Source organism: Actinoplanes utahensis (assembly GCF_016862455.1).
Lineage (GTDB): Bacteria > Actinomycetota > Actinomycetes > Mycobacteriales > Micromonosporaceae > Actinoplanes > Actinoplanes utahensis.
Window position 1 is genome coordinate 110,744 of sequence record NZ_BOMZ01000093.1, and the last position, 50,589, is coordinate 161,332.

The following is a 50,589-nucleotide window of genomic DNA, read 5'->3' on the forward strand; positions in this document are numbered from 1 at the left end:
CTTGCCGCCACGCTCCTGGACGACGACGACATCCATCTATACGGGGCGGAGGCCTGGGCCAAATACACCGGCGCCTGCGACTACGATCAGGACCTGCACCGCGACTACCTCAACCACACCGTGCTCGTGCCCAGCACCACCCCCGGCTGCCGGCAGGTCGAGATGTTCGTCTTCCTCACCGACGTCCCCGAGGAACTCGGCCCCCCGCATCTGGTGTCCCGCGAGCACACCGCCCACCTGCCCGCCGTCCCCAACTGGCTGCTACGCCCCGGCCACGAGGGCGGCAATCGGTTCACCGCACCCGCCGACCCCGCCCTCTACCAGGCCGAGGTCTCCGGAGCCGGCCCCGCCGGAACCGTCATCGCCTTCGAGCCCGGCACCTTCCACCGCGGCACCCAGCTGACCGCCCCCCGCGGCGCCCGCTACAGCATGCACCTGTGCTTCCGCCCGGCCGGCCTGCAATGGGGCCACCGCGTCGGCTGGGCCACCCGCAGCTACACCCCGGAGTGGACCGCGTTCGTCGGCCGCGCCACGCCACGCCAGTTGCAGGCCCTCGGCTTCCCGCCACCCGGACATCCCTACTGGACCGCCGACACCCTGGCCGGCATGTCCCTCCGCTACCCCACCCTCGACCTCTCCCCCTGGTCCCTCTGAACCCTTCTCCGCTACGGGGCCCCTCTTTCTGATACAGACCAACCACCTTTTTCCGGTACGGGCCGACCACCGCCCCGTGGCTCGCGGCGGCCACGGCAGGCGTCCCCTCACCACCGTCCCCCGGTGCCACTCATGCAGGCCCGTTCCGGTCACCCCCGGCTGGTTGTCAGTGCTGTCTCAGCTGCAGCTGAGACAGCACTGACAACCAGCCGGACACCGCCCGCTCCCGGCTCCGGCGCACTCACCGTCACACCAGCGGTTCAGATCGGCTCCGAAGCTGCCGATGAGACGGGCATGTCGCTCCGCTTCGCCCGGCTGTGCGCCGCGACGGCCGCGGTCGTGGCACTCACCGCGGCCGTCGTGGCGCTCGCCGCCTGCGAACCCGCTGCACCGAACGAACCCGGCATCACACCGTCGGCACCCGCATCGGTCAGCGCCGGGCCCGAACCGTCGCCGCCGTCCCCTCTGCCGTCGGAGATCATCGAAGCGTGTGGGCTTCCCCCGGGCGCCACCGTCCTGCCGAGCTCCTGCCCCGGCCTGCTGGGCCCCGACGACATCGGTGTCCCCGGGCCGGCGGCCGTATTCGAGCAGATGGTCACCGGCAGGGCTCGCGCAGCGGCCGTCAGCTGAGGTCACCCGTCGGGCAGGCCGCCATCGTGATGTCGCGGGTCAGTTCCGGCCGGCTCAGTACGTCGGCGCTGTCGACGTACTGATCGATCCCGCCGATGCAGGGCAGGGTGGCCAGAACGGCATCGTCGACGCGTTCCAGCAGCGCGGCGGCGAAGCGGCCAGGCCGGAGACGCTCGACCATGTCGGCTGGTCCGGTTCGGATTGCGGACCTGAATCGGTGACGGCCGGAGCGGTGTCGTCGACCGGCACGACGCCGGTCCAGTTCGGGGTCGAGGTCGAGGTCGATCATGGCGTCTCCGTTCGATCCTGCACCGTGTGATCCAGCGTGCAAGCTTGACGCCGCGTCAAGGTCAAGCCTCCGATGTCGTATCAAGGCACTGGTCGGGACGGGTCGCCGCGTCGGGTCGAGGCCGGCTCGCACTGCTCAGCCACGACGGCATCAAGCGGGCGCCGGACGGGTCCAGAAGCCGGCGGGGAGTGCGGCCACCTCGGCGGCGGACTGCTCCAGGTTGGACGCGATCGGGAGCAGGGCGACGGCGGCCGGATCGCCGGCGGCGGCCATGGCACGCATGACCTCGGCCTGACGGGTGGCCCGCTGGACGATCACCGTGCCGAAAGCGTGCCGGTCGCCGTCGTATCCGTAGGCGTCGAGCAGCAGGTGCAGGCGGCGCAAGCGGTCCTGCGGACGGTGGAAACCCAGCGCCGCGGCCGCGCCCGGCGTGTACAGCGGCACCCACGACAGGACCGCGAACGCCAGATCGAACTCGCGCGACGACGGCCCGGCCGTGTCCCAGTCGAAGAAACCGGCAAGCCGGTCCCCGTCCATCACCGCGTTGTACGGCGCCGCGTCCTGATGCCCGACGATCATCCCGGGAGCCATCCGCGCGCCGGCGAACCACCGCTCGTCCGCCGGCGGCCGGAACCCGGCGGTCACGTCGTGCAGCCGCCGCAGCCACGCGCCCACCTGTACCAGGGTCCGATCGGTGAACGCCCACGCCGGCCACGGAACCCGGTCGCCGATCACCTCGCCGGGCAGGAACGTCAGCATCTCCCGGCCCTGCTCGTCGAACCCGAGCGCACGCGGGGCCCCGTCGAACCCGGCCGCCTCCAGGTGCCGCAGCAGCGCATGCACAGTGGCCGTCCACGGCGACGCCCGTTTGTGGACGACGTCGCCGACCCGTACCGCACCCGTGGTGTTTCCTCCGGCCAGCATCTCTTCACTCACCGTTACTTCCTAGCGGACCCTGCGTGGCGGCGACATCGGATTTCGGTTCTCCCCGGCGAGCTCCTCCCGGATCGTCTGCGCATCGCCGTCGAGAAGCGACCGCTCCCGTGCCGGTGACCTCGCCTGGAGGGTCCAGCCGTCGCCCGCGTACCGGGGAATGACGTGCAGATGAAAAGTGAAAGACCGTCTGAAAGGCGACAGCACCGTCACGGAGAACCTCGATTCCCTCGCAGGGCATGCGGGGCACGACGAGAAGATGGCCGGGCGTGACGGGGTTCAGGTCCATGAAGGCGACAACGGTCTCGTCCTCGAACACCACGCTCGCCTCGCCCCGGCCCGCCGCGATGCCGCAGAAAACGCACTCCCGTGTCATGCACCCCGTCGTCGGCGCAGCCGGCGGCCGGAGCGGGGGCATGCGGTGCCCCACTACGCGAGGGTGAAGGGTGCGGCTGACGGCGGCTCGGCGAAGTAGTCGCGGAGCTTGGCGATCCGTCCGTCGCGGAGGCGGAAGATCTGCACGAGCGACATCGTCGTCCGCCGGCCGCCGGGTTCGTCGAACGCGACGTCGATCTCGGCGATGAACACGTCGGGATCCGTGGTGTCGTGCAGGACGAGAGCGGACCGTTCCCGGTTCATCGCGGCCTGATAGGCGGGCTGCCGGTGGTAGGCGCTGATCCCGGCCCGGATGGCGTCCCGGCCCACCAGGCGCTGATGCAGCGGATGGCCGTCGGGGGCGAGCGGCGCGTCGAACACCCCGTCGTCGGTGAACAGGGCCGCGACGGCGTCCGCGTCGCGGCTGATCGCGCCGGCGTACACGTACTTCTCGAAGACTTCCCGATGTGTCTGGTCCACTCCTCAGCCTAGAAACAGAAAAGCCTGCGGGGTACGACCAGAAAGACCAATATGCTCGCAGGCTTCACAATGGTGACCGGCGTCACGCGGTACGGCAGGGTGCGTAACACCTTCGCCTTCACCCCGTGACAGGAGCACAACTTTCATGTTCAAGAGGGCCCTTGCGGTCGCCGTGCCGGCCGTGCTGTTGTTCGCGACCGGCTGCGCCGACCAGTCCGTCGGGGAGTCCCCGGCCCCGGACGCGGCCGCAGCGAAGTACCCGGCCAAGACGCTGCAGATCATGGCGCCGGCCGGCGCCGGCGGCGGATGGGACACCACCGCGCGCTCGATGCAGAAGACCCTGCAGGAGAGCGGTCTGCTCAACGGCCAGTCCGCCGAGGTCCGCAACGTCACCGGCGCCGCCGGCACCATCGGCCTGGCCGAGCTCGTCACCAGCCACCAGAAGGACGCCCACCAGCTGATGGTCACCGGCCTGGTGATGGTCGGCGGCGTGGTCACCAACAAGTCGCCGGTGGACCTGAGCAAGACCACGCCGATCGCGACGCTGACCGCCGAGTCGGAGGTCGTGGTGGTCCACAAGGACTCCAAGTACACGACGCTCAAGCAGCTCGCCGACGACATCAAGGCCGATCCCACCTCGGTGAAGTGGGGTGGCGGCTCGGCCGGCGGCACCGACCAGATCCTGGTCGGGCTGCTCGCCAAGGCGGCCGGCGCCGACGCCAAGGCGGTCGCCAAGCAGTACGTCGCCTACTCCGGCGGCGGCGAGACCAAGGCCGCGCTGCTCTCCGGCGACGTGACCGTGGCGGTCTCCGGCACCAGCGAGTTCGCCGACCTGGTCAAGGCCGGCACGGTGCGTGCCCTGGCGGTCTCCGGCGCCACCGGCGCCGACGCGGGCGCCGGCACACCGGCGCCGAGCATCAAGGAATCCGGGTACGACCTGGAGCTGCTGAACTGGCGGGGCGTCGTCGCGCCGCCCGGCATCAGCGACAGCGAGCGCACGGCCGTCCTCAAGCTCGTCGACGACCTGCACAACTCGCCGCAGTGGAAGCAGGAGCTGGCCGACAAGAAGTGGCAGGACTTCTACAAGTCCGGTGACGAGGCCGCCGCCTTCTACGCCGCCGAGAGCACCCGCATCAAGACCGTCCTGACCGAGATCGGCCTGGGCTGAGCAGAGATGACTTCGGCAACCCCTCCGGACCCGGCGCCCATCGCCGCGGCCGAGACGGACGCCGGCGCCGCGACGCCGGAGGTGGCCACGGCCTCCTCCGGCCCGCGGGTCGCCGGCACCGTTCTGCTCCTGATCGGCGTGGCCCTGCTGTGGCAGGCCGTCGACGCCGGCATCGACACCGGTGTCCCGCTGGGCGGGCCCACCCTCGCGCCCATCCTGGTGACCGGTCTGTGGGTCGTCGTCGCGGTGGCGTACCTGATCGACGCCCTGCGCAAGCGGGCCGCCGACGACGGCCCGGCGGACCTGCGCTCCTGGATCCGGCCGGTGCTGCTGCTCGCCGCCCTGATCGGCTACGCCGTGGTGCTCAAGTACACGGTGCTCGGGTACGTCCTGGCCACCACCGTGTTCGTCCTCGCCGGCGCCCGCCTGCTGGAGACCCGGCCGGTCCGTGAGGTGATCGTGCGTGACCTGGTCACGGCGATCGGGCTGGCCCTCGGCATCTACCTGCTCTTCACCCGTCTCCTCGGGATCGTCCTGCCCGCGGGAGTGCTGCCGCTGTGAACTCCTTCATGGATCTCCTCGCCGGTTTCGGCACCGTGCTGACCCCGGTGAACCTGCTCTACGCGGCGATCGGCGTCACCATCGGCACCCTCGTCGGCGTACTGCCCGGGATCGGCCCGGCGCTGACCATCGCCCTGCTGCTGCCGGTGGCGCTGCGGCTCGACGACCCGACCGGCACACTGATCATGTTCGCCGGGATCTACGCCGGTGCGATGTACGGCGGCTCCACCACGTCGATCCTGCTCAACACCCCGGGCGAGTCCTCGTCGGTGGCGACCTCCATCGAGGGCTACCAGATGGCCCGCCGGGGACGGGCCCGCGCCGCCCTGGCCACCGCCGCGATCGGTTCGTTCGTCGCCGGGACCATCTCCACCGTCCTGCTGGCCCTGGTCGCCACGCCGATGGCCCGGCTGGCGGTGACCTTCCGCGCCTCCGACTACTTCGCGCTGGCGGTCCTCGCCATGGTGACGGTCACCGCGATGGTCGGGGCCTCCCTCGTACGCGGCCTGATGTCCTTGACCTTCGGGTTGTTCCTCGGCCTGATCGGGCTGGACTCGCTCACCGGCCAGGCCCGGTTCACCTTCGGGGTGCCGGCGCTGCTCGACGGTGTCGACATCGTCACCGTGATCGTCGGCCTGTTCGCGATCGGCGAGACGCTGTACATCGCGACCCGGCCACGGGATCTGCCGGACACCGTCACCCCGCTGGAACCGGGCGGCAAGGGCTTCGCCTGGCTCGGCAAGGCCGATTGGGCGCGCTCGTGGCGGCCGTGGCTGCGCGGCACCGCCCTGGGCTTCCCGTTCGGCGCGCTGCCGTCCGGCGGCGCCGAGATCCCCACGTTCGTCTCGTACACGCTGGAGAAACGCCGGTCGAAGCACCCGCGGGAGTGGGGCAACGGGGCGATCGAGGGCGTCGCCGGGCCGGAGGCCGCCAACAACGCGTCCTTCTCCGGGGTGCTGGTCCCGCTGCTCACCCTCGGCATCCCGACGTCGGCGACGGCAGCGGTGATGCTGGCGGCGTTCGGCTACTTCGACCTGTCGCCCGGCCCGCAGCTGTTCGAGAAGTCCCCGGAGCTGGTGTGGGGCCTGATCGCGTCGCTGTTCATCGGCAACGTCATGCTGCTGGCCCTGAACCTGCCGATGATCCGCGTCTGGGTGAAGGTGCTGAAGATCCCCCGGCCGCTGCTGTACACCGGCATCCTGGTCTTCGCCACCCTCGGCGTGTACGCGGTCTCCGGCAACATCGTCGACGTGTTCATCGCCTTCGGGATCGGGGTGATCGCCGTGTTCATGCGGCGGTTCGAGTTCCCGATCGCGCCGGTGATCCTGGGCCTGATCCTGGGGCCGATGATGGAGACCCAGTTCCGGCGGGCGCTGTTGCTGTCCGACAACGACCTGACCGTCTTCGTACGCCGTCCCCTGACGTTGATCCTGCTGCTGCTCGCGGTCGCCGCGCTGGGCCTGCCGCATCTGCCCAGGCTGATCGCCCGGATCCGCGGTCGTGAGCCCGCCGGCCGGCTGGCGTTCGGTGACGAGGACTAACCGCGCCAGAGATAGCGGTGCTCGGGCCGGCCCGCCCCGCCGTAGCGCAGCCGCACCTGCGCCTTGCCCGTCTGGACGAGGTGCTCGAGGTAGCGGCGGGTGCTCACCCGGGACAGGCCGGCCCGAGCGGCGCATTCGGCGGCGGACAGGTCGGTGTCGCTGTCGCGCAGCACGGTGACGACGAGGTCCGCGGTCGCGGTGGACAGGCCCTTCGGCAGCACCGGCGCACTGTCACCGGATCCGCCGAAGAACCGGTCGACGTCGGCCTGGACCGCGGCGGGCGTCTCCCTCAGCCGGGCCACCGCCTGGGCGTACCGCTCCAGCCGCTCCTGCAGGGTGTCGAAGGCGAACGGCTTGATGATGTAGTGCGCGACGCCGCCGTGCAGGGCGTTCTTGATCGTGGCCGCGTCCCGGGCCGCGGTGATCGCGATGACGTCGACGGCGCCGGCCTCCCGGCGCAACCGTTGCAGCACCTCCAGGCCGGAGATGTCGGGCAGGTAGATGTCGAGCAGCACCAGGTCCGGGCGCAGCCGCCCGACCGCCTCGATGGCGGCGGCGCCCGTGTGGACCGCCCCGACCACGGTGAACCCGGGCACCCGCTCCACGAAACCCTGGTGGATGCGGGCCACCATGAAATCGTCGTCCACCACCAGCACCCGCGTCACGACGGCCGCCCTCCGGCGACCGGGAGCCGGGCGGTGAACGCCGATCCCGTCACCGTGATGTCGCCGCCGCGCACGGTGCAGACCCGGCTGATCAGCGCCAGCCCGAGCCCGCGGTGCCCGGCGCCGGTCTTGGTGGTGAACCCGCTGCTGAACACCTTGTCGGCGTGCTCGCGGGCCACACCGTCACCGGAGTCGGCCACGGTCACGGCGATCTCGGCGCCGAGGTCCCGGACCGACACGCTCACCCAGCCCCCGGAACCGGCGGCGTCGATGGCGTTGTCGATCAGGTTGCCGGTCACCGTGACCAGGTCGGCGGCGAGGCGATCGTCGGCCGGTGCGGGCATCGTCGTCTCCTCGGCGATGCGCAACTCGACGTGCTGCTCGGACGCGACACTCGCCTTGGCGATGATCAGCGCCGCGAGCGCCGGGTCGGCGATCCGGGACTGCACGTCGTGGTGGAGCGCGTTCTGGGTCTGGCCGGCCATCACGATGAAGTTGACCGCCTCGTCGTAGTGCCCGAGCTGCACCAGCCCCGAGATGGTGTGCAGCCGGTTGGTGAACTCGTGCGCCTGGGCCCGCAGCGTGTCGGTGGTGTTCCGGCTCAGATCCAGCTCCCGCTCCAGCGAGGTCAGCTCGGTACGGTCCCGCAGCGTGGTCACCGACCCCACCGCGTGCCCGCGGACCACCACCGGCATCCGGTTCAGCACCAGGATCCGGGAGTCGTGCACCACCACGTGATCGGGTTCGCCGGATCCCGCGGTGAGCAGGTCCAGCAGGTCCGCCGGCACGCCCAGGGACCGCAACGGCATCCCGGTCACGTCGCCGGAGAAGCCGAGCAGCCGGCGGGCCTCGTCGTTGACCAGGGTGACCCGGCCGGACGCGTCGAGTCCGATCAGGCCCTCCTTGATCCCGTGCAGCATCGCCTCACGGTGCTCGACCAGCCCGGCGATCTCGACGGGTTCGAGCCCCAGGGTCTGCCGTTTGATCCGCCGCGACAGCAGGGTCGAGCCGATCACCCCCAGCGCCGAGCCGAGCAGCAGATAGGTGAGCAGGTCCGCGGTGGCGCTGGCCAGCAGTTCGGGCCACGACGGGTAGGTCTCACCGGCCACGACCAGCCCGAGCACACTGCCGTCGGCGGGGTCGAGCACCGGGGCGTGCGCGACAAGCGCCCGGCCGTCGTGCTGAACGACCCCGAGCCAGGCCCGGCCGGTCGCTCCGCCACTGGTGCCCAGCTCGGCCGGCCGGCCCCGCCACGGCCCGGTCAGCAGCACCCCTTGCGCGTCGGTGAGCTCCACGAACGAGGCGCCGGAGACGCTGCGGGCGCTCTCCGCGCCGGCGGCGAGCGAGTCGTAGCGGGCCGGAGTGCGCATGCCCTCCCGGATGACGTCGGTGGCGGCCAGGTTCTCGGCGCTCGACCGGAGGGTGGCGCCCCGCTCGCGCCGGAAGGTGGCGTCCGCCTCGGCCACCGACACCGCCGCGACCGCGACCACCACCAGCAGGACGATGCCGAGTTGGAGCACCAGGAACTGCCGGGCGAGGGAGAACTGCCAGCGCACCGGTCTCCTCCTCACCTCGGTCCCTGGTCCGGACTGCCGTAGGCTACCCGCCGCCGTCGCCGCCGCGGCGTCGCTATCGTGAGCCCGTGCGCCGCCGTACGCTCCTCACCGCTCCGCTGGCCGCCGCGCTGGTCGGCGGCTGCTCGCCGCAGCGGGATCCGGTGCTGCGGCTGATGGTGCCGAACGCCCCGGGCAGCGGCTACGACATCACCGCACGGACCGTCGCCACCGCCCTCGACGTCGACGGGGTACGCAGGGACGTCGAAGTGTTCAACCTGCCCGGTGCCGGCGGCATGATCGGCCTGCGGCGGCTGGTGTACGAGCACGGCAACGGCGCGCTGATGATGCTCATGGGCCTCGGCCTGGTCGGGGCGCAGCACACCGCCCCGATCTCGGTGACCCTCGACGCGGTCACCCCGATCGCCCGGCTGATCGAGGAGCCGGAGGTCGTCGTCGTGACCCGGGACGCGCCGCTGCGGACCTTCGACGACCTGGTCACGGCCTGGCGGGCCGACCCTGCGGGCCTGGCCGTCGGCGGCGGCTCCTCCCCCGGCGGGCCGGACCACCTCGCCACCATGCTCATCGCGCGGGCCGCCGGGATCGCGCCGTCCTCGGTCCGGTACACCGAGCACGACGGCGGCGGGGTGCTGCTGGCCGCGGTGCTGTCGCGGCGGGTGGCGTTCGGCGTCTCCAGCCTGGGCGAGCTCGGCGGCCAGATCGACTCCGGTCAGCTGCGGGTGCTCGCGACGACCGGCGGCGGCCGGGCCGCGGGGGTCGAGGCGCCGACGCTGCGCGAGGCCGGCCTGGACGTGGTCTTCATGAACTGGCGTGGACTGGTCGCCCCGCCCGGGCTCGGTCCGGCACAGCTGGCGGCGCTGACCACGGTGGTGTCCGGGGTGCGGGGTTCGGCCACCTGGCAGCGGGCGGTCGCCGGTCACCGGTGGACCGACGCCCCGCTCACCGGCGCCGAGTTCGGCGCGTTCCTGCGCCGGCAGAACGATCGGATGATCCGGATCCTCGGCGAGCTGGGCCTGCCGGCCTGAGCCCGGCGTACGCCGTCGGCCGAGTCACTCTCCGCAGATGTCGACCGCAACGACCAAGGATGGCGCGATGCGCGCTTCTGCCGCGTGTGCCGCCATGAAGCCGCTGGGATATCAGTGGTTCGCCGCCTGCTGTGCCTGGCGTTCTCGACCTCGGCGACGGACGGCGGGCGCCGCCGTGCGCGTACGCTGATTTGTCTTTCGGCAGTGTCGGGCGCCAGCCGCGGCCCGTACCGTCGCCTCGGTGAAGCGCGCAACGATCAAGGTCGCGGTGGCAGCGCGAACGGCTGTCACCGCACGGGCTTTCGACCCGGGAAGTCTCCTGACGGGGGCCGCGGTCGTGTTCGCCGGTCTGAGCATGGTGAGCGGGTGGTGGTTGCTGCCGACCGTGGTCACCGCGTTCCTGGCCGGACGGCGCCGGGGGCGGACGGGTCCGACGGTGCTCGCGCTGGTAGCAGTGCTCTCGGCCGGTGTGGTGGTGTTCTCGGTCGTGCCCGGCTGGCTGTCGCTGGCGAGTCGGTTCCTGCTCGTGTTCGTTGCCGCCACGATGTCGCCATGGTTCGCGGGACGATTCTGGCGCCAGTATCAGGATCTCGTCCGGACCGGCTGGGAACGGGCCGAGCAGGCCCAGCGTGAACAGTGGCTGGTCGCCGAGCAGGCGCGGCTGCGCGAACGGGCCCGGATTGCCCAGGACATGCATGACCTGCTCGGTCACGACCTCAGCTTGATCGCGCTGTCCGCGGGCGCGCTGAAACTCGCGCCGGACCTGCAAGAGCACCACCGCAAGGCCGCCACGGACCTCAGGGCTCGGGCCGCGGCCGCGGTGGAGCGCCTCGGCGAGGTGATCGGCGTCCTGCGGGAGCAGGCCGACAGCGCCCCTACCGACGCCCACGACCCCGACCTGACGGCGCTGACGGCTGCGGCGTCCGCATCGGGGCTGATGGTGGAGCTGCGCATCGACGGCGAGGCAGGCGATCTGCCACCGATGGCCGAGCGGGCTGTCCACCGGGTTGCGCAGGAAGCGCTGACCAACGTGGCCAAACACGCACCCGGAGCAACAGCGACCATTTCCGTGACGCATACGGCGACCGAGACGACGATCGTGGTGGAGAACGGCCCGCCACCGCCACCGTCGCCGGCCGGCCTGCAGTCCCAGCCTGGCGGCGGGCGAGGTCTGGTCGGCCTCGCCGAACGGGTGCGGCTGGTCGGCGGCACTTTCGAGTACGGCCCGCACCACACAGGTTTCGCCGTCACCGCGCGAATCCCGCACACCCCCGTGCTCCCGCCGGCGGCCCCGCGGATCGATCGCGCGCTGCCGCAGGAACATCGCCGCGCCCGGCGGCGTGTGGGCCGGTCCCTGATCATCGCGGTCATGGTGCCGCTGGTCACCGGCGCGCTGCTGAGCGGGGCCCTGGCGGGCTGGGAGACGCTGTCCTCGTCACAGGCGGTCCTGGACCCGGGCGACTACGCCCGCCTGCGCATCGGGCAGGATCGTTCCGAGATGGAGCGTCTCCTGCCGCGCCGGCAGACGAACCACCGACCGCTGAGCGCCGAGCCGACCGTGGAGGGATCGACGTGCGAGTACTACGCGATGACGGCGGACCACTTCGACGACCGCTCCGGGGACGCCTATCGGCTCTGTTTCCGCGACGACGTGCTGGTGTCCCGGGACACGGTCACCCCGTGAGCGTCCGATGATCCGGGTCCTGATCGCCGACGACGAGCCGATGATCCGGGCGGGCCTGCGCGCGGTACTCACCACTGATTCGGACATCGACGTCGTCGCCGAGGCCGGCGACGGACACGACGCCGTCGAGCTGGCGCGACGGCACCGCCCCGCGGTGGCCGTCCTCGACATCCGGATGCCCGGCATGAACGGCATCGAAGCGATGGCGGAACTCCGCAGGACCGTGCCGGCCACGCGCGTGATCATTCTGACGACGTTCGGGGAGGACGACTACATCCTGCAAGCACTCGGCGGCGGCGCCGCCGGCTTCCTGATCAAGTCCGGCGAGCCCGAGGAACTGATCGCCGGGCTCCGTGCGGTAGCCGACGGCGGTGCCTATCTGTCACCGAAAGTCGCGGCCCGCGTCGTCGCTCACCTCGCCGCGACGGGCGCGGGCACCCTGGCCGCGCGGCGCTCCAGCGCCCGCGCCCGGGTGGACGCCCTCACCGCCAGGGAACGGGAGGTGCTGGCCCTGCTCGGCAGCGGACTGTCCAACGGGCAGATAGCCCGACGGCTGCACGTGGTTGAGGGAACGGTAAAGGCCCATGTGAGCTCCATCCTGGCCAGGCTGGGCGTGGGCAACAGGGCTGCGGCCGCGGTGGTCGCCTATGAAGCGGGGATCGCTGTTCCACGACCTGCGCAGCAGTGACGACACCGCCCGCTGGGCCGGCGGCATGAGCCCCAGCAGGGCAGCCACCATCACCGCGCCGCCGAGCGTCGCACCGGCCAGAACGTCGTGCGGGTAGTGAACCCCCACCAGCACCCGTAGCAACGCGGCAGCTCCGGCCAGGGGCAACGTGAGCACGGCAAGGCGCGGCCGCAGCACCGCCGGCCCGACGGCCAGTCCGGCGGCCAAGGTGGCGTGGTTGCTCGGGAAGGACCAGTCCCCGCTCTCCGGACATTCGGCGATCACCCCGATTCCCGTACGCAGCGCACGGCACGGTCGTTCCTCGTCCACCACCACCTTGATCGCTTCACTGACGGCGTACGCCACCACAGTTCCGACGCCGGTCAGCACGGTCCCGGTAATCCCTCGTACGTCCCGGCGGCGCATCGCCGTCCACCACATCCCGACCAGCAGCATGCCGAGGAGCACCAGAGTGCCCTCGGTAGCCGCCTCCAGCACCGGACCGAACCACGACGGTGCCCCTGCTGCCGCCCCGACGATCGCCCGGTACCCGGACACCGAAACTCCGCTGGTGACCTGCGCTGCCCCGGCCCGGCCCCACCCGCCCGGAGAAAGCCACGCGAGCATCGCCGCCGTCAACCCCAGGACGCCGACAGCGGCCAACAGCCGGCCGACCCCGCCGGTTACTCGTGTTCCTCGTTCCATGGGGGTCGACCGTAGAAGCGGAAACAGTCGGAAACCCGAGCCGAACGACCACCCCGTACCCCCGACGATCGTCAGGGTTGACCGCTCCGCGGGGAGCAACACAGCGGAAAACGCACGCATCGGGCCTCCGGCTCGTCACCATGCGTAAGCGGATCCGTTGTCGAAGACACGCGCGTTAGGCCGCGCCTGACAGTGGCGCCCGCACGCCTGACCCCGTACCGAGATCAGGGTCTCTCGCACAGGAAGACCCGCTCCCGCGCGGGCCGGTCGGGGGCCTGGCGCACGTCGGCGATCTGGAAACCGGCGGCCGTCAGCCCGGCGTCGAGCTCGTTGCGGTCGCGGAAGCGCAGGGTGGAGTCGGAGGTGAGGACCTCGCCGTCGGGGAACGTGTAGGTGTACCGGAACGACACCAGCGGCAGGCGTACGTCGGTGAGCTGGAAACGTTGCTCGACCGGGCCGATGCCGGGCACGTCGCGGGTCTGCGCGACCGGGATCGACCACTCGTCCCAGATCCGGTACTCGGGACGGCGGGTCTCGAAGACCAGGACGCCACCGGGCCGCAGCGCCGTGTGCAGGTCGGCGAGCACGGACGCCCAGGCGTCGTCGGTGGTGAAGACCTGGGCGACGTTGCCGGTCATCACCGCCACGTCGAACTGCGCCCGCGGCATCTGGGCAAGCCAGGTGACCAGGTGCGCGCCGGGTTTGGCCCGGGCCACGTCCAGGGAGGCGGCGGCCGGGTCCACCCCGGTGACCGACAGCCCGCTCACGGCCAGGCGGATGGCGAGGCTGCCGGTGCCGCAGCCGAGGTCGAGGATCCTGCGGGCGCCGAGCTCCGCGATGATCTCCTGGTAGGCGTCCAGGTCGTCGCGGTCGCCGTCGAAGGTGTCGTGGACCGCGGCCAGCCGCGGATGGGCGAAGATCGGATCGGGCACACGCTGACGATAGCGCCGGACGGCGCACATTCACGTTTGCCGTTACCCTCGCGCGGGTGACCCGTTTTCTGCTGGTGCCCGGCCGTGGTGTGCCGTTCCCCAACCACTGGTCGCGGCAGTGGGCCCGCGCCCACCGCGACCATGTGTGGGCGCCGGAACCGCCGGGCCCGCCCTATGTGGCCGAGGACCGGGTGGCGGCGCTGCACGCGGTGATCGCCGCGTCGGACGAGCCCGCGGTTCTGATCGCGCACAGTGCGGGCTGCCTGACGGTGGCGTTCTGGGCGCGGCGGCACACCGGGCCGGTGGCGGCGGCGCTGCTGGTGACCCCACCGGACGTGGCGGGGACACCCCGCGAGCGGCTGCCGTTCCGGTCGATCGTGGTGGTCAGCCGCAACGATCCGCACTGCTCGTTCGCCGCCGGCGCGCGGCTGGCCGCCGACTGGGGCGCCGAGCCGTTCGACGCGGGCCCCGTCGGCCATCTGGACACCAGTTCGGGCTTCGGGCCGTGGCCCGACGGCGAGAAGCTGGTGGCCCGGTTACTTGGCGTCGATGGTGCCGGTGGCGAGCAGCACCAGCAGCAGTGAGCCGAGCGCGAGCCGGTAGAAGATGAAGATGCTGTAGGAGTGCTTGGCCACGAACTTCAGCAGCCAGGTCACCGACGCGTACGCGACCAGGAAGCTGACCACCGTCGCGACGATCGTGTTGGTCCAGCCGACCCCGGAGGAGATCCGGTCGGCCTCACTGACGCCCTGCAGGATCGACGCGCCGGTCAGCGCCGGGATCGACAGGAAGAACGACAGTTTCGTCACGGTGACCCGGTCGATGTCGCGCAGCAGGCCCGCCGACATGGTGGCACCGGACCGGGAGATGCCGGGGATCAGCGCCATGCACTGCACGGTACCGATGATCAGCGTGTCCTTCCAGGTCACGTCCTCCTGGTGGCGGACCTGGGTGGCGGCGTGGTCGGCGAACGCCATCACACCGCTCCACACGATCAGCGCGCCGGCGACGAACCAGAGGCTGCGCAGCGTCGTCTCGATCTGGTCCTTGAACAGCAGCGCCGCGATGACGATCGGGATCGAGCCGAGCAGCACCGCCCAGCCGAACCGGAAGTCCGGGTGGTCCCGCTTGGTCTTGTCGAACAGTCCCCGGAAGAACGCCGGCACGACGCGGGCGATGTCGTGCCGCAGGAACAGGATGGTCGCCAGCACCGCACCCGACTGGATGATCACGGTGAAGGCGGTGATGTCCGGGTCGTCGATCGTGTGACCGAACAGTTTCTCCAGGATCGTCAGGTGACCGGTGCTCGACACCGGAAGGAACTCGGTGACACCCTCGACCGCGCCGAGGATCACCGCCTCGACGATGCTCATTTCTGTAGCCAAAATTTCCCGCCCGCTTGGTCCGTAGCCGGGTTCAGAGCATAGGCAACCTGTTCACGCGCTGTTGCGGCGGGCACGGGCTGCGGCGATCGTGTACGCCGGGTCACGGTCCAGGTTGAACCGGTCACGGTCGTAGCGGCGGGTGGTCCGCGGGTCGGCGTGGCCCATCGCGTCCTGCACGTCCTCCAGGGGGACGCCCTCGGCGCGGGCGGTGGTGGCGAACGCGTGCCGCAGCGAGTGCGGCGACAGCCGGGCCGCCTCGGCGATGCCGGCCTCCGCGGCCAGCCGGCGGATCAGGCGGAAGATGGCGTGCCTGTCGACGCGGCCGCCGGTGGCGGTGACGAACAGCGGGCCGGGCCGGGTGCCGCGGTCACGCAGGTAGTCGTCGAGGGCGGCGGCGGCGCCGGGCGTGAGCGCGCGGCGGCGGATCTTGCCGCCCTTGGCGGTGAACCGGACGGTACGGTGCCCGCGTTCCTGCCCCACGTCGCTCAGGTCCAGATTGACCACTTCACTGACGCGCAGCCCCAGGTCGGCCAGGAGGGTGAGCATCGCCCGGTGCCGGCTGCCCGCCGCCGCGGCCGCCCGCAGCAGAGCGTCGACCTCGGCCGGGGTGAGGCCGAACGTGGTGGAGTGGTCACGATCCACGTACGGCCGGTCGGCGGCGCCGACCGGGTTGCTGGTGACGGCCTGGAGTTTGGCGAGGAAGTCGTACCAGCTGGAGATCCCGGACAGTTTCCGGGCCACCGAGGCGGGCGCCAGCGGACGTGCCTCCAGAGCCCGGGCGTACGCGTTGACGTCCAGGAACGTGGCCCGCAGCGGGTCGACTCCCCGTTCGGCGCACCAGCCGAGCCAGGACGCGACATCACGCCGGTACGCCGCCCGGGTGTGCTCCGACAGCCGCCGGTTGGCCAGCCACGCCTCGGTGAACTCCTCCGCCGACCCGGCGCCGGCGGGGAGGAAGCTGCGGTGGGGCTGCAGTGACATGCGCCCATGGTGTCAGCTCTCGATCACCTGTCCACCCGCGACATGCCAGTGCCGGGTGTGACCGATCGCATCGGCGAAGTACCGGTCGTGGCTGACGATCAGCAGCGTCCCCCGGTAGCGGCGCAGCGCCTCCTCGATCACGTCGAGGGCGGCGAAGTCCAGGAAGTTCGTCGGCTCGTCCAGCAGCAGGATCCGCGACGGGCTGTTGACCAGCACCGCCAGCAGCAGCCGCCGCAACTCCCCCGCGGACAGGTCGCGGACCGGCGCGGTCCACTGGTCGGCGTCGAACTGGTGACCTCGCAACAGCGTCTCGGCGTCGTCGATGTAGACCGGCACCCGCGCCCGGAAGAAGTCGATCACCGGGGTGGCGTCGCGGAGGCCGTCGTCGGTCTGCGGCAGCACCGCCACCTCCGGGTGCCGGTCGGCGATCGCCCGCAGCAGGGTCGTCTTACCGGCGCCGTTACGGCCGGTGATCAGGATGCGGTCGCCGCGGGTGACGTCGAGGTCGATGTCGCGCAGCAGGTCGCGTACCGTCAGATCGCGGATCTTCAGCACCGTCTCGCCGGTGTCGCCGTCGTCGCCCGGGAACGCGAGGGTCAGCGGCGGCCGGGTCCGGGGCCGGGCGATCCACTGCACCGACGCCATCTGCCGGCGCAGGCGGCGTTCGCGCACCTTCGCCTTGCGGGCGACCAGGCGGGCGACCCGGCGGATGTGCGGGGCGGCGGCGCTGGCCGGCGTGGTCAGCTCGACGCCACGGGCGTACCCCTTGGTCCTCTCGATGTCGGCTTCCCACCGGATCCGGTCCTTCTCCTGCGCCTCGAAATCCAGCAGCAGTTTCTCCCAGCGGCGCTGCTTCTCCGCGCGGTAGGCGGTGTACCCCCCGCCGGGATAGTCCTGCGGCTGCTCGTCGATGCCGTCCAGCTCGACGATCCGGGTCACCACCTCGTCGAGGAACGCCCGGTCGTGACTGACCGCCAGCACGCCGCCGTCGAAGTCGCGCAGCCACTGCCGCAGCCAGGCCGCGCCCTCGGCGTCGAGGTGGTTGGTGGGTTCGTCGAGCAGCAGCAGGTCCGGGTCGTCGAGCAGGGCGCGGGCCAGCATCAGCCGGGCCTGCTCGCCGCCGCTGACCTGCCGCAGCGCGAGGTCGTCGTCGAGGTGGGCGATGTCCAGGCGCTGACGGATCTCGGTGATCCGGGCCTCGGCCTTCCACCCCTCCAGGGCGGTCCAGCGTTCCTGGACGTCGGCGTACGCGTCCAGGACGTCGTCGCCGTCGGCCAGACGTCTCTCCAGGTCGCGCATGGTCGCGGTCACTGCCGCGAGGTCGCCGAGACCGGCGGTGAGATAGGCGCCGACGGCGCCGTCCGGGTCCGGCATCCGCTGCGGGACGTACGCGACCCGCGTGCCGGGCGCCACCGTGAGGTTGCCCCCGGTGGGTGCCAGGTCGCCGGCGAGCACCCGCAGCAGGGTGGTCTTGCCGGCGCCGTTCGGCCCGACGACGCCGATCCGGTCGCCGGCGCGCAGCACCAGATCCAGGCCGGAGAAGAGCAGGTCGCCGTCGTGGGCACGGGCGAGGTGGGTGGCTTTGAGATGTGCGTTCACGATCGACTCCAGGGGAGGGGACACCGACGGGTTTCAGCAAGGCCGGGTGTCTCACCGCACTGGCGTCGCTCCTCACGTCCGGCAACAGATCCGGCTACCACCCTGCCCCGCGCCACCCCGTCCCGCAACCCGTTTCCCTCGCGGCGGCGCGCTGGGCCATTTCGGTACGACATTGAACCGGATGGTTCAGTGTCGTACAGTGAACCGCATGGTTCAGCAAGACACTCTCGATCGGGTGTTCGCGTGCCTGGCCGATCCGGTCCGGCGCGGCGTCCTGATCCGGCTCGGTGACGGCCCGGCCAGCGTCGGCGAGCTCACCGAACCGACCGGCATGACCCTGACCGGCATGACGAAACACCTGCGCGTCCTCGAAGAGGCCGGCCTGATCGTGACCGAGAAGGTCGGCCGCGCCCGCCTGTGCCGCCTCGCCCCCGCGCCGCTCGACGAGGCGATGGCGTGGATCGCCTTCTACCAGCGTCTCTGGGCCCGCCGCCTGGACGGCCTCGACGTCTTCCTCACGCTTCGCGGCGGAGCACGACAGCAGGAGGCACCGCCGGGCAGTACGCCACCCCAGGAACCTCGGCAACGCGCAACGAACCCATCGGACGACGGGAAAGGACCCGGAGAATGAGCTTCGACATGCGGACGACACGGCAGCTGCCGGCCACACCGGAGGAGGTCTTCGACGCCTACACCGACGCCGAGAAGCAGAAGATCTGGTTCAACATCCTCGACGAGAAGCCCGGCATCGTCGAGATCGAGGTCGACCTGCGGGTCGGCGGCACGCAGACCGCCGTCTGGGGCCCCAGCCCGGACGCGCTGTTCCGGGAGACGCAGACGTTCGTCGAGATCGACCGCCCGCACCGGCTGGTCACCGACTCGACCGGGGCCGGCCCGGACGGCAGGACCATGCAGACCCGCATCGAGATCACCTTCGAGGCCCGGGACGGCGGGACGCTGATGACCGTGGTGCAGAGCGGCTTCCCCGTACCGGAGGTCCGTGACTTCTTCGCCGGCGAGGTCTGGGCCGGCGCGTTCGCCCGGATCGAGGCGTTCCTGACCCGCCGGACCCAGGATGTCTGAGCCGCCACGGGCCGCGGTGGTCGCGCTCGCCGTCACCGCCGCGGTCGTGTTCAACCTCGCGGTGTACACGATCGGCAGGGCCGCCGGCGCCACCTACCGGTTCACCTCGCGGGGCGAGCCGGCCGAGGTCGACGCGCTCACCGTGGCCGGGTTCAGTGCGGTTCCACTGCTGATCGGCTTGACCGCTGTCGCGCTGTCGGCGGCCCGGGCCGGCTGGCCGGTGACGGCCGCGCTGATCGCCGGCCCGCTGCTGGCCGTCGTCACGGTCCCACTGATGACGGTGCCCGCCGACTTCGACACGGCCAGCACGGCGGCGCTGGCGCTCTGCCATCTCACGCTGGTGCCCGTGATCGTCGTCGCGGTCCTGCGGATGAGAACACCGCGCCCCGCGCCGACCTCCTCCCCCGCACGCCGCTCTGGATAGCTCGGTTGACGATGTATAGCGGCGGGCGTACGGGTGTGGGATGGGGAGCAGGCCCGGGCGCGGCTCGCCGCCGACGGCCGGCAGGCCGGGCCGCTGCACGACAGGAGCGCCGGCGGATCCGGGCCGGCCACGGGATTCGAGGCCGTCCGCGACGGTCTCGAGCTGACCGTCGTCGGGCAGGGCGACGCCGTCTTCAGCGAGGTGGAGCAGCTCGACTCGGGATGGATGTGGCCGCTGATCGCCGCCGGGATCGTGGTCGGCGCGCCGGCGGGCTGGCTGGTCGCCGCGTCGGCCGCCCGCCGCCGGTCCCTGCCCGCCGCGGTCGCCGGGGTTCTCGCGCTGGCGGCGCTGTTCCCGCCGGTGTGGGCGCTGATCGACAACACTGTCGCGGCGATCCAGTTCGCGTTCCGTCCCGGGGGTGACATCCTGGCCGTGCACACCGTGCTGGAGCCGTCGCCGTACTGGCCGGGCGGCCCGGCGTGGCTGTCGTCGGTGTGGCCGGCCGGGCCGTGGATCAATCCGGCCCTCGCCGTCGCCGGGCTGCTGCTGACCGGGCTGACCGTGGTGCTGTCGCGGCTGCGGTCCGGGCGGCCGGCGATCGCACCGGAGGTGGCACGCTGATGCAGGAGCCGACGTTCCTGATCCTGACCGCGCTGGCCACGGCGCCCCGGCACGGCTACGGGATCATCCAGTCCGTCACCGCCCTGTCCGACGGCGAGGTGACGTTGCGCCCCGGGACGCTGTACGGCGCCTTGGACCGGCTGGCCGAGCAGTCCCTGATCGAGGTCGACCGGGAGGAGGCCGTCGACGGCCGGCTGCGCCGCTACTACCGGCTCACCGACTCCGGCGCACACGTCCTGGCCACCGAAGCCGAACGGCTGCGCCGCCGCGCCGCCGCGGCCGAATCCCAGCTGCGCACCCGCGGCGGCATCCTCCCGGGCACCGTCTGATCACCCGGTCCGCCGCCCGGGCCGGCGACGTCGGCGCTCAGATCCGCCGGAACGGGTCCTCGGAGTGGCTCGGTCTCCTGCCGAAGGCGTAGATCACCTGGGCGTCGAGGACTCCGTCTTCGTCGCTGTCGAGGAGGTCCGCCAGCGTGCCGGTGTACTCGGCGCGGAACGTCTCGGTCTGCTCGGGGGTGAGCGCGGCGAGGGCGTCGTGGTGCGCCCCCTGGGTGTGGGCCTGCCAGGCGTGGGCGAGGTCGCCGCGGGAGAACCGGATCGTCTCGGTGACGATGTCGGCGGGGACGAGCCCGGCGTCGTGGAGTTCGCGCCGGCAACGCGACGGCGTGCCGAGCGGGCCGGCGGGATCGTCGAGGGTCGGACCGTGGCGGCCGGCCTGTTCCCGGAAGAGCCGGGCCGCGGTGGGAAACCCCTCCCGCATGGTGGAGAACCCGACGAGGCCGCCGGGTTTCAGCAGCCGTCGCCATTCACGCAGGGCGGTCTGGACGGGCAGGTAGAGCAGGCCCGCGGAGCAGAGGATCAGGTCGAAGGCGCCGTCGGCCAGGTCCGGCAGGGCGGTGGCGTCGGCCTCGATCAGGTCGATGGTGGCGATGCCCAGTGAAGTGATCGACTGCCGTGCGCGGGTGAGCATGCCGTCGGAGATGTCCACGCCGAGCACGTGACCGGCCGGGCCGGCGGCGCGGGCCGCGGCGATCGCGGCGAAGCCGGTGCCGGTCGCGGCGTCCAGGATGCGCATGCCGTCGGTCGGCGCGGCGAGTTCGACGAGGCGTTCGGCGTAGCGGACGTGCCAGTCGTCGCCGTCGTAGGTGCCGGCTCGCTGGTTGAAGGCGGATGCGATCGTCTCGCGGGAGGCCGGCATGTCGGTGATCACCTCACAGGTTGTCCGGTACGAACGGATGCCCCCGTGGCCGGCCGGGCCGATAGCCGGGTCTGTAGCCAGGCAGGGGTCAGAACGGTGTCGAAGGCGAGTCCGGCCGCCCCGCGCACTGCCGCCGTCTCCCTGATCGCCTTCCTGGACCGGCGCCACAAGGCGCTGCTGTCCACTCAGTCCGCCTCGTCGTGATCGGCGCGGGCCAGCGCCCGCCTGGCCCGCGCCTCGAGAGCCGCCAGCTCGGGGGCACCGCCCCGCACCCCGGTGACGATGTCGACGGCCGCGAGCAGGTACTCCAGGGCGATGACGTCCTCGTCGAACGGAGCGTCCTCGTCGAACCGATCGAGCAGCCCGGCGAAGTCGGCGACCACCGCCTCGGCCTGGCCGGCGGCCCGGTCCGGATCACCGTTGCGCCGGGCACACCGCGCCGATTCGATCATCGCCCGGCCCACGAAGGCATGACACTGGCCGAGAAGCCGGGTGACGATGCGGCCCACCAGGCCGAGGCCACGCGCCTCCAACTGCGGGTCCGGCTGGGCCGCGAACATCGCCGTGACCTCCCGGGCGGCCGCGGCGAGCGCGACGCCGTCCACCCACTCCGCGGACCCTTCGACGGCGCACGGCTGCCGCCCCAGCCGCGCGATGCACGCCTCCGCCGCAACCGACAGGGCCGTCGCCGCCTGCAGCAGAAGGTGGAAGCGGACCCGGTCCGGCTCCCGCGACGCCACCGCCAGCCGCGCGACCGTCAAGGCCACCGCGACGTCCTCGGTGCCCCGCGTGGGTTCACCGGCCCGGGCCGCCGCCAGCATCTCCTCCGCCGCCGCCTCGGCCTCGGGACCGGGCCACGGCGGGTCAGCGGGAACCGGCAGCCCGAGTGCCAGCCGGTAGGACGTCCAGGCCACCGGGTCCTTCGCCGGATCCGGTTCGTTCTCCGGGTTACCGGAGGCGGCCCGGACGGCGCCGCCCATGACGCGGTCCATCACGAGCCGCGCGTCATCGAACGACAGCGCGAACCGCTCGGTGAGAACAGCCAGCCGGTGACGGCGGCTCGCTCCCTCCCGGTCCGCCGCTCGCAGGAACTCGGCGAGGCGACGCACCGTGGTTCCACGGGCGAGCCGCACAGTCAGATCGTCGGTCCACTCCACGACCCGAGAGGATGCCCGCTCCCGCTCGTCTCCACAACCACCGCCGTTGTGGTTTCGGCTGTCCTTCGCCGTCGAGCTGTGCCCTCGCGCCGGAGACGCGCCTAGGCCGGCTCGCGCTCGGCGGCTTCCGTGGAGTCCAGCTCGATGTCGTCGAGGATCTCCGCGGCGAGGCCCTGCACCGCTGCGTCGCCGTCCCCGTCCAGCTTGCCGGGCCACACCGAGACGAAGACGTTGACGTTGGCCTTGCGGGCCCCAAGGAGAACACGGGCCGGGGTGGAGATGAAGAACGCCTCGTCGCCGAAGCCCGGCACCCGGACGTACGGGTAGTCGGAGGCGCGCTGATGCTCGTCGAACTCATGGGTCGCCGCGGCGACGGCGCTCCGCTCCGCCTTCGGTTCATGGAGCCTGACCGTCAGTCTGATCGCTTCGAACGGCCCCACTCCGTCGGGGCTGAAATCCCGCACCCATATGCAGCTCGAGTGCTGCAAAGTGCCGAAGTCGACATCCTGATCCTTGTCCAGTTGGCGGCTGCTCGCCGGCCAGTAGCGCTCCAGACCGGCGGCGTCCAGCGCCGGGCAGCCCTCGCCGACGCGGGAGGCGATCGGCGTCCACGGCCACACCGCTCCCACGACCGCCGTCCGCACGCCGGTGGCCAGGACGACGGCGACGAGGGTCAGGCCGACGGCCAGGCCCCACCGTCGCGACCTCGCCGGCTGGACGGTGGCGCCGTGCTCGATCGCCCGCTGCCTCAGCTCGGACACTTCCCGGTCGAACCGCCGGTCGGGCAGCCAGCCCGCCCGGGGCGCGTAGAGGGTCACCGGCCCCCGGCTGGCGCGCTCGGAGACCCGCACCCGGCGGCCGGTCAGCCCCCAGGCGACCTGTATGCCCTTGACGTAGGGCCACAAGATCTCGTGGACCACCGCGCCGGGGCGTGGGCTGTCCGTCGAGGAGATCTCCATGTGCTTCCGCCTGCCCAGCGTGAGCCGGTACACGAACAGGGGCAGCACGAGCACGGCCCAGATCACGGCCGCGGGGGTGGACAGCTCCACGAACCACTGGTATTCGACGGGTCCGGGCCGGGAGAACACCGTGACCACGACGAACACGGGCGGGATCAGCGCGCTCTCCACGAGGAGCTGGTCGAACGCCCATCGCCGGTGCCTGTGCAGCCGCAACGGCTCCTCGCTGGCAGTCGTACTCATCCCGGCGTGTGGTCCTTCCCGTCCAGGCACCCCTGTCGATGAACTGGGCCGCCCAGGTTACGGCATCCGGGGTAGGCGCCGAGACGGCAGTGCCGACCAGCCGGGGGTCACCGGGACGGGCATGCATGACCCGCACCCGGATGGATGGTCGTGAGGGGACACCCGCCGTGGCCGCCGCGAGGCACGGGACGTTGCGTGGCCCGTACCGAAGCATGGTGGAAGAGAAGCGCCGCGGACCGGAAGCGGACAACCGCCGCAACGGGGTTACGGTCAGTCGATGAACGAGGGCCTTGCGGAGCTGGCGACGCTGCTGCGGGAACGTGACGGTATCGAGAAGAGGATCGCCGACATGACCGGACGGTCCGCGCGGCAGGGTGATGTCGGTGAGTTCATCGCTGCCGAGGTCTTCGGCATCGAGCTCGCCCGGAACGCGGTGCAGGCCGGCCATGACGGCTGGTTCCGGTCCGGGCCGCTGCGTGACCGTTCGGTCAATGTGAAGGCCTACACCAGCCTGGCCGACGGCATCGACATCAGCCCCCATCCGTGCGACTACTACCTCGTTCTGGACGCCGGCCGGAGAACCGGGAGCGGGGTGCGGCATCACCGCTGGCGGATCACGGAGGTGCTTCTCTTCGACGCGCGGCGGCTGCTCGCCGAATTCGCCGCCCGCGGAGTGAAGGTCGGCTATGCGACCAGCCTGCGAGTGGCGGATCGCGCCGCCGCCCGGCTCTACCCCACGAGCGGGCCCGGTGCGCTGCTGGATCTCACCGTGGAACAGCGGGCCGCGCTGGACCTGTTCGCCTGATGCGCCGAGCGGCCCCGGCGGATCAGAAGGTACGCCAGGCCGGCCGGGCGGCGGCCGCGGCCAGGAGCAGGACGAAGTCCTTCTTCGCGCCGGAGTAGAGGTAGAAGACCGCGAGCAGGGCAGCGAGAACCCAGTAGACGATGTGCATGAGACGGCCTTCCCCGATGGGTTACCAGGGGTGCGCCGCCCCCGCGACCGCCGGCAGTCTCCGCCCTGATGACGGTCCACTCCAGCCGGGTTCAGCCGCGGCGGTTCTCGAACACCATGATCCGGTACGGGCCACGGAGCGTCCCGTGCCTCGCGGCGGCCACGGCAGGCGTCCCCTCCCGGACATCCCCCGGTGCGGGTCATGCATGCCCGTCCCGGTCGCCCCCGCTAGCCGCGTCAACGCGGCGGCACGTCCGGTGGGGGCGGACCCGTCGGAGGCGGGGACGAGGGCGGGACAGGCGGATACCCGCCGGGCGGTGGGTAGTAGCCCGGCGGAGGCGGGCTGTCGGGCGGTGGGTAGTAGCCCGGGGGCGGCTGACTGCCGGGCGGGGGCTGACCACCGGGCGGTGGGTAGTAGCCGGGCGGCGTCTGACTGCCGGGCGGAGGGGGGTAGGAGCCGAAGCTCTGGCGGGCGGCCCGGTTGCGGGACGACCGGACGGCCAGGACGATCGCGCCCACGATGCCGCCGACGATCAGGAGGCAGCAGAGGATCCGGCCGGTCAGGTAGCCGAGGTTGCGCGCCACGTCCTCACTGCGGTCCACCGCCAGGATGACGGTCTGCCAGTTCATCGCCGCTCCTCCCTGGGATCCGGGCCGTCGGGCCGGCTCAGATTACCCGAACGTCTCGATCGCGCTCGTTGTCTCATGTCACCGCGGCGGCGTCCCGTCCGGTGTCGACACACGGCGACGCTATCGGAGGGGTACGACATTTCGTCAGCGTCAGGTCGCGGCGGACCGGATGCCGATGGCGGCGGGGGCGTGGGCCCCGGCGGTGACCAGTCGGGTGATCAGGTCGGCGTACACCTTCTCGTCGAGCTGGTCGTCGCGCAGCGGGGTGAGCGGGAACGCGCTCAGGCCGGTGAACACTTCCGGCTCCTAACGGTCGAGGCGGACCACCAGCGGGCGATGGTCCGAGACGGGCGCGTGCGGGGTGCGGACCTGCACCACCCGGCCGAGGTGGCCGGCGGAGCGCGGGTCGGCGAGCACATGGTCGAGCTGGGTCTTCGGCGACGGGCTGGGGAAGGTGGCGGCCCGGGCGAGGGACCGCCAGCCGGTGAAGGCGCGGACCGGCCCGGAGGGCATGTTCAGGTCGCCGAGCAGGACTCGCGGGCCGGGCAGGGCGCGGAGGGCACGGACGGCGGCGCGCAGCTGGCGCACGTTCCAGCCGGGTACGAACGACAGGTGCGTGGTGCCGACGGTGAGCGGCCCGTCCGGGGTGTCGAGGACGGCGGCGAGCAGCACCCGGGGTTCGTCGCGCAGCAGCAGCAGGCCGCCGTCGGGCACGTACACCGGGGAGCGGACCGGCGCGGCGGGCAGCGAGGTGACCTGCCAGCGCACCACCGGGTAGCGGCTGACGAGGGCGATCCCGTACTGCGGATGGGCGATGTCGGCGCCGGAGTGCCAGGGTTCCCAGCGTTCGCCGGGGGTGCCGACGACGGCCGCGGCGAACCGGTGGGTGGTGGCGCCGAGGGCGTCGGCGGCCAGGGCGGCCAGGTCGAGCAGGCCGCTGCGCGGCTGGGCCCGGTCCACCTCCTGCAATCCCAGGACGTCGGCGTCGAGGTCGGCGATGGCGGCGTGGATCCGGTCGGCGTGTACGGTGCCGTCGGACAGCGATCTGCCGTGCAACAGGTTGAAGGTGGCCAGGCGCACGAGCCGACCCTAGCCAACGGGAAGAGTGGGATGTTCGTCAAGGCGTTGTTGTGCCTCGCATTACTGTTCATCGCGGGCGCCGTGTTCGGCATCTGGCTGCAGAAGCAGCGGCGCGGCCGATGATCGCGACACTGCTGGTGGCGGCGCTGGCCGCCGGGTGGGTGGACGCGGTCGTCGGCGGGGGCGGGCTGCTGTTGCTGCCGGCGCTGCTGGTGGCGGCGCCCCAGTTGCATCCGGCGACGGCGCTGGGCACCAACAAGCTGGCGGCGATCTGCGGGACGAGCACGGCGGCGGTGGCGTACGCGCGCCGCACGAAGATCGACTGGGGGGTGGCGGGCCCGGCCGCCGCGCTGGCGCTGGTGTGTTCCGGTTGCGGGGCGGCGCTGGCCGGGGCGATCCCGGCGACCGCGTACCGGCCGGTGATCATCGGCATCCTGGTGGCGGTGGCGGTGTTCGTGACCGTACGCCCGCAGATGGGGTTGGTCGAGCAGCCGGAGAAACGCACCACCGCACGCCGCGGGATCGCCGTGGCCGTGGCGGGCGGCCTGATCGCCGCCTATGACGGCCTGATCGGCCCGGGCACCGGCACGTTCCTGGTGCTGGCGTTCACCACGCTGATCGGCGCGGACTTCGTGCACGGCTCCGCCATGGCCAAGATCGTCAACACGGCGACGAACCTGGGCGCGCTCGTCGTGTTCGCCGCGACCGGGCATGTGGCCTGGATGCTCGGGGCGGGCATGGCGGTGTGCAACGTGATCGGGGCGCTGATCGGCGCGCGGATGGCGTTGCGGCGCGGCGCCGGCTTCGTACGGATCATCCTGCTGGTGGTGGTCCTGGCGCTGATCGCCCGGCTCGGGTACCTGCACTGGCAGGAATCCTGACCGGGAACAATGGCGGCATGAGCGAGGATCTTCAGAAGCTGATCGCCACCATCGAGGAGCAGGAACAGCGCCTGGTCTTCACCAGGTTCACCGAGACCGACGCGTGGGAGCTGGGCAGCCTACTGGTGCGCCTGGCCGCCGAGCGGGAGCTGCCGGTGGCCGTGGACATCCGCCGGGGCGAGCAGCAGCTGTTCCACGCCGCGCTGGCCGGTTCCAGCGCCGACAACGACGCGTGGATCGAGCGCAAGGTGCGGGTGGTGTACCGGTACGCCGCCTCGTCGTACCTGGTCGGCCGGCGGTTGGCCGCCAAGGGCCGGCAGCTGGACGCCTCCCAGGGTGTCGACCCGGCGTTGTACGCGGCGCACGGCGGCGCGTTCCCGGTCCGTGTCCCCGGCGCCGGGGTGATCGGTGTGGTGACCGTGTCCGGTCTGCCGCAGGCCGACGATCACGCCCTGGTCGTCGAGGCGATCGAGACGTTCCTGGCCGGCTGACGGATCTGCTGTCGGCAGACGCCGCTGGGCGTGTCGGTGTACGCCCGGGCAGGCTGGGCGGCATGCGGATCCTGGTTCTGGGCGGTGGTGGTTTCGTGGGGCGCGCGGTCGCCGAGCTGGGTGTGGCGCGCGGCGACGACGTGACGGTCTTCCATCGGGGCAGGCGTGACCCGGTCGCCGGGACGCGGGTGCTGACCGGCGACCGGCTCGCCCCCGGCGGGCTGGCCGCGCTGCGCGACGGCACCTGGGACGTCGTGGTGGACACCTGGTCGGCCGACGCCGCGGCGGTGCGGGACGCGGCGGCTCTGCTGCGGGGCAGGGCGGGGCATTTCTCGTACGTGTCCAGCCGCTCCGTCTACCACTACGACGAGACGGCGCCGCCGTCGCCCGTCCCGGTGGCGGAGGACGCGCCGGTGGTCGCCGGCGACGTGCCCGGTTACGCCGGTGACAAGCTGCGCGGCGAGCGTGCGGCGGAGGCGTTCGGCGGCCCGCTGCTGCTGGCCCGCGCCGGTCTGATCGTCGGCCCGCACGAGGACATCGGCCGGTTGCCGTGGTGGCTGAACCGGCTGCGCCGCGGCGGCCCGACCCTGGCGCCGGGCCCGCGGACCCTGCCGGTGCAGTGGGTGGACGCCCGCGATCTGGCGGCCTTCCTGCTGGACGCGGGCGCCGCGGGGCACACCGGAGCGTTCAACGTGGTCAGCGAACCCGGCTTCACCACGATCGGGGAGATCCTCGACACCGGCAACGAGATCACCGGCGGCCGGGCCGACCTGCGCTGGCTGGCGCCGGAGCGGATCCTCGCCGCCGGGGTGCGGCAGTGGACGGATCTGCCGATCTGGCTGGCGCCGGGCCCGCTGCACGGGTTCCTGCACGACGGCGACGTGAGCCGGGCGATCGCGGCGGGCCTGCGGTGCCGGCCGGCCCGCGAGACGATCGCCGACACGTGGGCGTGGCTGCGGTCCCTGCCGGGTGACGCCCCGGTGCGCCCGGACCGGCCTCCGGTGGGCCTGGACCCGGAGGTGGAGGCGAAACTGCTGGCATAGCGGAACCGGCCGCCGCTTCCCGGCAATCACCTCGACACGGGTTTTGCGGGATTGTTACCGTTTCCCGCCTTTCCCGGCACCGCTCATCAGGTTTCCCCACGTCACGCGAGGGCGGCCGGATCGGCACCGACCACAGTGGAATTCCGGGGGCAGTTCTGTATTCCCAATGATCGATTCGTGTGCGATCGTGTTCGGGCACCGAGAGAGCGGCCTGCCTCCTTCCCGACCGGGCCGGGGACCGCGGGTACGCGTTTCTCACCGGACAGAGGCCTGTGCCCGCCCGTCTGTCCGCACACGTCCGTTCGGGGGTCGTCATGCCTTACCCGGATCATCCGGGTCAACACCGGCAGGGTGCCGTCGCTCGTCACGCCGCCCCACCCGACCGGTTCCCCACCGGCGGCGGCCAGGCCTGGTCGGCGCCTCCGCACCCGCCGGCCGCACCTCACCAGCCGGGTCCCGGCCAGCCCTCGCACGTGCCGTCCACGCCGCAGCAGCCGGGTCCCGCCCGGGCCCCGGACGAGCCCTGGCCGCGGATCGCCGACGACCTGTACTGGCTCGCCCACAACGACCACGCGAAGCTCGTCGTGGACACCGAGCTCATCGGCCTCGGCCTGGCCTGCGCCGTGCTCAGCGAACTCGCCTGGACCCGATGGATCGACGTCCACCACGACCTGCTGATCGTCGTCGGCCGGCAGCCGCCCCCGAACACGCTCGCCCGTGAGGTCTGGGAGCAGCTCTGCGCCGAACCGGCGCCGGTGCCGGTGCCGGACTGGCTCCGCGTTCTGGCGCCCGGCGCCGTCGACGGGGTGGCCCGCCGCATGGTCCAGTCCGGCGACCTGGAAGCGACCACCCGCACCCGGTTGCTCCGAGGTCCGGTCACGGTCTACCGGCCCACCGACATGAACGCCTTCTACTGGCCGACCGCGCGCCTGAACAACAGCATCGAGACCGGCCGCCCGCTGGCCGAGATCGACCGGGTTCTGGTCGGCCTGTGCGTGGCCACCGGCGTGCATCACCACGTTCTCAACAAGACACCCGCCAGCCTGGTCGAACGTCTGCGGCACGCCGCTTTCACCACCCGTCAGCCGATCCCGCGGCTGCTGCGCCATCTCGAAACCGTCACCGCCGCCGCCGTGGCGATCCGCTGAGATCGTCCATCCGGCACTCACCCCCGCGCATCAGGAGTAGATCCGTGTCTCACAACGCCCCGCGCACCCGCCCCCCGGCCAGCGCGGTCGCCCAAACCCTCGCCGCCGGCCGGCTCGGCGTCTGGCCGGTGGTCTTCATCGTGATGGCCGCCGCCGCGCCGCTGACCGTCATCGCCGGCGGCGCCACGACCGGCTGGCTCGTCACCGGGGTGGTCGGCATTCCGATCGGCTACCTGGTGGTCGCGGTCGTGCTGGCGATCTTCTCGATCGGGTACGTGGCGATGTCGCGCCAGGTCCTCAACTCCGGCGCCTTCTACACCTACGTCACCCACGGGCTCGGCCGGATCCCCGGCATCGGGGCGTCCGCGGTGGCGCTGCTGGCTTACAACGCCATGCAGATCGGCCTGTACGGCGGATTCGGCGCCGTCACCGCCAACTTCGTCGCCGAGGAGTTCGGCGTCACGGTGTCATGGGCGGTGTGGGCCCTGGCGGCCTGGGCGCTCGTCGGTGTCCTCGGCGTGCGCCGCATCGACCTGAACGGGCGCATCCTCGCCACCCTGCTGATCGCCGAGATCGCCGTCGCGCTGGTGCTCGCCGCCGTCCACCTCGGCCACCCGGCCGAGGGCGGCATCGACCTGACCGCCATCTCCCCGGGCCAGCTGGCGACCGCGGGCATCGGCGCGGTGCTGGTCACCGCGATCACCGGCTTCGTCGGGTTCGAGGGCACCGCGGTGTTCAGCGAGGAGTCGAAGGACCCGCAGCGTACGGTCGCGCGGGCCACGTACATCGCGCTCGGCATCATCGGCGGCCTCTACAGCCTCTGCGCGCTGGCCATGACGATCACGGTCGGCCCCGACAAGATCATCGCGGCGGCCACCGAGCACGGCACCGAGCTGATCTTCGTGCTCGCCGCCCCGTACGTCCCGAACTGGGTCATCGTGCTGGGGCACCTGCTCTTCATCTCCAGCCTGTTCGCGGCGCTGCTGGCCTTCCACGCCACCGCGAGCCGCTACTTCTTCGCCCTCGGCCGTGAAGGCGTGCTGCCCCGCGCTCTGGCCCGGACCAGCGTGCGCAGCCGCTCTCCGAAGGCCGCGTCGCTCACCCAGAGCGTCATCGCGCTCGTGGTGCTGGGCCTGTACGCCGCCAACGGCTGGGACCCCATGATCAACCTGTTCTTCTGGATCACCGTGACCGGCGGGCTCGGCGTGCTGATCCTGATGTTCATCACCTCGATCGCCGTCATCGGCTACTTCGTCAAGCCGGCCCACCGCGCCGACGTGGGTGTCGGCCGTGGCCTGGTCGCCCCGACCGTGGCCAGCGTGGCGCTGGGCTGGATCCTGGTCGTCACCCTGCAGCAGTTCGACGTCCTGCTCGGCGTCGACCCGGCCTCCCCGTGGCGCTGGATCTTCCCGGTGGCGTTCGGCGCCGCCGCGGTGCTCGGCATGCTGTGGGCCGTGTACCTGCGCACCGCCCGCCCGCAGGTGTACCGAGTGATCGGCACCGGAGCCCACAGCGCCCTGATCGATCCCCTGCCCGACACCCCGTCGCCGGTCACGGCGGCCCGGTGACCGGCGTGACCTCGATCACCGGCGCCGGCGTCCACCGCGCCGCCGCACCGCACATCGACCTGGTCAGCGACATCCTGACCGCCGCGTTTCTGCACGGCGACCTGGCCCCGTGGCTGATCCCCGACGAGATCGAGCGCCGCCGCGTCTACCGCCCGTACTTCCGGATGCTGGCGGCCCACGCCGTCGAGCACGGGCGCGTCGACGTCATCGGCGAGGACGCCTGCGCGCTCTGGTACGACCTCGGCGACGATCCCGACCTCACGATCGACGACTACGATCGGCGGCTCGCCGAGATCACCGGCCCGGCGCTGCCCCGCTTCCAGCAGATCGACGAGGCGATGCACCGGTATCACCCCCGCGGCCGGCCGCACGCCTACCTGGCGTTCCTGGCCGTGCTGCCCGGCCGGCAGGGCACCGGCCTCGGTACGGCGCTGCTGGACCACCGGCACGCCGAGCTCACCCGGGAGGACCGGCCGGCGTACCTGGAGGCGACCGGTCCCGCCAACAGCGCCCTCTACCAACGCAAGGGTTACCAGCCGCTCGGCCCGTTCCCGGTGGCCCCGGACGGCCCGCACCTGCACCCGATGTGGTGGACCAGCCACTGACGCCACTCGGACCACCACGGCGGCGCGGGCGGCGCCGATGCCGGCCCAGTCCGGGTCGACGTCGCTGGCGAAGAACCAGGCCCGGTCGGCGGGCCACACCATCGCCGGTGGCATGTCGCTGACCTCGGTGTCCCAGGTGGCGAGGGCCGAGAGCGGGCCGTGCAGCAGGGCGAAATGCCGGTACGGCAGACCGGTCAGCCACGGTCCCGGCGGCACGGTCACGTCCGGGTAGCCGTCCCAGACCGCGAAGTAGCAGTCGCCGGCGGTGCCGGTGAATCCCGCCAGCACCGCCAGGGCCCGCCGCGCCTGGTCGAGGTCGGACGGATGGTCCTCGGGCACGTCGGCGGCGGGATCGTCGGGGACGTACCGTATCCGGGCGTACGCCTCGAACTCGTCCGGCCCGAACAGGATCAGCTGTTCGGCTTCGGTGGCCGACTCCACGAGCCAGTCGGCCGGTGACAGGTCGGTGCAGCGCCGCAAGATCACCGCACCAGCCTGCCACAGGGCCGGTTACAGGGCGGCCGCCGCGTGCCGGCCGGCGGCGCGGCCGCTGAACAGGCAGCCGCCCAGGAACGTGCCTTCCAGGGCGTTGTAGCCGTGCACCCCGCCGCCGCCGAACCCGGCGACCTCGCCGGCGGCGTACAGGCCGGGGATGGGGTGGCCGTCGTGCCCGAGCGCCCGCGAGTCCAGGTCGGTCTGGATCCCGCCGAGGGTCTTGCGGGTGAGGATGTGCAGCTTGACGCCGATCAGCGGCCCGGCCGCCGGGTCGAGCAGCCGGTGCGGCACCGACGTGCGCCCGATCCGGTCGCCGAGGTAGCGCCGGGAGTTGTGGATGCCCTGGATCTGCGCGTCCTTGGTGACCTTGTTGGCGATCTGTGTGTCGCGGGCCTCGACCTGCTCCCGGACCCGGGCCGCGTCCAGCAGCGGCTCGGGGGTCAGCTTGTTCATCCCGGCGACGAGCTCCTCCAGGCCGGGCGCGACGACGAAGTCGGCGCCGTGCTGTTTGAACGCCTCGACGGGTGCGGGCGCGCCCTTGCCGAACAGCCGTTCCTTGAGGAAGCCGCGCCGGTCCTTGGCGGTCAGGTCGGGGTTCTGTTCGGAGCCGGACAGAGCGAACTCCTTCTCGATGATCCGCTGGGTGAGCAGGAACCAGGAGTGGTCGTACCCCGAGATCTCCGGGTTGGTCCGCAGATACTTCAACGTGCCGAGGGTGTCGTAGCTGGGGAAGAACGGGGCGGGCAGCCGCCGGCCGAGGGCGTCGAGCCACAGCGGTGACGGCGCGGACAGGATACGGATGCCGTGGCCGGGCCAGACCGGGTTCCAGTTCTGCACGCCTTCGGTGTAATGCCACATCCGGTCCCGGTTGACCAGGCGCACCCCGGCGTCCTCGGCGATCTGCAGCATCCGCCCGTCGACGTACGCGGGCACGCCGGTGACCATGGCGCCGGGCGGGGTGCCGAGCCGCGGCGGCCAGTACCGGCGGACCAGGTCGTGGTTGGCGCCGATGCCGCCGGTGGTGACGATCACGGCCTGGGCGCGCAGGTCGAAGTCGGCGATCTCCTCGCGGTTGGAGGACACGCCGCGGGCGGCGCCGTCCGGGGCGAGGACCTTCCCGCGTACGCCCACCGCGGTCCCGTTCTCGACGATCAGTTCGTCGACGCGGTGCCGGTGCCGGAATTCGAGCAGCCCGAGGGAAGCGGCGTTCACCGCGGATGCCGCGAACGGGTCGACCACGCCGGTGCCCGTACCCCAGGTGATGTGGAATCGCGGCACCGAGTTGCCGTGCCCGCCGGCGCGCAGTTCGCCGCGTTCGGCCCAGCCGGCGAACGGCAGCCAGCTCATCCCGAGCGACGCCAGCCAGGCCCGTTTCTCCCCGGCGGCGAACTCGACGTACGCCCGCGCCCACCGGACCGCCCACGCGTCCTCGTCGTCGATCCGGTCGAAGCCGGCGCTGTGCCGCCAGTCGGCCCAGGCCAGTTCGACGCTGTCGCGGATGCGGGCGCGCCGCTGTTCGGGGCTGTCGACGAAGAACAGGCCGCCGAACGACCACCACGCCTGCCCACCGAGGTTGGCGGCGTTCTCCTGGTCGACCAGGGCCACCTTCTTGCCGGCGGTGGTGAGCTCGTGCGCGGCGGCCAAACCGGCCAGCCCTGCTCCCACCACGATGACGTCGACGTCCACGCCTTGTTCCCCTCACCCGCGGCAGTGACCTCCGCCACGCTCGAATACGAGAATTTATCGGATTCGCGGCGTCGGGGAAACACACCGGTGTGACCCCCGCCGCTCGCGACGTCCCCCGCGCGCACCCGCCCACCGGCAGACAACAATGGTGGGGTGCCGCACCCCACCGCCGATCCCGCCGGCACTCGCCAGCAACTCGCCGCTCTCCGCCCCGATCTGCTGGCCCCCTTCGACACCGCGCTGCCCGGCGCCCGCGCCGCGATCCTGGCCCGGCTGCTGCTCGCCTGCGAGCACGAGCCGCTGCCCGGCCTGACCGGCCGGCACCACCACGACGGCCACACCCACGTGCGGTTCACCCACACGGTCGTCAGCTATCCCACCGCCGCCGCCACCGCGTTCACCGAACCACCCGCCGGCCTGACCGTCACCGTCCAGGGTGCACCCGTGCACGACCCGGCGGAACTCACCGCCCAACTGTGGCCGGGCGCCGCCCTGACCGCCGAGATCGCCAACAGCGTCGCCAACCTGGCGCTGGCCCGCGCCGCCAACCCCGCCACGGCCCCTCTCCCCGCCGACCTGACCGGGCCCGGCATCGCCGAGCAACTCCTGGTCGACGGGCACCCGCTGCACCCGTGCTGCCGCACCCGCACCGGCATGACCGTCGCCGACGTGCTCGCCTACGCCCCCGAGCACCGGCCGGTCATCACCCTGCGCCGGCTCATCGTGCCCGCCGACCGGTGGCACGGCGCCGGGAGACCCCTGCTCTACGCCCACCCGTGGCAGGCCGCCCACCTACGCGACAGGTACCCGTGGCTGATCGACGACGGCGAGACCGGCCCGGTACGGCCACTGATGTCCCTGCGCACCGTCGCCCCACTGGACGGCGGCCCGCACATCAAGACGGCCGTCGACATCCAGATGACCTCGGCCATCCGCACCGTCTCTCCCGCCGCCGTCCACAACGGCCCGCGCCTGTCCGCGCTGCTGCACACCCTGACCCGCGATCTGCCCCTCGACGTGCTGGCCGAGACCGAGGCCGGGGCGGTCATCACCGGCCACGGCCCGGACCGGCATCTGGCCCACCTGATCCGGCAGGCGCCGCCGCCGGGCGCGATCCCCCTCGGGGTGCTCGCGGCGACCCCGGCGATCCTGCGGACCGTCGCCGACCCGTACCTGTTCATGAAAGATCTCGGCAGGGTGGTGTTCGGGCCCCTCGCCCGGATCCTGGAACGGGGTGTGGCGCTGGAGGCGCACGGCCAGAACACCCTGGTGGTGCTCCGCGACGGCCGGCCGGTCCGGGCCGTCTACCGCGACCTCGGCGGCGTCCGCGTCCACCCCGGCCGGCTGGGCGCCGACCCCGGCCTGCTCGGTGACCTGCCCACCGACGACGTGTCCGAACTGCGCACCAAACTGTCCGCCGCCGCCCTGGCCACCGTCGCCCGCCAGATGATCGCCGCCCTCACCGGGGTCCTCGGCGCCGACCCGGACCGGCTGTGGCGGGAGGTCGCCGCCGCCCTGCACGGCACCGCCGACACGCGACACCTGCTCACCGAGCCGCTGCCGGTGAAGGCCACCACCACGATGCGGCTCGCCGCCGACCCCCTGCACGACCGCTGGACCCACCTGGCGAACCCGCTCGCGGCGCACGCATGAGCCGCCTCCCGCTTCGGCCACCGCCGAACGGCGCCCCGCTTCGGCCACCCCGTGGCGGCGCGCTCCCGAGCAGCCTCCCGCCCCGGCCATCCCGTGGCGGCGCACCCCTGATCCACCTGCGGAAGGACCCCCGATGATCCGCATCGTCAGCACCGGACGGCTCGCCGCAGCAGCCGCGCACACCGAAGCCGCCCTCGCCGTCCACGAACCGCACCTGGTCGACGGTTTCGTCCGCAACCTGCCGCACGCCGCCGACACGGTCGGCCGCCGCCTGCGCGCCGCCCTCGTCCGCGAAGACCTCGCCCCGGCCACCGCCGGCGGCCGCCGGCACGCGTTCAACCGCACCGAATATCCGCACGCCGGCGTCGCCGACCCGGTCGACCTGCTCGCCGGCATCGACCCGGCCGGCACGTTCTCCACCGAGATCCGCAACGCCGTGATCAACCTGGCGCTCGCCCTGTCCCGCTTCGACCCGCGGATCCCCGACGGCGCCGGCCCCGACCTGACCGCCGTGCACCTGGAACGGCTCGCCGTCGCCGGTCACAACCTGCACCCGTGCGGCCGCACCCGCCTCGGCTGGGACACCGGCGACGTCCTCGCCCACGACCTGGAGGCCGGCCACACCGCCCTCCGGTTCGTCGCCGTCCGCGACGACACCCACCTCGGCGACGACCTCGGCGCCTGGCTGCGCACCCTGCACCCGGACATCCCGCACGCACCCGCCGGGTACCGCGTCCAGCCGGTGCACGCCTGGCAGTTCGACACCGTCCTGCACCGCTACGCCGACCTGTTCACCGACGGCACCCTGCACCGCCTCGACGGCCACCTCGACACCGTCCCCACCGCCGCGCTACGGACCCTGCTGCTGCCCGGCGGCCACTACCTGAAGGTCAGCCTGGACATCCAGGTCACCTCCACCCGCCGCAGCATCAGCGTCGCCTCCACCCGCAACGGCCCCGCCCTGTCCACCCTGCTGCACCGGCTCACCGCGAACGAGCCGCGGCTGCTGCTGATGGCCGAGACCGGCGGCGCCGCCGTGCCCGCCGGCAGCGGCCGGGACCTGTCCGCCATCGCCCGCACCGGCCTGACCGGCCGCCTCGAACCGGGTGAGCAGGCGATCCCCGGCGGCGCCCTGCCCGCCTACGACCCGGCCATCGGCCGTACCGTGATCGCCGGTCTCGTCGACACCGCCGGCGGCGACCCGGCCACCTGGCTGGCCGACTACACCCGCCTGCTGCTGCCACCGCTGCTGCGGCTGCTCGCCGACGGCGTCGCCCTGGAAGCGCACCTGCAGAACTGCCTGCCCACCTTCGTCGGCGGCCGCCCGCACCGGCTCGCCCTGCGCGACTTCGCCGGGCTGCGCCTGCACCCCGGCCGCCTCGCCGACGCGGGCCACGGCATCGACCTGTGGCCCGGCTCCGTCGTCGGCACCGGCGACACCGAGATCCTGCGCGCCAAACTCGGCTACACCGCCCTGCAGGCCCACCTCGGCGAACTCGTCATCCGCCTGGGCGAATCCCACGACCTCGACGAGGCCCGCGCCTGGCGCATCGTCCGCGACGTCGTCGACGAGACCTACGACGCCCTCGGCGCGCACCCGCACGCCGCCGCCGACCACAGCTGGCTGATCGCCGCCCGCGTCCCGCACAAGGCCCTGGTCCGCATGCGGCTGGCCGGCGCCGGCGACATCCACATCCCGGTGAGCAACCCCCTCCATGCCTGACCTGTCCCCCGCCGCGGCGGCCGCGCTGCGCGCCCTGCCCGGCCCCCGCTGCGCCTACCTCTACGACACCGCCGCCCTGCGGGCCCGTGCGGCGTCGCTGCGGGCAGCGCTTCCCCCGAGAACCTCGTTCCTGTACGCCGTGAAAGCCAACGGCCATCCCGACGTGGTCCGGACCCTCGCCGCCGTCACCGACGGGCTGGAGGTCGCGTCCGGCGGCGAACTGTCCCTGGCCGTACGCGCCGGCGCCCGCCGCATCGTGTTCGGCGGCCCCGCCAAGACCGACGCCGAACTCGCCGCCGCCCTCGACGCCGGCGCCCTGCTCAACGTGGAGAGCCCGTACGAGCTGCGCCGTCTCGCCGCGCTCGGCGCCCGCGCCGACATCTGCCTGCGCGTCAACCGCGCCACCACGGCACCGTCCGGCAGCCACACCATGACCGGCACGCCCACCCCGTTCGGCATCGACGAGGCCCAGCTCCCGGCGGTGCTCGCCGACATCCCCGCCGGCCTGCGGGTGATCGGTTTCCACCTGCACGCCGTCTCCAACAACCTCGACGGCGCGGCGCACGCGGCCTTCCTCCGCGACGCGATCACCTGGTCGGCGCGGACCGCCGCGGCGTACGGGGTGAACCTGCACGTGGTCAACGCCGGCGGCGGTCTCGGCGTCGACTACCGCACCGGCGCCTCCATCGACCTGACCCCACTGTCCTCGGTGACCGTCCCCGACGGCGTCGAACTGATCCTGGAACCCGGCCGCTACCTGGCCGCCGACGCCGGCTGGTACGCCGCCGAGGTCCTCGACCTGAAAACCACCCACGGCCGCACATTCGCCGTCCTGCGCGGCGGCACCCACCACTTCCGGCTGCCCGCCGCCTGGGGCTACTCCCACCCCTTCGACATCCTGCCGATCGACGACTGGCCCCACCCGTACCTCCGCCTGTCGGTCACCGGCACCGACGTCGACGCCGTCGGCGAACTCTGCACCCCCCGCGACGTGCTCACCCGCGGCCGGCACGTCACCCACCTGCGCACCGGCGACCTGCTGGTGTTCGGCCGGGCCGGCGCCTACGGCTGGGACATCTCCCACCACGACTTCCTGCGCCACGACCCACCCACCTTCCTCACCCTCTGACTCCCGTGGACATCTACGACCGGTTCGACGCCTACTACCGCCCCGAACCGCGGTGACCGCGCCTCCGCCGTACGAGGCCGAGCCGGTCGACGCACCCACGCCTGACCGCACGCCCCGTAGGCTCCGGCCATGGCACGGACAGACACCGCCTCCCGGGTGATCGCGGCTCCACCCGACCGCGTCTACGCAGCCCTCGTCGACCCCGAGGCCCTGACGGTCTGGTTGCCGCCGGACGGCATGAGCGGCCGATTCGAGCGGTTCGACGCCGAGCCGGGCGGCTCCTACCGGCTCGTGCTGACCTACGCGGACGCCTCGGCGGCACCGGGCAAGACCACCGCCGACTCGGACGTCGTCGAGGCCCGCTTCGTGGAGATCGTGCCCGGTGTACGGGTGGTGCAAGCCGTCGACTTCGTCTCCGACGACCCGGCCCAGGCCGGCACCATGACGATGACCTGGCAGGTCACAGCGGTGGAAGACGGCACACGTGTGGAGTTCCGGGCCGACGACGTCCCCGCCGGTATCTCCGCTGACGACCACGCCGCCGGTATGACCTCGTCGCTGGCCAACCTCGCACAGCACCTGGAAGACCTGCCCTGACGGTCAGCAACGCCGCCCGCGGCCACCGGACAGGACCAGGCGGCAGCTCGCACACGACTACGCCGACGGTCTCGAACAACGCGACGGGCCCCGCCCGACCACCCTGCTCACCGAGGACGTCGACTACGAGACGCCGCAGACCCGCGAGCGCATCCGGGGCCGCTCCGCGTTCCTGCGGTTCACCGTGGACCACCCCGGCGACTGGCACCCGCGTGCCCGCCGGCACGCCGGCCGGAACCACCTCACCGAACGCTGGTGAGATCATGGGCGGCATGACGGAGCTCGATGCCAAGGCGACCCTTCATCGATACCTGCGGGAGGCCCGCGGCGCTCCCGATCGACGCCCCCGGCACGGTCCGCTGGTAGGACGGTACCCCCGTGACCCTGCACCAGATCCTCGTCCACATGCTCGCCGAACTGAACCGCCACGCCGGCCACGCCGACATCGTCCGCAGGTGTACATGACCGACGAATGGTTGGACCCCGCTGAGGTTCTGGTCCTGCAGCCGTTGGAGGACTCGCCGCTGCCGCTCCGGGAGCTGCGCCTCAGCGACGAGACGACGCTGCGGGAACTCGCCGGCCTTCTGGCGCCCGGCCTGATCTCGCTGGAGGCTCGGGGCCTGGTCGAGGTGCGCCGGTTCCGGCACTGGCCGGCGCAGTGGGACGACGGTGTTCCCCTGACCGGGGACGACCTCGCCCGGGAATGCGGCCGGCCCGAGGCCTGGTCCGATGAGCCCGGAGAGACGGTGTTCGCCGCTCACATCACCAGGGCCGGCCACCGGCTTCTGTGAGACCGGGTTCCCACCACCACCGGCGCCGACTACTGGGGAACCCGCGACACCGGCGACGAACAGGCCGCCGCCACCTTCACCACCCTCACCGAGAAACTGCTCCGCCACGTCTCAGGGGACACTCAGGGACACGAACCGGGTTCCACCTGAGGCGCCCTCCGCGCCGGACGACGACGATCCTCGATATGAGAATCGCCCTCATCGCCGCGCCGCTCGCCATGACCGCCTACGGCCTCACCCGCATCATCGGCCGCCTCGACGGCCACTACGGCCCCGGCCTCGACTGGCAGCTCGCCCACCTCTTCGGCCTGGCCGGCATGCTCCTGTTCGTACCCGTCGTGTTCGCCCTGCGCACCCGCATCGGCACCGGCCGCAACCTGATCACCGGCATCACCCTGGCCGGCCTGGCCGCCACGATCGTCCAGTTCAGCGCCGACATGATCCTCGCCCTGGCCGCCACCGACCGAGCCGACCTGCGCACCCGCCAGCACGAGTTCGCCGACCTGCCCGGCGTGCAGCCCGCCGTCTACGACATCGGCCCACTGCTGTTCTTCATCGGCATCGTCGCGTTGGCCGCCCTCGCCACCCGCGCCCGCCACCTGCCCTGGTGGAGCCCGGCCATGATGCTCCTCGCCGTCGCACTCCCCCCGGTCGACCTGAACCTGATGCCCCTCACCGGCATCCTCATGCTCATCGCCCTCCACCCCCTGCACGACACCACCCCCACTCCGCCCCGGCCGACCACTCCCGCCGTCGCCACGGCCCGCCGTTGACAGGCGTCCCCGACCACGAGCCGTCCCCCTCCCCGACAGGGCGACGGCCGCAAAGACCAAGGCGAGAGCCAGCCGGCGTACGCCCACCCACAGCCGAACCAAACCCGCTGAGGTACGGCCGACGGGACTGTGCCAGGAGCATTGTTTCCGGCCCGACACGCCGGGCCGACCAGCCCCACCCGGTCATCCGGGGCGCGAGTCCCGTGAGCGGCCACTCACGACAATCCCGCGCGGCAGTTCGGCGGCTACGGCGGTGACGGGTGGATGGGGATGGGGTGCGGATAATGCGCGCGTGGAACTGCGTGAGGAATTGCTGCCGCCGCCCGTCGCGCCGGAACGGATCGCTCGGCTCAGCGCCGTCATCGAGCGGATCGGCGACCTGATGGACTCCGGCGAGCCGTTCGGCGAGGAGATCGCCGCGTTCAACGCCGACACCGGCGGCGATCATGACGCGCACACCTTTCACACCTACGACAGTTGAGGCTCGTCCTCGACGTTCGCGTATCTGGTGGCCCGGCCTCGGTGGCCCCGGTTCCCCGACATCACCCGCGACGAACTCGTGGAGATCGCCCGGCGCATCATGGCGGGCCCGGGCCCGCAGAGCGACGATCCCGACGCCGACTGGTACACCCTCCTCTTCGACACGAACCTCACCATGCCGAACGCCTCGCACCTGATCTTCACAGCCTCCGAAGGCCGAACCGCTGAGGAGATCGTGGACGAAGCGCTGGCGTACCGCCCGATCGCTCTTTGAGAAGAGAGCGACCCTCCGAAACCAGATGTGTTCGTCGGCGAAGCCGGCCTTTCCCGGGTTTGCCGTGCGGCTTGCCGCACGGCGCCTAGGCCATCCTAGGATTCTAGGCAAGCGGCCTGGAGCGCGAAAGCCGCAAAGGGCCAACGACGCGGGGTCAGCGGAATGCGGCGTGAGAATGCCAGGCCAGCGAGGCAGGACAAGTCACCGACAGGTCGAGCACGAACGGGAGCACCTACGGATCCAGTTGCCGACGGCGGTTGCCGAAGAAGGTGACGGAGCGGTCGAAGGGGTGAGGGGTCAGAGGCGTTCAGGGGAGGCCAGAAGGTTGGCGACACGGGCGCGGCACTCGGCGACGAACGAGGGGAACGTCGACCAGTAGTAGGCGATCCCGGAGACGGCCACCGCGACGGCCCACGCCCGCGCCCGGCGCCAGGTCACCTCGTCCAGATCGAGTTCTTTGCGGTACGCCTCCCGCGCCCCCGCCGGCAGATCCCAGATCGTCGCGTGTTCGGCGTCCGGCAGTCCCACCGACAACGCTCCGAAGTCGATGACCGCCGTCAGCCTCCCGTCCTTGACGAGCAGGTTCGTCGGCTTGAGGTCGCCGTGCAGCCACACGTGCGGCCGATCCGGCGACGGCAGCGCGAGACCCGCCCGCCAGATCTCCTCGAGGCCGTCCACCTGCTCATCGCCGATGAGTGGACGGCTGGCGGCGAGGTCGCGGGTGACCCATGCGTCGCAGGGCCGCAGTTCGCCACCCCGGTACCAGCTCAGATCCCCGCCCTGCCGGACCGCACCGAGCTCGATGCGGTGCAGCTCACGGACGAACCCCGCCAGGTCCGTTCCGAACGCCGCCCAGTCCCCGACCGTGTCCGGTCCCGCTTCGGCGCCGTCGATCCACGTGAACACGGCCCAGTCCGCCGGATAGGACCCGGCCGGGCTTCCCGCGTACACCGGGGAGGGAATCCGCAACGGCAGACGGTCCGCGAGGCGCGGCAGCCACCGTGTCTCCTTGCGCAGCGCGCCGGCTTTCTCCGTGGTGCGCGGCAGCCGGACGAGGAGCGTCTCGCCCAGCCGGTACATGGTGTTCTCGGTGCCCGCCCCGGCCGGTGTCAGCGGCAGTGCGGCCCATTGCGGGCACTGCTGTTCGAGCAGCTGACGGACGCCCGCCTCGCCGATCGTGATCTCTCCTTCGTGCAACGTCATGCCGGAGGATCCTGCCAGCCGAACTCTATGTACGCGAGTACATTACATGTGTACGCTCGTACGCATGAGCACCGACTCCCGCACCATGCGCGACCGCATGCTGGCCGGCGACCTCTACATCGCCGACGACCCCGAGCTCGGCGAGGCGATGCTCCGCGCCCAGGACCTCACCGACGCCTACAACACCACCCCGGCCCGCGACCCCGCCGCCCGCCGCCGCCTCCTCGAGGAGCTCCTCGGCGAGATCGGCGAGGGCGTCGACATCCGGCCCCCGTTCCGCGTCGACTACGGCAGCCACATCCGGATCGGCGCCCGCACCTTCGCCAACTACGGCCTGATCGCCCTCGACGTCGCCCCGATCACCATCGGCGCCGACGTGCAGATCGGCACCAACGTGCAGCTGCTCACCCCCACCCACCCGGTCGAGCCCGGCCCGCGCCGCGACAAGTGGGAGGCCGCCCAGCCGATCGTCATCGGCGACAACGTGTGGCTCGGCTCCGGGGCGATCGTCCTGCCCGGCGTCACCATCGGCGACGACACCGTCGTCGGCGCCGGCGCGGTCGTCACCAAGGACCTGCCCGCCGGTGTGGTGGCCGTCGGCAATCCCGCACGCGTGATCCGCACCGTCGATCGGCCATGACCGGCGCCGCGCCCGCCCGGAGGACGCGGCGGCACGATCCGCACCGGCGTGACCGGCTGATCGACGCCGCGCTCGCCGTCATCGCCGAGCACGGCGTCGCCGGAACCACCCACCGCGAGATCGCCCGGGCCGCGGACGTGCCGCTCGGGTCGATGACCTACCACTTCGACGGTCTCGACGACATCCTCGCCGAGGCGTTCACCCGGCACACCGAGTCGATCGCCCGCGTCTTCGACGAACGCCTCACCGCCGCCCGCACCCGCGACGAAGCCGTCGAAGCCGTCGTCACCCTGGTCGCCGACGACCTGCTCAGCCCCGGCCACGACCTGATCCTCACCGTCGAGCTGTACGTCGCCGCCGCCCGCAACCCCCGCCTGAAAGCCGTCACCCAGGCCTGGATGCAGCGCAGCCGCGACGCCCTCGTCCGCCATTTCGACCCGACGACCGCCCGCGAGGTCGACGCCCTGATCGAGGGCCTCACCCTGCACAGCGCCCTCTCCACCGACCCGATGACCCCGGCGCAGATCCGCCACGCCATCGAGCGTTACCTGCGCTGAGCCTTCCCCTCGCGGTCACCCCTTTCCGACCCCTGCCCGGGTACGCCGTGAGCACTGCCGAGCGTTCCCCTCGCGGCCTTCCCGGGCCTCCTGTCACCCCTTTGGCGACCCTGGCCCCGGTACGCCGTCAGCACTCCCGCCGCTCCGCTCCCCCACCGGGCCGCGCCGACCCCGATCCGGAGAATCCCGTGTCCCGCCTCACCACGCCCGCACCCCCGGCCCGCCGGGTCCGCCTGGCCCGCGCCGCCGTCGCCGCCCAGTTCCTCACCAACGGCGCGGTCTTCTTCAACGTCGTCCCCCGCTACCCGCAGATCCGGGAGGACCTCGGCCTCAGCAACGCCGCCCTGGGCGCCGCGATCGCCGCGTTCCCGGTCGGCGCCCTGCTCGCCGGCCTGTTCGCCGGGGCCGTGGTCCGCCGGTACCGTTCGGCCCGGGTCGCCGCCTTCGGCATCGTGCTGACCACCACCGCCACCCTGGCCATCCCGCTCGCCCCGAACCTCACCGCCCTCGCCGGCGCGCTGTTCCTCGTCGGCGCCGTCGACTCGGTCGTCGACGTCGCCCAGAACACCCACGGCCTGCGCGTCCAGCGTCTCTACGGCCGCTCGATCGTCAACTCCCTGCACGGCGTCTGGAGCATCGGCGCGGTCCTCGGCGGTCTGATGGGCTCCGCCGCCGCCGGCCTGAACCTGCCCCTGGGCCTGCACCTGACCGTCTCCGCCGTCCTGCTCAGCGCCGTGGCCCTGATCGCCCACCACTACATGCTTCCCGGCGACGACACCCGCTCCCCCACCGCCGGCACGGACGCCGCTGCGGACGGCCCCGAGCCTGACGGCGCCGGGATGCCCGTCCGAGCCGCCGCCTCACCACATCCCCCGGCCGACACCACCGCCGGCGTGCCGCCCGACGCGGAGTCCACCGCAGGCGTGCCGCCCGACGCGGAGTCCAGCGGGGGTGTGCCAGCCGACGCGGATTCCGCCCCCGGTGTCGCGGGCCGCCCAGTACAGGCCGCCCCCGGTGTCGCGGGCCCAGTACACGCCACGACCGGTGTGGCGGGCCGGCCGATGCTTGCCACGACCGGTGTGGCGGGCCGCCCGGTGCACGCCACTGCCGGTGCCGCGGACCGTCCAGTGCACGCCACTGCCGGTGTCCCGGGCCGCGGGATGCGCGCCGCCGCCGTACGCCTCCTCGCCCTTCTGGGTGTCCTCGCCGCCTGCGGTGTCCTCGTCGAGGACGCCGGCGCGTCGTGGGGCGCCATCTTCCTCACCGACGAACTGCACACCGGCGCCGCGACCGCCGGACTCGCCGTGGTCGCCCTGCAGACCGCGATGACCATCGGCCGTCTCACCGGCGACCGCGCCGTGGACCGTTTCGGCCAGCGCACCGTGGTCCGCGCCGGCGCCGCGCTCGGCGCCGCCGGCATGGCCGCCGCCCTGGCTTTCCCCTCGGTACCGACCGCCCTCGCCGGTTTCGCCCTCGCCGGCCTCGGCGTGGCGACCCTGGTCCCGGCCGCCATGCACACCGCCGACGAGCTGCCGGGCCTCCGCCCCGGCACCGGCCTGACCGTGGTGAGCTGGCTGCTGCGCGGCGGTTTCCTGCTCTCGCCGCTGCTGGTCGGCTACCTGGCCGACCAGGCCGGCCTGCGAGTCGGTCTGCTCACCGTCGTCGCCGCCGGCGTGATCACGGTCATCCTGGCTCGCGTCCTGGTCAACCGCACCAGTCCGGCAACGCCCTGACTCACCGCCGCCGCCTGGAGGGCCTCGATGTTGCCCGCGTACGGCAGGCCACAACCGCTACAGCATCCTAGGAACCTAGTTGCCGGCGGCGGGATCTGGCTTACCGGGCAGCCGCCCTGTTGATTCTGACGCCCTCCGACGGCCCCACTCGGCCGGGCCGGGCGGGGCCGGATTCAGGCGGTCGTTGCAACACTGCTGGTGAGCAACTACGAGGCTGAGCTTAGCGATGCAGCCACCGTGCCCTGAAGTTCCACCGCCGAGGCGGACACCTTGAATCCAGACAGAGGTCTGGGGGAAGGATGTCCTGGTGCCTCGCCCTTCGAAGTCCCCGACCTGCCACTGGCCGGCGTCGGTCAGCCGCTCGACGAGCTGCCGAATCTGTGCGCAGGTGATCGTGGTGACGTCCGCGCCGGGTGGGAGCCGGACCGCGTCCAGCAACGCCGTCCAGGAGGTCCGGCCGGTCTCCAGTGCGGCGACGATCGAGTACGGCCAGCCAGGGATCATCCGGTGTTCGTCCCTGCCGCGGCCGTAGGTGTGGCAGAACGAACGCTGCGGACTGCAGTTTCCATCCGGGCGCAGCCACGGCGAGACATCCACCGCGAGCACCAGGCGGCCGTCCGCCGCCCGCGGCAACGGCAACCCGGCCAACTGCCGACGCAGCGACTCGACGTCGATGCGCCCCGCGTTGAGCGCGTCATACATGGCGCCGTGGCCCCGCCGGTGCTCCGGAGCAAGTGACAACCCGACCAGCGTCTTGACCGGCCCGTCGGTGCACAACAAGGCGTCCGTCAACTCGAACAACGCGTCCGCCCGCCTGGTCATGCAAAGGTAGAGCTGCTCACGGAACCCGCCAACACATCGATCGTTTCCGCCCTGTCCGTCACGCCCGCCACAACGATCATCGATCGGCGCGGACACGGCTCCGCGGGCGCCAGCACGCCGAAGCGTCACCTACCCGGGTGCCGGATGACCCCGGGTCACAGTCGGTCGGCTCGGCGGCGGGACGCTACGAGCGCACGGATTTGCCGATGAGAGTTCGTGGCGACAGACGTAGGTGGCGCTGCGGATCCCGATTCAGACGGCACTTTGCCTAGCAGAACGCGGGCGCTGTGCAGATCGCGCCGCGTCGGGTCCGGAAATGGTGGAGCCACGGGTGCGGCATCCGGCCAGGAGGCGGGCGACCATCTGCCTGGCGTCGTTCCTGTCGTAGTCCGGTCCGAGGATGCACAGGTTCCCGATGGCTCGCAGCAGCGTGTACGCGGTGATTTGCTGGTCGGTCTCCCCGGCCTCCTGACTCGCGGTCAGCAGGGTCGCACAGGCTGGGACGAGTTCGTCGAGTATCAGCGCGTGGAGGTTGGCCAGGCTCGGGTCCTCCGAGCCCAAGGCGACGCTGAGACCATGCTTGGTCACCAGGAAGTCCACGAAGGCCGCGACCCATCGATCTAGGGCGTCGACGGCCGGGATCGGCTGCTGCCGCAGCTGCACGGCCAGGGCCGTGCAGTCGTCGACCTGATGGCGATAAACGGCACTCACCAAGTCCGCCCTCGTCGGGAAATGCCGGTAGACCGTTCCGACTCCCACACCTGCACGACCGGCGATGTCGCGGACGGGGGCCTGTACACCCTGCTCGACGAACGCCGCGGCCGCCGCCGTCAGCACCGCCTCGCGGCTGCGGCGCGCACCGGCCTGGCGCACACCGAGTGTGTCGGACACCGCACCTCCTTGTTGGCGGAACACTGTTCCGCTAATCTTGCGGAACGACGTTCCGTCAAAGCTAGCAAACCCACGACAGTCCTGGAGACACTCTCATGCCCTCTACACCGCTCGATCGCCGGCTCGTCTCGGTAAAACCACTCACCGTGCCCACCACCGGCCGCAGCGCCCCGCTTCAGGTCAAGGTCACAGCGCCCGTCGACGGCGAAAAGTTGCCCATCATCGTCTTCTCCCACGGCAATGCCTGGTCGATGGACGGCTACGAGCCCCTCGTGGACCGGTGGGCGGCCGCCGGGTTCGCCGTCGTGCAGCCCACCCACCTCGACTCCCGCCGTAACCGCATCGGCTTCGACGACTCCCGCTTCGCCAGCATCTGGCGCGTGCGCATCGCGGACCTGCACGCGATCCTGGACCACCTCGGCGACATCCTCGACCAGGTCAGCGGCCTGCCCGCACGCGCGGATCACCATCGCGTCGCGATCGTCGGGCATTCCTGGGGCGCGCAGACCACCGGAGCCCTCCTCGGCGCCCGCGTCCTCGATGAGGCCGGCACCCCGGGTGAGAGCTTCTCCCACCCCGCGGTCAAGGCCGGCGCGCTCATTGCCGCGACCGGCACCGGTGACAGCCTGACCCCGTTCGCGGTAGAGCACCTGCCGTTCATGCGCCCGGATTACTCCACCATGACCATCCCGGCCCTGGTGGTCACCGGCGGCAAGGACCAATCCGCCATGTCCACCCGCGGCCCCGACTGGTTCACCGACGCCTACCACCTCAGCCCCGCCCCGAAGCGGCTGCTCGGCATCGCCGACGGCGAGCACACCCTGGGCGGGATCGCCGGAGAGGCCGTGAAGGAGACCACCGACGAGGACCCCGCCCGCGTCGCGCTCGTCGCGGACGCGGTCTCCGCCTACCTACTCGACGTTCTCGGTCTGGACGCGACGCCCTGGCAGACCTTGGAAAAACAAGCCGCCGACAGCTCCGGCACCTTCACCATCGACACCAAGTAGGTGCTCGGCGACCGGGCTCGGCGCTTGTCGAGCCCGGCCGAGAATCGCAGCGATCCGCGCCGTGGGCGTAACCAACCGCCATCCCGAGCAGACCCGCCGCAACAACCGCGCGTTCTTAAAGGCGATCCGGGAAGGCGTGCGATCCGGGGACGCGCCTCCACGCGGCGGCGCAGCAGTCGTTTGCTTGGCTAGCGGTCGTTTCGCCTGCCGTGCACTCACATGCCGCATACTGCCCACGCCATCGTCATGCCAGGCAGCCAAGGCCTCCACGAGGGCATCTGACCGCACCTCCGAGGCAACCTGGTCCTGGCCCATCAGGTGCAGGCTGACCTCACCGAGGTCGAGCCCACGGGCTGGCACGCCCGCCGACGGATCCGGGCAGGGCGCCAAAGCGGGTGACGCACCAGAGTCGCAAAGCGCGAACCAGGCGGTCCCGTGGCACTGTGCGGCAGCGAAGACAGCCAGGACTTGGGCGACCGATGGCAGGGATTCCGGCTCAGACGGCTGGTCAGGTACGCCCCGGGAGAATCTCGCGCTGGCAGCCCACTCCAGCACATCGTCATTGACGGACAAGTGCAGCGGTATCGCATGCAATGACCAACCCATCACCGCATTTTCCAGCGTGATCCGTTGCCCGGCTATCAACGCCGCGGTCAAGATCGATCTACCTCTTCTGCCGCGTGTAGGGCCGCGCGGTGAGTTGCTACACGTAGTCCAGCGGGCAGCCATATCGCAATGAATGCTCGGCCGCCTGCTGGGGCAGGGCGTACCATCGAAAAGGTTTATGATCTTGAAGTGCCGGAGAACAACGAGGCGCTGGGCCGCCTGATCGCCAACGAGAACAGTGCCAGTGACCTGCTGGCGTTCCTGTTCGAGCGGGATCCGGCGCCACTGATCCGGGTGCTGGGGCTACCGGACGGGGAGTACCGGGTCCGGCGTGAGGGCAAGGCCGCACGGAGCCGGTTCGATCTAGTCGTGTATCGGGAGAATCATCCGGTGGCGGTGCTAGAGCTGAAGGGCGCGTCGACCGAGCACGGGGATCAGCTCGACCGCTACCAGGCTTGGGCAGCGAAATACTCGGCGGCTCTCTTCTACTGCACCCTGGACCGTGGCGATGTGCCACCCGATCCGTGGCGGGCGGTCGGGCTCGTCGAGCTCTACGGGGCGTGGCGCGACAGCACCGACCCGCACGTCGCCTGGCTCGGCGGGGAGATCGCCGGGCTGTTCGCGAGCTGGGACCAGCAGGCCGAGGGCATCATCGGCGAGTCCCGGGGCTGGTATGTGCCCGATCTAGTCACCCGCCGTGTCGCTCTCGATCTCGACAAGGTGCTGCGGGAACGGGATGGGGAGGCCGAGGCGACGCGTACGAACCCCGGCAACCCGATGTTCCTGGCCTGGCGGCGGCACCCGAACGGGGACCCGAACGCGTGGATCGGTGTGGACGTGCGCTCCGAGGGCCGCATGACCCCGGCGGCCCGATGGCTGTTCCGGCCGTGTGTGCAGGTCGAGCTGGGCGACGGGACTGCGGTCGAGGCCCGGCGGAAGGCTCACGACCTTGCCGTGGCGCTGTTGCCGGCCATGGTGCTGCCAGCGATCCAGCGGATGCTTACCGACCTGAGCCGGCCGGAGCTGGGCCAGGCGCTGTCCGCGAACGAGCACGGTGGCCTGGCCCGGCCCGCTGACGCTGCCGTGCTGGACGAGTTTCGCAACGGCGACCTCAGCGGGTTCCATCCGGTGTTCCGCAACGACTGGAACCGGCGGCTCGCGACCCAGCTGTCCCTGGACGTCACGAGGGTGGACCGGTTCCAGCTGGCCGATCTCACCCTCGCGGTCCTCGATCACCTGGTGGCGTCAGCCCGGGAGCTTGTCGTCGATCAGGGCTAGGCACTGGAAGGCGGCTAGGCCGATCCGGTAAGGGCATCCAGGAGGGACTCGTCTATGGGAGCGTGGAGCCGTACTGATCTGCTGCCGATAACGCTTCGGACGCTGAGGTAATCCAAGTGGTGGCGTGCACCGTTGCGGTGATACTGCGGCGGACCGGTGGCAGAGCCAGGTTATTGCAGTGTCAACGAGCTGGCAGCTGGGTACGCACGGCGGCCTGTAGACGCGTGGGGGGCCACTGGCGTACCATGCCTCACCGAGGGTTCAACTCCCTTCCGGCCCGCAACGCACTGTCATGCCGCCGAGCGGGTGAAGCGTGAT

Annotated in this window: 56 protein-coding genes and 2 pseudogenes (1 of these 58 running past the window's edge); 36 read left to right on the forward strand and 22 right to left on the reverse strand. The window is 71.9% G+C overall.

Annotation, left to right across the window (positions count from 1 at the left end; all coding sequences use genetic code 11):
* A protein-coding gene (locus Aut01nite_RS34175; RefSeq protein WP_043531700.1) for a phytanoyl-CoA dioxygenase family protein crosses the window boundary here: on the forward strand, positions 1-654 show its 3' portion. Its footprint begins 252 nt before the window's first position; the window shows 654 of its 906 coding nt (coding positions 253-906); its start codon lies off the left edge, out of view; it ends in the stop codon at positions 652-654.
* 294 nt (positions 655-948) lie between these two features.
* On the forward strand, positions 949-1,284 hold the full coding sequence (locus Aut01nite_RS34180; RefSeq protein WP_043531702.1) for a hypothetical protein: 336 nt from the start codon (positions 949-951) through the stop codon (positions 1,282-1,284).
* On the opposite strand, the gene Aut01nite_RS34185 is transcribed toward Aut01nite_RS34180, so the two are convergent.
* From Aut01nite_RS34185 to Aut01nite_RS34200, 4 genes are all read right to left on the reverse strand, one after another.
* On the reverse strand, positions 1,277-1,573 hold the full coding sequence (locus Aut01nite_RS34185; RefSeq protein WP_152629064.1) for a hypothetical protein: 297 nt from the start codon (positions 1,571-1,573) through the stop codon (positions 1,277-1,279). The genes Aut01nite_RS34180 and Aut01nite_RS34185 overlap by 8 nt on opposite strands.
* 150 nt (positions 1,574-1,723) lie before the next feature.
* Positions 1,724-2,509: a phosphotransferase gene (locus Aut01nite_RS34190; protein WP_043531706.1), complete on the reverse strand. Its 786-nt coding sequence runs from the start codon at positions 2,507-2,509 to the stop codon at positions 1,724-1,726.
* The gene (locus Aut01nite_RS34195) at positions 2,502-2,924 is read right to left on the reverse strand and encodes an HIT family protein (RefSeq protein WP_307837541.1); all 423 of its coding nucleotides are present in this window, start codon (positions 2,922-2,924) and stop codon (positions 2,502-2,504) included. Before Aut01nite_RS34195 ends, Aut01nite_RS34190 begins: the two co-directional genes overlap by 8 nt.
* 11 nt (positions 2,925-2,935) lie before the next feature.
* Positions 2,936-3,361 carry a nuclear transport factor 2 family protein gene (locus Aut01nite_RS34200; RefSeq protein ID WP_043531708.1) on the reverse strand — a complete coding sequence of 142 codons (426 nt, stop codon included), beginning with the start codon at positions 3,359-3,361 and terminating at the stop codon, positions 2,936-2,938.
* 145 nt (positions 3,362-3,506) lie between these two features.
* On the opposite strand from Aut01nite_RS34200, the gene Aut01nite_RS34205 reads away from it, so the two are divergent.
* From Aut01nite_RS34205 to Aut01nite_RS34215, 3 genes are read left to right on the forward strand one after another with little or no spacing between them, the layout of a single operon-like run.
* Positions 3,507-4,529: a Bug family tripartite tricarboxylate transporter substrate binding protein gene (locus Aut01nite_RS34205; RefSeq protein WP_043531710.1), complete on the forward strand. Its 1,023-nt coding sequence runs from the start codon at positions 3,507-3,509 to the stop codon at positions 4,527-4,529.
* Between the two features lie 6 nt (positions 4,530-4,535).
* Entirely contained in the window at positions 4,536-5,090 is a 555-nt protein-coding gene (locus Aut01nite_RS34210; protein ID WP_052164451.1) for a tripartite tricarboxylate transporter TctB family protein, read from the forward strand.
* On the forward strand, positions 5,087-6,631 hold the full coding sequence (locus Aut01nite_RS34215; RefSeq protein WP_201775622.1) for a tripartite tricarboxylate transporter permease: 1,545 nt from the start codon (positions 5,087-5,089) through the stop codon (positions 6,629-6,631). The genes Aut01nite_RS34210 and Aut01nite_RS34215 overlap by 4 nt, the downstream gene beginning before the upstream one ends.
* Here Aut01nite_RS34215 and Aut01nite_RS34220 read toward each other — a convergent pair.
* Positions 6,628-7,296, reverse strand: a complete 669-nt coding sequence (locus Aut01nite_RS34220; RefSeq protein WP_043531712.1) for a response regulator — start codon at positions 7,294-7,296, stop codon at positions 6,628-6,630. The genes Aut01nite_RS34215 and Aut01nite_RS34220 overlap by 4 nt on opposite strands.
* Positions 7,293-8,852, reverse strand: coding sequence for a sensor histidine kinase (locus Aut01nite_RS34225; protein WP_083999884.1), 1,560 nt, complete (start codon positions 8,850-8,852; stop codon positions 7,293-7,295). The genes Aut01nite_RS34220 and Aut01nite_RS34225 overlap by 4 nt, the downstream gene beginning before the upstream one ends.
* A gap of 86 nt (positions 8,853-8,938) precedes the next feature.
* Here Aut01nite_RS34225 and Aut01nite_RS34230 point away from each other — a divergent pair, with 86 nt between their 5' ends.
* The 3 genes from Aut01nite_RS34230 (at position 8,939) to Aut01nite_RS34240 (ending at position 12,267) form a co-directional block, all read left to right on the forward strand.
* A complete protein-coding gene (locus tag Aut01nite_RS34230) occupies positions 8,939-9,895 on the forward strand; it encodes a tripartite tricarboxylate transporter substrate binding protein (RefSeq protein WP_043531716.1) in 957 nt (318 codons plus the stop codon).
* A gap of 241 nt (positions 9,896-10,136) precedes the next feature.
* A complete protein-coding gene (locus Aut01nite_RS34235; protein WP_083999886.1) occupies positions 10,137-11,579 on the forward strand; it encodes a sensor histidine kinase in 1,443 nt (480 codons plus the stop codon).
* Positions 11,580-11,586: 7 nt separating this feature from the next.
* A complete protein-coding gene (locus Aut01nite_RS34240; RefSeq protein WP_043531718.1) occupies positions 11,587-12,267 on the forward strand; it encodes a response regulator in 681 nt (226 codons plus the stop codon).
* 96 nt (positions 12,268-12,363) lie between these two features.
* On the opposite strand, the pseudogene Aut01nite_RS44650 reads toward Aut01nite_RS34240, so the two are convergent.
* Both Aut01nite_RS44650 and Aut01nite_RS34250 read right to left on the reverse strand, forming a co-directional pair.
* A pseudogene (locus tag Aut01nite_RS44650) lies at positions 12,364-13,071 on the reverse strand (phosphatase PAP2 family protein); the annotation flags it as partial.
* 104 nt (positions 13,072-13,175) lie between these two features.
* On the reverse strand, positions 13,176-13,883 hold the full coding sequence (locus Aut01nite_RS34250; protein ID WP_204037775.1) for a class I SAM-dependent DNA methyltransferase: 708 nt from the start codon (positions 13,881-13,883) through the stop codon (positions 13,176-13,178).
* Between the two features lie 56 nt (positions 13,884-13,939).
* Between Aut01nite_RS34250 and Aut01nite_RS34255 the strand changes: the two genes are divergently transcribed.
* Positions 13,940-14,467 carry an RBBP9/YdeN family alpha/beta hydrolase gene (locus Aut01nite_RS34255; protein WP_052164452.1) on the forward strand — a complete coding sequence of 176 codons (528 nt, stop codon included), beginning with the start codon at positions 13,940-13,942 and terminating at the stop codon, positions 14,465-14,467.
* Here Aut01nite_RS34255 and Aut01nite_RS34260 read toward each other — a convergent pair.
* From Aut01nite_RS34260 to Aut01nite_RS34270, 3 genes are all read right to left on the reverse strand, one after another.
* Positions 14,420-15,256 carry an undecaprenyl-diphosphate phosphatase gene (locus Aut01nite_RS34260; protein WP_043531720.1) on the reverse strand — a complete coding sequence of 279 codons (837 nt, stop codon included), beginning with the start codon at positions 15,254-15,256 and terminating at the stop codon, positions 14,420-14,422. The two genes, Aut01nite_RS34255 and Aut01nite_RS34260, sit on opposite strands and share 48 nt — an antisense overlap.
* 63 nt (positions 15,257-15,319) lie before the next feature.
* Positions 15,320-16,249, reverse strand: a complete 930-nt coding sequence (locus tag Aut01nite_RS34265) for a tyrosine-type recombinase/integrase (protein ID WP_043531722.1) — start codon at positions 16,247-16,249, stop codon at positions 15,320-15,322.
* 12 nt (positions 16,250-16,261) lie between these two features.
* On the reverse strand, positions 16,262-17,848 hold the full coding sequence (locus Aut01nite_RS34270) for an ABC-F family ATP-binding cassette domain-containing protein (protein WP_043531724.1): 1,587 nt from the start codon (positions 17,846-17,848) through the stop codon (positions 16,262-16,264).
* 208 nt (positions 17,849-18,056) lie between these two features.
* On the opposite strand from Aut01nite_RS34270, the gene Aut01nite_RS34275 reads away from it, so the two are divergent.
* Genes Aut01nite_RS34275 through Aut01nite_RS34295 form a run of 5 tightly spaced genes read left to right on the forward strand, consistent with a single transcriptional unit; the run spans position 18,057 to position 20,305 of the window.
* Positions 18,057-18,479, forward strand: a complete 423-nt coding sequence (locus Aut01nite_RS34275) for an ArsR/SmtB family transcription factor (protein WP_052164453.1) — start codon at positions 18,057-18,059, stop codon at positions 18,477-18,479.
* Complete coding sequence (locus tag Aut01nite_RS34280; protein WP_043531728.1) at positions 18,476-18,931, forward strand: SRPBCC family protein; 456 nt, start codon at positions 18,476-18,478, stop codon at positions 18,929-18,931. Before Aut01nite_RS34275 ends, Aut01nite_RS34280 begins: the two co-directional genes overlap by 4 nt.
* Positions 18,924-19,355, forward strand: coding sequence for a DUF6069 family protein (locus Aut01nite_RS34285; RefSeq protein ID WP_043531731.1), 432 nt, complete (start codon positions 18,924-18,926; stop codon positions 19,353-19,355). The genes Aut01nite_RS34280 and Aut01nite_RS34285 overlap by 8 nt, the downstream gene beginning before the upstream one ends.
* A gap of 33 nt (positions 19,356-19,388) precedes the next feature.
* Positions 19,389-19,976, forward strand: coding sequence for a hypothetical protein (locus Aut01nite_RS34290; protein WP_043531733.1), 588 nt, complete (start codon positions 19,389-19,391; stop codon positions 19,974-19,976).
* Entirely contained in the window at positions 19,976-20,305 is a 330-nt protein-coding gene (locus Aut01nite_RS34295; protein ID WP_043531735.1) for a PadR family transcriptional regulator, read from the forward strand. Before Aut01nite_RS34290 ends, Aut01nite_RS34295 begins: the two co-directional genes overlap by 1 nt.
* Positions 20,306-20,342: 37 nt before the next feature.
* On the opposite strand, the gene Aut01nite_RS34300 is transcribed toward Aut01nite_RS34295, so the two are convergent.
* From Aut01nite_RS34300 to Aut01nite_RS34310, 3 genes are all read right to left on the reverse strand, one after another.
* A complete protein-coding gene (locus tag Aut01nite_RS34300) occupies positions 20,343-21,188 on the reverse strand; it encodes a class I SAM-dependent methyltransferase (RefSeq protein WP_201775623.1) in 846 nt (281 codons plus the stop codon).
* 173 nt (positions 21,189-21,361) lie between these two features.
* A complete protein-coding gene (locus tag Aut01nite_RS44485) occupies positions 21,362-22,333 on the reverse strand; it encodes a hypothetical protein (RefSeq protein ID WP_043531737.1) in 972 nt (323 codons plus the stop codon).
* A gap of 101 nt (positions 22,334-22,434) precedes the next feature.
* Positions 22,435-23,535, reverse strand: a complete 1,101-nt coding sequence (locus Aut01nite_RS34310) for a hypothetical protein (RefSeq protein WP_152629065.1) — start codon at positions 23,533-23,535, stop codon at positions 22,435-22,437.
* Between the two features lie 277 nt (positions 23,536-23,812).
* On the opposite strand from Aut01nite_RS34310, the gene Aut01nite_RS34315 reads away from it, so the two are divergent.
* On the forward strand, positions 23,813-24,340 hold the full coding sequence (locus tag Aut01nite_RS34315; protein ID WP_043531741.1) for a DUF6998 domain-containing protein: 528 nt from the start codon (positions 23,813-23,815) through the stop codon (positions 24,338-24,340).
* A 22-nt stretch (positions 24,341-24,362) separates the two neighbouring features.
* Here the strand turns inward: Aut01nite_RS34315 and Aut01nite_RS44490 are convergent, their stop codons facing one another.
* The 4 genes from Aut01nite_RS44490 to Aut01nite_RS34330 form a co-directional block, all read right to left on the reverse strand.
* Entirely contained in the window at positions 24,363-24,488 is a 126-nt protein-coding gene (locus tag Aut01nite_RS44490; RefSeq protein ID WP_268871741.1) for a hypothetical protein, read from the reverse strand.
* 236 nt (positions 24,489-24,724) lie between these two features.
* Positions 24,725-25,117 carry a hypothetical protein gene (locus Aut01nite_RS34320; protein WP_043531743.1) on the reverse strand — a complete coding sequence of 131 codons (393 nt, stop codon included), beginning with the start codon at positions 25,115-25,117 and terminating at the stop codon, positions 24,725-24,727.
* Positions 25,118-25,267: 150 nt separating this feature from the next.
* A complete protein-coding gene (locus Aut01nite_RS34325) occupies positions 25,268-25,414 on the reverse strand; it encodes a hypothetical protein (RefSeq protein WP_201775624.1) in 147 nt (48 codons plus the stop codon).
* A gap of 9 nt (positions 25,415-25,423) precedes the next feature.
* Positions 25,424-26,197 carry an endonuclease/exonuclease/phosphatase family protein gene (locus tag Aut01nite_RS34330; RefSeq protein WP_043531745.1) on the reverse strand — a complete coding sequence of 258 codons (774 nt, stop codon included), beginning with the start codon at positions 26,195-26,197 and terminating at the stop codon, positions 25,424-25,426.
* 119 nt (positions 26,198-26,316) lie between these two features.
* Here Aut01nite_RS34330 and Aut01nite_RS34335 point away from each other — a divergent pair, with 119 nt between their 5' ends.
* From Aut01nite_RS34335 to Aut01nite_RS34365, 7 genes are all read left to right on the forward strand, one after another.
* Positions 26,317-27,078: a sulfite exporter TauE/SafE family protein gene (locus Aut01nite_RS34335; protein WP_052164454.1), complete on the forward strand. Its 762-nt coding sequence runs from the start codon at positions 26,317-26,319 to the stop codon at positions 27,076-27,078.
* A 17-nt stretch (positions 27,079-27,095) separates the two neighbouring features.
* Entirely contained in the window at positions 27,096-27,569 is a 474-nt protein-coding gene (locus tag Aut01nite_RS34340; protein WP_043531747.1) for a heme-degrading domain-containing protein, read from the forward strand.
* Between the two features lie 62 nt (positions 27,570-27,631).
* Positions 27,632-28,612: an NAD-dependent epimerase/dehydratase family protein gene (locus Aut01nite_RS34345; RefSeq protein ID WP_043531749.1), complete on the forward strand. Its 981-nt coding sequence runs from the start codon at positions 27,632-27,634 to the stop codon at positions 28,610-28,612.
* Between the two features lie 473 nt (positions 28,613-29,085).
* Positions 29,086-29,760, forward strand: a complete 675-nt coding sequence (locus tag Aut01nite_RS34350) for a GOLPH3/VPS74 family protein (protein ID WP_052164455.1) — start codon at positions 29,086-29,088, stop codon at positions 29,758-29,760.
* Between the two features lie 44 nt (positions 29,761-29,804).
* Positions 29,805-31,328 (forward strand): APC family permease, encoded by a 1,524-nt coding sequence (locus tag Aut01nite_RS34355; protein WP_043531751.1) that lies wholly within the window; start codon positions 29,805-29,807, stop codon positions 31,326-31,328.
* A 5-nt stretch (positions 31,329-31,333) separates the two neighbouring features.
* Entirely contained in the window at positions 31,334-31,933 is a 600-nt protein-coding gene (locus Aut01nite_RS34360; RefSeq protein WP_236643106.1) for a GNAT family N-acetyltransferase, read from the forward strand.
* A 37-nt stretch (positions 31,934-31,970) separates the two neighbouring features.
* Positions 31,971-32,165 carry a hypothetical protein gene (locus Aut01nite_RS34365; protein ID WP_204037776.1) on the forward strand — a complete coding sequence of 65 codons (195 nt, stop codon included), beginning with the start codon at positions 31,971-31,973 and terminating at the stop codon, positions 32,163-32,165.
* Between the two features lie 278 nt (positions 32,166-32,443).
* Here the strand turns inward: Aut01nite_RS34365 and Aut01nite_RS34370 are convergent, their stop codons facing one another.
* Complete coding sequence (locus tag Aut01nite_RS34370; protein WP_043531756.1) at positions 32,444-34,114, reverse strand: FAD-binding dehydrogenase; 1,671 nt, start codon at positions 34,112-34,114, stop codon at positions 32,444-32,446.
* 153 nt (positions 34,115-34,267) lie between these two features.
* On the opposite strand from Aut01nite_RS34370, the gene Aut01nite_RS34375 reads away from it, so the two are divergent.
* The 9 genes from Aut01nite_RS34375 (at position 34,268) to Aut01nite_RS34415 (ending at position 41,534) form a co-directional block, all read left to right on the forward strand.
* Positions 34,268-35,767 (forward strand): IucA/IucC family protein, encoded by a 1,500-nt coding sequence (locus tag Aut01nite_RS34375; RefSeq protein WP_043531759.1) that lies wholly within the window; start codon positions 34,268-34,270, stop codon positions 35,765-35,767.
* A gap of 133 nt (positions 35,768-35,900) precedes the next feature.
* Positions 35,901-37,490, forward strand: coding sequence for an IucA/IucC family protein (locus tag Aut01nite_RS34380; RefSeq protein WP_043531761.1), 1,590 nt, complete (start codon positions 35,901-35,903; stop codon positions 37,488-37,490).
* Positions 37,483-38,619, forward strand: coding sequence for an alanine racemase (locus tag Aut01nite_RS34385; RefSeq protein WP_043531762.1), 1,137 nt, complete (start codon positions 37,483-37,485; stop codon positions 38,617-38,619). Before Aut01nite_RS34380 ends, Aut01nite_RS34385 begins: the two co-directional genes overlap by 8 nt.
* A gap of 129 nt (positions 38,620-38,748) precedes the next feature.
* Positions 38,749-39,216, forward strand: a complete 468-nt coding sequence (locus Aut01nite_RS34390) for an SRPBCC family protein (protein WP_043531764.1) — start codon at positions 38,749-38,751, stop codon at positions 39,214-39,216.
* A gap of 378 nt (positions 39,217-39,594) precedes the next feature.
* Positions 39,595-39,681 (forward strand): mycothiol transferase, encoded by an 87-nt coding sequence (locus Aut01nite_RS43930; protein WP_268871743.1) that lies wholly within the window; start codon positions 39,595-39,597, stop codon positions 39,679-39,681.
* Positions 39,678-40,007 carry a hypothetical protein gene (locus Aut01nite_RS34400; RefSeq protein WP_152629067.1) on the forward strand — a complete coding sequence of 110 codons (330 nt, stop codon included), beginning with the start codon at positions 39,678-39,680 and terminating at the stop codon, positions 40,005-40,007. The genes Aut01nite_RS43930 and Aut01nite_RS34400 overlap by 4 nt, the downstream gene beginning before the upstream one ends.
* A 185-nt stretch (positions 40,008-40,192) precedes the next feature.
* Entirely contained in the window at positions 40,193-40,780 is a 588-nt protein-coding gene (locus Aut01nite_RS34405) for a hypothetical protein (protein ID WP_043531770.1), read from the forward strand.
* Positions 40,781-41,072: 292 nt separating this feature from the next.
* The gene (locus Aut01nite_RS34410) at positions 41,073-41,261 is read left to right on the forward strand and encodes a hypothetical protein (RefSeq protein WP_043531772.1); all 189 of its coding nucleotides are present in this window, start codon (positions 41,073-41,075) and stop codon (positions 41,259-41,261) included.
* 27 nt (positions 41,262-41,288) lie between these two features.
* On the forward strand, positions 41,289-41,534 hold the full coding sequence (locus tag Aut01nite_RS34415; RefSeq protein WP_043531774.1) for a bacteriocin immunity protein: 246 nt from the start codon (positions 41,289-41,291) through the stop codon (positions 41,532-41,534).
* A gap of 297 nt (positions 41,535-41,831) precedes the next feature.
* Here Aut01nite_RS34415 and Aut01nite_RS34420 read toward each other — a convergent pair whose 3' ends face one another.
* Positions 41,832-42,737 carry an aminoglycoside phosphotransferase family protein gene (locus tag Aut01nite_RS34420; RefSeq protein ID WP_043531776.1) on the reverse strand — a complete coding sequence of 302 codons (906 nt, stop codon included), beginning with the start codon at positions 42,735-42,737 and terminating at the stop codon, positions 41,832-41,834.
* Positions 42,738-42,801: 64 nt separating this feature from the next.
* Between Aut01nite_RS34420 and Aut01nite_RS34425 the strand changes: the two genes are divergently transcribed.
* From Aut01nite_RS34425 to Aut01nite_RS34435, 3 genes are all read left to right on the forward strand, one after another.
* The gene (locus Aut01nite_RS34425) at positions 42,802-43,377 is read left to right on the forward strand and encodes a sugar O-acetyltransferase (protein ID WP_043531777.1); all 576 of its coding nucleotides are present in this window, start codon (positions 42,802-42,804) and stop codon (positions 43,375-43,377) included.
* Complete coding sequence (locus Aut01nite_RS34430) at positions 43,374-43,934, forward strand: TetR/AcrR family transcriptional regulator (RefSeq protein WP_043531778.1); 561 nt, start codon at positions 43,374-43,376, stop codon at positions 43,932-43,934. The genes Aut01nite_RS34425 and Aut01nite_RS34430 overlap by 4 nt, the downstream gene beginning before the upstream one ends.
* A gap of 188 nt (positions 43,935-44,122) precedes the next feature.
* Complete coding sequence (locus Aut01nite_RS34435) at positions 44,123-45,667, forward strand: MFS transporter (RefSeq protein WP_043531779.1); 1,545 nt, start codon at positions 44,123-44,125, stop codon at positions 45,665-45,667.
* A 324-nt stretch (positions 45,668-45,991) separates the two neighbouring features.
* Here the strand turns inward: Aut01nite_RS34435 and Aut01nite_RS34440 are convergent.
* Both Aut01nite_RS34440 and Aut01nite_RS34445 read right to left on the reverse strand, forming a co-directional pair.
* Positions 45,992-46,569 (reverse strand): annotated as a pseudogene (locus tag Aut01nite_RS34440) (transposase); the annotation flags it as partial.
* A 172-nt stretch (positions 46,570-46,741) separates the two neighbouring features.
* Positions 46,742-47,380: a TetR/AcrR family transcriptional regulator gene (locus Aut01nite_RS34445; protein WP_063958870.1), complete on the reverse strand. Its 639-nt coding sequence runs from the start codon at positions 47,378-47,380 to the stop codon at positions 46,742-46,744.
* A 95-nt stretch (positions 47,381-47,475) separates the two neighbouring features.
* Between Aut01nite_RS34445 and Aut01nite_RS34450 the strand changes: the two genes are divergently transcribed.
* Positions 47,476-48,387: an alpha/beta hydrolase family protein gene (locus tag Aut01nite_RS34450; RefSeq protein ID WP_204037778.1), complete on the forward strand. Its 912-nt coding sequence runs from the start codon at positions 47,476-47,478 to the stop codon at positions 48,385-48,387.
* A 795-nt stretch (positions 48,388-49,182) separates the two neighbouring features.
* A complete protein-coding gene (locus tag Aut01nite_RS34455) occupies positions 49,183-50,271 on the forward strand; it encodes a PDDEXK-like family protein (RefSeq protein ID WP_043524410.1) in 1,089 nt (362 codons plus the stop codon).
* The last annotated feature ends 318 nt before the right edge of the window (positions 50,272-50,589 follow it).

Coding starts and splice junctions, on each gene's coding strand:
- Aut01nite_RS34285 (WP_043531731.1), top strand. CDS start 18,924: ATGTCTGAGCCGCCACGGGCCGCGGTGGTCGCGCTCGCCGTCACCGCC.
- Aut01nite_RS34380 (WP_043531761.1), top strand. CDS start 35,901: ATGATCCGCATCGTCAGCACCGGACGGCTCGCCGCAGCAGCCGCGCAC.
- Aut01nite_RS34345 (WP_043531749.1), top strand. CDS start 27,632: ATGCGGATCCTGGTTCTGGGCGGTGGTGGTTTCGTGGGGCGCGCGGTC.
- Aut01nite_RS34180 (WP_043531702.1), top strand. CDS start 949: ATGTCGCTCCGCTTCGCCCGGCTGTGCGCCGCGACGGCCGCGGTCGTG.
- Aut01nite_RS34430 (WP_043531778.1), top strand. CDS start 43,374: ATGACCGGCGCCGCGCCCGCCCGGAGGACGCGGCGGCACGATCCGCAC.
- Aut01nite_RS34280 (WP_043531728.1), top strand. CDS start 18,476: ATGAGCTTCGACATGCGGACGACACGGCAGCTGCCGGCCACACCGGAG.
- Aut01nite_RS34365 (WP_204037776.1), top strand. CDS start 31,971: ATGCCGGCCCAGTCCGGGTCGACGTCGCTGGCGAAGAACCAGGCCCGG.
- Aut01nite_RS34335 (WP_052164454.1), top strand. CDS start 26,317: ATGATCGCGACACTGCTGGTGGCGGCGCTGGCCGCCGGGTGGGTGGAC.
- Aut01nite_RS34390 (WP_043531764.1), top strand. CDS start 38,749: ATGGCACGGACAGACACCGCCTCCCGGGTGATCGCGGCTCCACCCGAC.
- Aut01nite_RS34185 (WP_152629064.1), bottom strand. CDS start 1,573: ATGATCGACCTCGACCTCGACCCCGAACTGGACCGGCGTCGTGCCGGT.
- Aut01nite_RS34295 (WP_043531735.1), top strand. CDS start 19,976: ATGCAGGAGCCGACGTTCCTGATCCTGACCGCGCTGGCCACGGCGCCC.
- Aut01nite_RS34405 (WP_043531770.1), top strand. CDS start 40,193: ATGAGAATCGCCCTCATCGCCGCGCCGCTCGCCATGACCGCCTACGGC.
- Aut01nite_RS34275 (WP_052164453.1), top strand. CDS start 18,057: ATGGTTCAGCAAGACACTCTCGATCGGGTGTTCGCGTGCCTGGCCGAT.
- Aut01nite_RS34425 (WP_043531777.1), top strand. CDS start 42,802: ATGAGCACCGACTCCCGCACCATGCGCGACCGCATGCTGGCCGGCGAC.
- Aut01nite_RS34340 (WP_043531747.1), top strand. CDS start 27,096: ATGAGCGAGGATCTTCAGAAGCTGATCGCCACCATCGAGGAGCAGGAA.
- Aut01nite_RS34265 (WP_043531722.1), bottom strand. CDS start 16,249: ATGTCACTGCAGCCCCACCGCAGCTTCCTCCCCGCCGGCGCCGGGTCG.
- Aut01nite_RS34400 (WP_152629067.1), top strand. CDS start 39,678: ATGACCGACGAATGGTTGGACCCCGCTGAGGTTCTGGTCCTGCAGCCG.
- Aut01nite_RS34320 (WP_043531743.1), bottom strand. CDS start 25,117: ATGAACTGGCAGACCGTCATCCTGGCGGTGGACCGCAGTGAGGACGTG.
- Aut01nite_RS34195 (WP_307837541.1), bottom strand. CDS start 2,924: ATGCCCCCGCTCCGGCCGCCGGCTGCGCCGACGACGGGGTGCATGACA.
- Aut01nite_RS34205 (WP_043531710.1), top strand. CDS start 3,507: ATGTTCAAGAGGGCCCTTGCGGTCGCCGTGCCGGCCGTGCTGTTGTTC.
- Aut01nite_RS44490 (WP_268871741.1), bottom strand. CDS start 24,488: ATGCACATCGTCTACTGGGTTCTCGCTGCCCTGCTCGCGGTCTTCTAC.
- Aut01nite_RS34385 (WP_043531762.1), top strand. CDS start 37,483: ATGCCTGACCTGTCCCCCGCCGCGGCGGCCGCGCTGCGCGCCCTGCCC.
- Aut01nite_RS34315 (WP_043531741.1), top strand. CDS start 23,813: ATGAACGAGGGCCTTGCGGAGCTGGCGACGCTGCTGCGGGAACGTGAC.
- Aut01nite_RS34260 (WP_043531720.1), bottom strand. CDS start 15,256: ATGAGCATCGTCGAGGCGGTGATCCTCGGCGCGGTCGAGGGTGTCACC.
- Aut01nite_RS34310 (WP_152629065.1), bottom strand. CDS start 23,535: ATGAGTACGACTGCCAGCGAGGAGCCGTTGCGGCTGCACAGGCACCGG.
- Aut01nite_RS34240 (WP_043531718.1), top strand. CDS start 11,587: ATGATCCGGGTCCTGATCGCCGACGACGAGCCGATGATCCGGGCGGGC.
- Aut01nite_RS34210 (WP_052164451.1), top strand. CDS start 4,536: ATGACTTCGGCAACCCCTCCGGACCCGGCGCCCATCGCCGCGGCCGAG.
- Aut01nite_RS34420 (WP_043531776.1), bottom strand. CDS start 42,737: ATGACGTTGCACGAAGGAGAGATCACGATCGGCGAGGCGGGCGTCCGT.
- Aut01nite_RS34450 (WP_204037778.1), top strand. CDS start 47,476: ATGCCCTCTACACCGCTCGATCGCCGGCTCGTCTCGGTAAAACCACTC.